44 protein-coding genes, 1 pseudogene, 1 riboswitch and 1 other annotated feature (1 of these 47 only partly in view) are annotated in these 46,357 nt (G+C 37.0%); of the genes and pseudogenes, 15 read left to right on the top strand and 30 right to left on the bottom strand.

The window, feature by feature from the left end:
- Positions 1-528 precede the first annotated feature (528 nt).
- The 3 genes and pseudogenes from DES48_RS10475 to DES48_RS10465 all read right to left on the bottom strand — a co-directional run.
- Positions 529-724: pseudogene (locus DES48_RS10475) on the bottom strand (GNAT family N-acetyltransferase); the annotation flags it as partial.
- A 90-nt stretch (positions 725-814) separates the two neighbouring features.
- Positions 815-3,235 carry a leucine--tRNA ligase gene (gene leuS, locus DES48_RS10470; protein ID WP_113869010.1) on the bottom strand — a complete coding sequence of 807 codons (2,421 nt, stop codon included), beginning with the start codon at positions 3,233-3,235 and terminating at the stop codon, positions 815-817.
- Between the two features lie 84 nt (positions 3,236-3,319).
- Positions 3,320-3,542, bottom strand: a binding site (T-box leader).
- A gap of 83 nt (positions 3,543-3,625) precedes the next feature.
- The gene (locus DES48_RS10465; protein ID WP_079710972.1) at positions 3,626-3,901 is read right to left on the bottom strand and encodes a DUF2524 family protein; all 276 of its coding nucleotides are present in this window, start codon (positions 3,899-3,901) and stop codon (positions 3,626-3,628) included.
- A gap of 182 nt (positions 3,902-4,083) precedes the next feature.
- Here DES48_RS10465 and mnmL point away from each other — a divergent pair, with 182 nt between their 5' ends.
- Both mnmL and mnmM read left to right on the top strand, forming a co-directional pair.
- Complete coding sequence (gene mnmL, locus DES48_RS10460) at positions 4,084-5,046, top strand: tRNA modification radical SAM protein MnmL/YtqA (RefSeq protein ID WP_079710971.1); 963 nt, start codon at positions 4,084-4,086, stop codon at positions 5,044-5,046.
- Positions 5,040-5,606 carry a tRNA 5-(aminomethyl)-2-thiouridylate-methyltransferase MnmM gene (mnmM, locus tag DES48_RS10455; RefSeq protein ID WP_113869008.1) on the top strand — a complete coding sequence of 189 codons (567 nt, stop codon included), beginning with the start codon at positions 5,040-5,042 and terminating at the stop codon, positions 5,604-5,606. Before mnmL ends, mnmM begins: the two co-directional genes overlap by 7 nt.
- A 10-nt stretch (positions 5,607-5,616) precedes the next feature.
- Here mnmM and DES48_RS10450 read toward each other — a convergent pair whose 3' ends face one another.
- Complete coding sequence (locus DES48_RS10450; RefSeq protein ID WP_281269238.1) at positions 5,617-6,696, bottom strand: tetraprenyl-beta-curcumene synthase family protein; 1,080 nt, start codon at positions 6,694-6,696, stop codon at positions 5,617-5,619.
- Positions 6,697-6,918: 222 nt separating this feature from the next.
- On the bottom strand, positions 6,919-8,115 hold the full coding sequence (gene metK, locus DES48_RS10445) for a methionine adenosyltransferase (protein ID WP_113869006.1): 1,197 nt from the start codon (positions 8,113-8,115) through the stop codon (positions 6,919-6,921).
- Between the two features lie 714 nt (positions 8,116-8,829).
- Here metK and DES48_RS10440 point away from each other — a divergent pair.
- Genes DES48_RS10440 through DES48_RS10430 form a run of 3 tightly spaced genes read left to right on the top strand, consistent with a single transcriptional unit; the run spans position 8,830 to position 11,397 of the window.
- Positions 8,830-9,819 carry an ABC transporter substrate-binding protein gene (locus DES48_RS10440; protein ID WP_113869004.1) on the top strand — a complete coding sequence of 330 codons (990 nt, stop codon included), beginning with the start codon at positions 8,830-8,832 and terminating at the stop codon, positions 9,817-9,819.
- 14 nt (positions 9,820-9,833) lie between these two features.
- Positions 9,834-10,613: an ABC transporter ATP-binding protein gene (locus tag DES48_RS10435; protein WP_079710967.1), complete on the top strand. Its 780-nt coding sequence runs from the start codon at positions 9,834-9,836 to the stop codon at positions 10,611-10,613.
- Positions 10,591-11,397, top strand: coding sequence for an ABC transporter permease (locus DES48_RS10430; RefSeq protein ID WP_113869002.1), 807 nt, complete (start codon positions 10,591-10,593; stop codon positions 11,395-11,397). The genes DES48_RS10435 and DES48_RS10430 overlap by 23 nt, the downstream gene beginning before the upstream one ends.
- Positions 11,398-11,527: 130 nt before the next feature.
- Here DES48_RS10430 and ytkD read toward each other — a convergent pair whose 3' ends face one another.
- From ytkD to DES48_RS10380, 10 genes are all read right to left on the bottom strand, one after another.
- A complete protein-coding gene (ytkD, locus tag DES48_RS10425) occupies positions 11,528-12,007 on the bottom strand; it encodes an RNA deprotection pyrophosphohydrolase (protein WP_079710965.1) in 480 nt (159 codons plus the stop codon).
- Positions 12,008-12,019: 12 nt separating this feature from the next.
- Positions 12,020-12,631, bottom strand: coding sequence for a hypothetical protein (locus DES48_RS10420; RefSeq protein WP_113869000.1), 612 nt, complete (start codon positions 12,629-12,631; stop codon positions 12,020-12,022).
- Between the two features lie 258 nt (positions 12,632-12,889).
- Positions 12,890-13,729, bottom strand: coding sequence for an ABC transporter ATP-binding protein (locus DES48_RS10415; protein WP_113868998.1), 840 nt, complete (start codon positions 13,727-13,729; stop codon positions 12,890-12,892).
- Between the two features lie 155 nt (positions 13,730-13,884).
- Entirely contained in the window at positions 13,885-14,229 is a 345-nt protein-coding gene (locus DES48_RS10410) for a YolD-like family protein (RefSeq protein ID WP_113868996.1), read from the bottom strand.
- 12 nt (positions 14,230-14,241) lie between these two features.
- Entirely contained in the window at positions 14,242-15,471 is a 1,230-nt protein-coding gene (locus DES48_RS10405) for a DNA polymerase IV (protein ID WP_113868994.1), read from the bottom strand.
- Between the two features lie 93 nt (positions 15,472-15,564).
- Positions 15,565-17,013 carry an o-succinylbenzoate--CoA ligase gene (locus DES48_RS10400; protein WP_113868992.1) on the bottom strand — a complete coding sequence of 483 codons (1,449 nt, stop codon included), beginning with the start codon at positions 17,011-17,013 and terminating at the stop codon, positions 15,565-15,567.
- Positions 17,014-17,103: 90 nt separating this feature from the next.
- A complete protein-coding gene (menB, locus tag DES48_RS10395) occupies positions 17,104-17,922 on the bottom strand; it encodes a 1,4-dihydroxy-2-naphthoyl-CoA synthase (RefSeq protein WP_079710959.1) in 819 nt (272 codons plus the stop codon).
- A 3-nt stretch (positions 17,923-17,925) separates the two neighbouring features.
- The gene (gene menH / locus DES48_RS10390) at positions 17,926-18,738 is read right to left on the bottom strand and encodes a 2-succinyl-6-hydroxy-2,4-cyclohexadiene-1-carboxylate synthase (RefSeq protein WP_113868989.1); all 813 of its coding nucleotides are present in this window, start codon (positions 18,736-18,738) and stop codon (positions 17,926-17,928) included.
- The gene (menD, locus tag DES48_RS10385; RefSeq protein ID WP_113868987.1) at positions 18,719-20,473 is read right to left on the bottom strand and encodes a 2-succinyl-5-enolpyruvyl-6-hydroxy-3-cyclohexene-1-carboxylic-acid synthase; all 1,755 of its coding nucleotides are present in this window, start codon (positions 20,471-20,473) and stop codon (positions 18,719-18,721) included. Before menD ends, menH begins: the two co-directional genes overlap by 20 nt.
- A complete protein-coding gene (locus DES48_RS10380) occupies positions 20,470-21,864 on the bottom strand; it encodes an isochorismate synthase (RefSeq protein WP_113868985.1) in 1,395 nt (464 codons plus the stop codon). Before DES48_RS10380 ends, menD begins: the two co-directional genes overlap by 4 nt.
- Before the next feature lie 460 nt (positions 21,865-22,324).
- Here DES48_RS10380 and DES48_RS10375 point away from each other — a divergent pair, with 460 nt between their 5' ends.
- Both DES48_RS10375 and DES48_RS10370 read left to right on the top strand, forming a co-directional pair.
- On the top strand, positions 22,325-23,272 hold the full coding sequence (locus DES48_RS10375; RefSeq protein WP_113868983.1) for a 1,4-dihydroxy-2-naphthoate polyprenyltransferase: 948 nt from the start codon (positions 22,325-22,327) through the stop codon (positions 23,270-23,272).
- 14 nt (positions 23,273-23,286) lie between these two features.
- Complete coding sequence (locus DES48_RS10370; RefSeq protein ID WP_245911375.1) at positions 23,287-23,676, top strand: PaaI family thioesterase; 390 nt, start codon at positions 23,287-23,289, stop codon at positions 23,674-23,676.
- Between the two features lie 894 nt (positions 23,677-24,570).
- On the opposite strand, the gene DES48_RS10360 is transcribed toward DES48_RS10370, so the two are convergent.
- Positions 24,571-25,143 carry an ECF transporter S component gene (locus DES48_RS10360; protein WP_079710952.1) on the bottom strand — a complete coding sequence of 191 codons (573 nt, stop codon included), beginning with the start codon at positions 25,141-25,143 and terminating at the stop codon, positions 24,571-24,573.
- 159 nt (positions 25,144-25,302) lie between these two features.
- Positions 25,303-25,438: riboswitch (FMN riboswitch) on the bottom strand.
- A gap of 97 nt (positions 25,439-25,535) precedes the next feature.
- Positions 25,536-26,594, bottom strand: coding sequence for a M20/M25/M40 family metallo-hydrolase (locus DES48_RS10355; RefSeq protein WP_113868979.1), 1,059 nt, complete (start codon positions 26,592-26,594; stop codon positions 25,536-25,538).
- A 94-nt stretch (positions 26,595-26,688) separates the two neighbouring features.
- Between DES48_RS10355 and DES48_RS10350 the strand changes: the two genes are divergently transcribed.
- Positions 26,689-27,687, top strand: a complete 999-nt coding sequence (locus DES48_RS10350) for a potassium channel family protein (RefSeq protein ID WP_113868977.1) — start codon at positions 26,689-26,691, stop codon at positions 27,685-27,687.
- A gap of 202 nt (positions 27,688-27,889) precedes the next feature.
- Here DES48_RS10350 and DES48_RS10345 read toward each other — a convergent pair whose 3' ends face one another.
- Together DES48_RS10345 and DES48_RS10340 are read right to left on the bottom strand one after the other, a co-directional pair.
- Positions 27,890-28,867, bottom strand: coding sequence for an NAD(P)H-quinone oxidoreductase (locus tag DES48_RS10345; protein WP_113868975.1), 978 nt, complete (start codon positions 28,865-28,867; stop codon positions 27,890-27,892).
- 189 nt (positions 28,868-29,056) lie between these two features.
- Positions 29,057-30,403, bottom strand: a complete 1,347-nt coding sequence (locus DES48_RS10340) for a glucose-6-phosphate isomerase (RefSeq protein WP_113868973.1) — start codon at positions 30,401-30,403, stop codon at positions 29,057-29,059.
- A 197-nt stretch (positions 30,404-30,600) separates the two neighbouring features.
- On the opposite strand from DES48_RS10340, the gene DES48_RS10335 reads away from it, so the two are divergent.
- Positions 30,601-30,840: a DUF378 domain-containing protein gene (locus DES48_RS10335; protein WP_079710947.1), complete on the top strand. Its 240-nt coding sequence runs from the start codon at positions 30,601-30,603 to the stop codon at positions 30,838-30,840.
- Between the two features lie 39 nt (positions 30,841-30,879).
- On the opposite strand, the gene yugI is transcribed toward DES48_RS10335, so the two are convergent.
- Complete coding sequence (gene yugI, locus DES48_RS10330) at positions 30,880-31,272, bottom strand: S1 domain-containing post-transcriptional regulator GSP13 (RefSeq protein WP_113868971.1); 393 nt, start codon at positions 31,270-31,272, stop codon at positions 30,880-30,882.
- A 337-nt stretch (positions 31,273-31,609) separates the two neighbouring features.
- Here yugI and DES48_RS10325 point away from each other — a divergent pair, with 337 nt between their 5' ends.
- The gene (locus tag DES48_RS10325) at positions 31,610-32,788 is read left to right on the top strand and encodes a MalY/PatB family protein (protein WP_113868969.1); all 1,179 of its coding nucleotides are present in this window, start codon (positions 31,610-31,612) and stop codon (positions 32,786-32,788) included.
- Between the two features lie 29 nt (positions 32,789-32,817).
- On the opposite strand, the gene DES48_RS10320 is transcribed toward DES48_RS10325, so the two are convergent.
- The 4 genes from DES48_RS10320 to DES48_RS10305 form a co-directional block, all read right to left on the bottom strand.
- Positions 32,818-33,393: a superoxide dismutase family protein gene (locus DES48_RS10320; RefSeq protein WP_079710944.1), complete on the bottom strand. Its 576-nt coding sequence runs from the start codon at positions 33,391-33,393 to the stop codon at positions 32,818-32,820.
- A gap of 71 nt (positions 33,394-33,464) precedes the next feature.
- Entirely contained in the window at positions 33,465-34,661 is a 1,197-nt protein-coding gene (locus DES48_RS10315; RefSeq protein ID WP_113868967.1) for a cation:proton antiporter, read from the bottom strand.
- Positions 34,662-34,668: 7 nt separating this feature from the next.
- Positions 34,669-35,160 carry a cation:proton antiporter regulatory subunit gene (locus DES48_RS10310; protein WP_245911374.1) on the bottom strand — a complete coding sequence of 164 codons (492 nt, stop codon included), beginning with the start codon at positions 35,158-35,160 and terminating at the stop codon, positions 34,669-34,671.
- A gap of 121 nt (positions 35,161-35,281) precedes the next feature.
- Positions 35,282-35,545, bottom strand: coding sequence for a phosphocarrier protein HPr (locus DES48_RS10305; protein WP_079710941.1), 264 nt, complete (start codon positions 35,543-35,545; stop codon positions 35,282-35,284).
- 251 nt (positions 35,546-35,796) lie between these two features.
- Between DES48_RS10305 and deoD the strand changes: the two genes are divergently transcribed.
- The 3 genes from deoD (at position 35,797) to DES48_RS10290 (ending at position 37,993) form a co-directional block, all read left to right on the top strand.
- Positions 35,797-36,504 (top strand): purine-nucleoside phosphorylase, encoded by a 708-nt coding sequence (deoD, locus tag DES48_RS10300; RefSeq protein ID WP_079710940.1) that lies wholly within the window; start codon positions 35,797-35,799, stop codon positions 36,502-36,504.
- Between the two features lie 280 nt (positions 36,505-36,784).
- Positions 36,785-37,396: a biotin transporter BioY gene (locus DES48_RS10295; RefSeq protein WP_342769944.1), complete on the top strand. Its 612-nt coding sequence runs from the start codon at positions 36,785-36,787 to the stop codon at positions 37,394-37,396.
- 123 nt (positions 37,397-37,519) lie between these two features.
- The gene (locus DES48_RS10290; protein WP_113868961.1) at positions 37,520-37,993 is read left to right on the top strand and encodes a divergent PAP2 family protein; all 474 of its coding nucleotides are present in this window, start codon (positions 37,520-37,522) and stop codon (positions 37,991-37,993) included.
- A 104-nt stretch (positions 37,994-38,097) separates the two neighbouring features.
- Here the strand turns inward: DES48_RS10290 and DES48_RS10285 are convergent, their stop codons facing one another.
- Positions 38,098-38,784 (bottom strand): 3D domain-containing protein, encoded by a 687-nt coding sequence (locus DES48_RS10285; protein WP_113868959.1) that lies wholly within the window; start codon positions 38,782-38,784, stop codon positions 38,098-38,100.
- 98 nt (positions 38,785-38,882) lie between these two features.
- Positions 38,883-40,118 (bottom strand): NAD(P)/FAD-dependent oxidoreductase, encoded by a 1,236-nt coding sequence (locus tag DES48_RS10280; protein ID WP_113868957.1) that lies wholly within the window; start codon positions 40,116-40,118, stop codon positions 38,883-38,885.
- Between the two features lie 185 nt (positions 40,119-40,303).
- Here DES48_RS10280 and DES48_RS10275 point away from each other — a divergent pair, with 185 nt between their 5' ends.
- A complete protein-coding gene (locus DES48_RS10275) occupies positions 40,304-41,290 on the top strand; it encodes an NAD(P)/FAD-dependent oxidoreductase (RefSeq protein WP_113869024.1) in 987 nt (328 codons plus the stop codon).
- 311 nt (positions 41,291-41,601) lie between these two features.
- On the opposite strand, the gene DES48_RS10270 is transcribed toward DES48_RS10275, so the two are convergent.
- Entirely contained in the window at positions 41,602-41,961 is a 360-nt protein-coding gene (locus DES48_RS10270; protein WP_079710934.1) for a HesB/IscA family protein, read from the bottom strand.
- Positions 41,962-42,059: 98 nt separating this feature from the next.
- Positions 42,060-42,920, bottom strand: a complete 861-nt coding sequence (dapF, locus tag DES48_RS10265) for a diaminopimelate epimerase (protein ID WP_113868955.1) — start codon at positions 42,918-42,920, stop codon at positions 42,060-42,062.
- 223 nt (positions 42,921-43,143) lie between these two features.
- Between dapF and DES48_RS10260 the strand changes: the two genes are divergently transcribed.
- A complete protein-coding gene (locus DES48_RS10260) occupies positions 43,144-43,368 on the top strand; it encodes a NifU family protein (RefSeq protein ID WP_245911370.1) in 225 nt (74 codons plus the stop codon).
- A gap of 410 nt (positions 43,369-43,778) precedes the next feature.
- Here the strand turns inward: DES48_RS10260 and DES48_RS10255 are convergent, their stop codons facing one another.
- Both DES48_RS10255 and thrB read right to left on the bottom strand, forming a co-directional pair.
- A complete protein-coding gene (locus tag DES48_RS10255; RefSeq protein WP_113868953.1) occupies positions 43,779-45,821 on the bottom strand; it encodes a methyl-accepting chemotaxis protein in 2,043 nt (680 codons plus the stop codon).
- Between the two features lie 259 nt (positions 45,822-46,080).
- Positions 46,081-46,357: the final stretch of a homoserine kinase gene (gene thrB / locus DES48_RS10250; protein WP_113868951.1), read on the bottom strand. 611 nt of this gene lie beyond the right edge of the window; the window shows 277 of its 888 coding nt (coding positions 612-888); its start codon lies beyond the right edge, outside the window; the stop codon is at positions 46,081-46,083.

Below are 46,357 nucleotides of genomic sequence, written 5' to 3'. Positions count from 1 at the left end.
ACCTAATGTGCTTTTATGAGATGTCTTTACTCATAACTTGACTAGCATGTTACTTCTTACCATATTGGTTGTTTTGTTCAGTTTTCAAAGATCAATTGTTTACTGACACATCGTTTCGTGCGACAGTAATTACATCTTATCATCCGCCGTTATTTTTGTCAACATTTTTTATTTTCACTTTGTTGTCTTTTGCAACAGCGAGACTAATATTACAGGATACTTAGATTAAAGTCAATTGTTTTTCAACAGAAAAATTAACCAATGAAGTATTTAAAAACATAAACTGTGCAAACACGTTCTCCAGCTTAATTCTAAACACAAAATAAGTTATGATATACCAAGCTTAGTTGTGCATGAAATTTTAAACTTATTTTTAGTGGTCTGATAAAAGTCAGTGTTACAATTAAAATAAAACAGTAACTTCTAACTTTGTAGAAATCACTATTTTTTATGTGGTTTATTTACCTAACTACCCATACGTTTGAGTGTAGATATGAACAAGGAAGGACAATTACAATAGCGGTTATCCTAATCACTTTTTAGTATCGCCATAATAATCTCATCAGACAATGAATTAGTGTAAATTAACGACTGGCGTAACACGCCTTCTTACACGAATCCTACTTTTTCGTAGGCTCGAATTCCACGTAGATTATAACTAAATACTCCTAACTGTAGTCGATTTTACTCTAAGATGTTTGAAAACAAAATGTACCTGCACTTTAAAATCTCCCTGCTTCTGAGATCTTCTTCATTTTATCATGGTTCACGCAAAAAGAACCTACGCGTTACAACGCATAGGTCCTTATTGAGGTTAGTTAGCAACTATATTGACAAGCTTACCAGGTACAGCAATCACTTTTCGGATCGTTTTTCCTTCTAGTCTTTCTTTAATTGTTTCATTTTCTAATGCTTTTTGTTCTAATTCTTCTTTTGAGGCATTTTTATCTATCATGATTTTAGCTCTAACTTTACCCATCACCTGAATAGCAATTTCCACTTCATTCTCTACTAGCTTCGCTTCATCGAATGCTGGCCATGCTTGATAAGCAATCGTTTCATCATGACCAAGGATGTGCCATAGTTCTTCTGCAAGGTGCGGTGCAACAGGAGATAGCAGCTTTACAAAGCCTTCTGCGTAATCTTTTGATATTTCATCAGCTTTATAAGCGTCATTTACAAAAACCATCATTTGTGAAATACCAGTATTAAAGCGAAGATCCTCAAAGTTCTCTGTTACCTTTTTGACTGTATCATGATATACCTTCTCTAATGAGTCACTTGTCACACTGTCTACTACTTTTGCTGATAGTTGATTCTTTTCTTCTGATACAAATAAACGCCATATACGATCTAAGAAACGTCTAGCGCCATCCAAGCCATTGGTTGACCATGCAACAGAAGCGTCTAATGGTCCCATGAACATTTCATACAAACGTAGTGTATCTGCACCGTGTGTTGCAATAATCTCATCTGGATTCACGACATTCCCTTTTGATTTACTCATTTTTTCGTTATTCTCTCCAAGAATCATTCCTTGGTTGTATAATTTCATAAAAGGTTCATTCGTAGGCACTACGCCGATATCATACAAGAATTTATGCCAGAAACGAGCATACAATAAGTGTAACACCGCATGTTCTGCTCCACCGATATAAATATCCACTGGGAGCCATTTCTTCAAGTCATCGTAGTCTGCTAATTTCGCTGTATTATCTGGATCAATAAAACGTAAGAAGTACCAGCAGCTACCTGCCCATTGTGGCATTGTATTTGTCTCTCTTCTACCTTTCATACCCGTTATCGGATCGACAACATTTACCCAATCATCAATATTCGCAAGTGGTGATTCACCTGTGCCTGATGGTTTGATCTCTGTTGTTTTTGGGAGTACTAATGGTAAATCTTCTTCATTAACCCCTGTCGTTGTTCCATCCTCCCAATGAATAACAGGAATTGGTTCTCCCCAATAGCGCTGGCGACTGAACAACCAATCACGCAATCGATACGTTACTTTTCTTTCTCCTTTGTTATGCGTTTCTAACCAGTCAATCGCTTGGTTAATACCTTCTTCTTTGTTTAAACCATTCAAGAAATCAGAGTTAATATGTTTGCCATCACCTACATAAGCTTCCTTCGCGATGTCGCCACCTTCTAGTACAGGCACGATAGACAAATCAAATTTTTGGGCAAATTCATAATCGCGTTCATCATGTGCAGGTACAGCCATGATCGCTCCAGAGCCATAGCTCATTAGCACATAGTCTGCAATCCAGATTGGTAGTTTTTCACCATTAATTGGATTAATTGCATAACCACCTGTGAACACACCTGTTTTGTCTTTTGCTAAATCAGTACGTTCTAAGTCACTTTTTGTTTTTACTTGATCTAAATACGCAGTAACTGCAGCTTGCTGATCCACTGTTACTACTTTATCTACTAATGGGTGCTCTGGTGCAAGGACAGTATAGGTTGCACCAAACAATGTATCTGGTCGTGTCGTAAAAGCAGTAATTTTCTCATCAGAACCGTCAATATCAAACGTTACTTCTGCCCCTTCTGAACGGCCAATCCAATTGCGTTGCATATCTTTGATGCTTTCCGGCCAATCTAATTCTTCAAGATCTTCTAAAAGTCGATCAGCGTAGGCAGTAATTTTTAACATCCATTGTTTCATTGGTTTACGTTCCACAGGATGTCCGCCACGTTCACTTTTTCCATCGATTACTTCTTCGTTCGCAAGCACGGTTCCTAATGCTGGACACCAGTTTACCGGAACCTCATCAACATATGCCAGACCTTTTTCATATAATTTCAAGAAAATCCATTGGGTCCATTTATAATAATTCGGATCTGTCGTGTTCACTTCACGATCCCAATCATACGAAAAACCGAGCTCTTGAATTTGTCTACGAAAGGTATCAATATTTTTTCGCGTGAAAGCTTCTGGGTCATTCCCGGTGTCTAACGCATATTGCTCAGCAGGTAAACCAAAAGCATCCCACCCCATTGGATGTAACACTTCATACCCTTGCATACGTTTCATGCGTGAAATGATATCCGTAGCGGTATAGCCTTCTGGATGACCTACGTGAAGACCAGATCCAGATGGATAGGGGAACATATCCAATGCATAAAATTTTTCCTTGTTTGTTTTGGTATTGCTTTTAAATGTTTTATTATCTAGCCAGTAATTACGCCATTTTTTTTCAATTACTTTATGGTCGAATGACATGAAAATAATGCCTCCTTCTAAGGTTATGTATTAGTCGATTTCGGAACGTTTGTTCTATATACGTAAAAAAGACTCTCCATCCCAAAATGGGACGAGAGTCTTCCCGCGGTACCACCCAAAATTAATGTCCGACTTTGCAGACACTCACTTTTTTTATTCTTTAACGCAGAATCACACGGCAGCAACTACTTATGTTCATCACTACAACATTAAAGGCGAGTTCACGAATCACAAGGATAACTTTCACCAACCGTTATCTCTCTAGTTTACTTGCGACTTTGTTACTATTCCTCATCATTGTTGTTCCTCTTATTGTATACGTATTTTAAAAAAAACGTTCCTATTTGTCAAGCGGCTACAACACCAAGTTTAGAAGGTATCAGAAACAACTTAATCAAACAATTGAGTTTGATCTAAGATCATGTCATTCAAATAAGCACTAACCTGTAAATGTAAACGATGTAACTGTTCTCTTTGTTGATGGTTAGCACTATCCATTAATTTATTAATTTCTGCATCTAAATTACTCAAGTGTCTCTGCGCACGATCATAGGATTCATTTATCTCATAGCCATTTCGATTTGCTACATTTAATTGATCTTTTGCTTCGCTTAGTACGTTTTCAGCTTTTTCGATGATATTTTCTATTGACTGTCTTGTTGCCATTAAATCACCTCGTGGCTAGCTTCTGTAATTATGAAGAAATCATACATAAGGAAGTGATTTTAGTTCCTCATTCGTGCTACAATAATTGATATGCGAAAAATCTTTTTCTATACAAGAAAAAGAAACTGCCTCTTAGAAGAAGCATGAAGTTGAAAACACATAAGTTAAAAGGAGTTTTATTGTTGCAAAATCCATTTCCTTATTCGTTTGATCACAAACGATATCATTCATGGAATTATCATTTAAAAAACACGTTTGGACAGAAAATATTTAAGGTTGCACTTGATGGCGGATTCGACTGCCCAAATAGAGATGGTACCGTAGCACATGGCGGCTGCACATTTTGTTCTGCTGCAGGCAGTGGCGACTTTGCAGGAGATCGTGTCGATGATTTAGAAACACAATTTAACAAAGTAAAAGATAGCATGCACCATAAATGGAAGGATGCAAAATATATGGGTTATTTTCAAGCCTATACAAACACGCATGCACCTGTAGCTGAACTTAGAGAAAAATTCGAAAAGATCTTAAAACAAGAAGGGGTTGTTGGTCTTTCCATTGCAACCAGACCTGATAGTTTGCCGGATGACGTTGTCGAATATCTAGCTGAATTAAATGAACGTACCTATCTATGGATAGAATTAGGTTTACAAACCATGCACCAAGAAACGTCTGATTTAATTAATCGTGCCCATGATATGGATTGCTACCTTGAAGGTGTGGAAAAGCTACGCAAACACAATATTCGAGTTTGTAGCCACATTATTAATGGTCTACCTGGTGAAGATTATCAAATGATGTTTGATACTGCCAAGGCTGTTAGTGAGATGGATGTCCAAGGGATTAAGATTCACTTAATGCACTTATTAAAAGGAACACCAATGGTGAAACAATACGAAAAAGGACAACTTCAATTTTTATCCCGAGAAGATTATATTAAACTTGTTGTCGATCAGCTAGAGATCCTTCCAAAAGAAATGATCATTCATCGTATTACTGGCGATGGACCACCGGAATTATTGATTGGCCCCATGTGGAGTATGAATAAATGGGAAGTATTAAACAGTATTGATGCAGAACTAGACCGCCGAAACAGCTGGCAAGGGAAGTATCACAATACACATGCCAAGGTGCTCTCATGCTAAAGCCTGTTATCCCATTTGCACATGAGTTACTTGAACAAGTAATCAAGCCGGGTGATCTTGCAGTAGATGCAACTTGTGGCAATGGGAATGATACACTTTTTCTTAGTCAAGTAACTGGACAAACTGGCAAAGTTTTAGCTTTTGATGTACAAGAACAAGCTATTGAAGAGACGAAGAACAAACTAGCACAACATAATCAAACCAATGTTGAATTACATTTAGATGGACATGAGAACATTGATAACTACCTACAAAAAGAACAGCAAGGACAAGTAGCTGGCGCAATCTTTAATCTTGGCTATTTACCAAAAAGTGATAAGACGATTATTACCAAAGCTGCTACTACCATCGAAGCAGTATCCATATTAGCCGCTAATCTAAAACCAGGTGGAAGAATAGTACTTGTTGTGTATCACGGTCACCCTGGAGGAGCGGAAGAAAAAGATGCGCTTTATGATCACCTAACCGCACTTGACCAAGCACATTATCGGGTGCTGCAATATGGTTTTATTAACCAGATTAATCAGCCACCATTTATTTTAGCTATTGAAAAAAAGTAAACCCAAGAAGTTACGCTTCTTGGGTTTTTCCCTTCAGACGATTATATAATTTGATATTTATGTGAAAGAACGTCGAACGTATACCACTGGCTTGCAAAAGCATTCGAGTTATTTGTTTGCCATTTTGTAAATCTTTTACTTTAGGATCGGCTAGATATAAACCAACTAAACCATTATGGACCATTTCATGAAAATGTTTATGTGGCAATAGTTGAACGCTTTTGTTTGTTTGCTTAATAAAAAATAATAACCGCTCTTTTAAATGTGTTTCATCCCGATAATAGTTACAAAAATTCAGATCATCTTCCTCCAAATCTTCTTGTTGATCAATGTAGTAATCAAGCAAGATGTGTAACCCTTGCATAAATGGAAAATAACTTTCAAGAATGTTTTCCGCTAATGAAACATTCATTTTCCCCCCCATCGCGTAGCCAATCATACAAAAAATACCTAATGTTGACCCACTTGATGCAGAAAATTCATACCAACTTAAAGATGGCCATTTTTCTTTAAAATTTTGAAACCAGTTTTCTAACCTGGGAATTCTCTCTTCTTTTTTTACATGTTTATGTACTTGAAGATCACTATATAATTGCTCTAGACGCAAGCAATAACTTTGTATCATTTCATATGACGGTATACTCCTTAAGGCTTCTTGACAAGTTTGGACTAGGGCAGTCAAATATCCACCATCATTTTGGTCTTCTCTGAATTGATAATAATTCTTCACAGCAGCCTCTGGTGACAATGCATCTTCCATTGATTGATGAAGCATACGGAAATCTTTCGGATCTAATGAAGTGCTTCGATCACACAAATTATCCAAATAATCACTTATCGTTTGATACGCTACAATGAATTGAATGGCATCTTTCCATCTTGCTTCAGCCAATACACTATACACACTTCCACCTTGGCAGTGAAATTTTTTTGAGCTTATACTTGCTAAAGCTTGCTCTCTTAATTCTATATTTGGAATCGCATCTGCTTTTGTTTTCCAATAATGTAACTGCTTTGATACTTCAGGAAAAATCTTTTTAAATACAGAGCGCATCAATAATGGTGCAAATCGGGTAACTTGGTGTCGCAACGTTCATACCTCATTTCTTTCAAACATTCATTATTTGCTTATTATACAGTATACCATGCATTACAATTCTATGTTTAGCTTAAACAGCTATATTTGAATGATAATGTTCAATGTGGACAATAATTAGCCAAACTTGTTTACTAAAAAAGCACCTCCAAATTTTAGATAGTGTCTAAAATTTGGGGTGCAGTTCATAACCTGGTGCTTTTTTGATATTTAGATTTATTGCACAAAAGTCTTTAACGCTTCTACTTTATCTGTTTTTTCCCAAGGGAAAGTTGCATCTGTTCTGCCAAAATGACCGTAGGCAGCTGTTTGACGATAGATTGGTTGACGCAAATCTAGCATGCGAATAATACCAGCTGGTCGAAGGTCAAAAATAGAACGCACAGATTGAACGAGCGTTTCTTCACTCACTTTGCCACTTCCAAATGTATTAATTGAAATGGATACCGGTTCTGCTACCCCAATCGCATAAGCAAGTTGTACTTCACAAGCAGTAGCAAGTTCTGCAGCAACAATATTTTTAGCAACATATCTAGCCGCATAAGCCGCTGAACGATCCACTTTTGTAGCATCTTTACCGCTAAATGCACCACCACCATGTCGTGCATATCCACCATATGTATCTACAATAATCTTTCGTCCTGTTAATCCAGCGTCACCTTGTGGCCCACCAATCACAAAACGTCCAGTTGGATTAATAAAATATTTCGTTTCGCCATCCAATAGATGTACTGGAACAATTGGATTAATCACATATTCTTTTAAGTCTGCTTGAATTTTTTCCAGTGGAACATCGGGATGATGCTGCGTCGAAATGACAATTGTATCAATTCGAATTGGTTCATCATTCTCGCCATATTCAACTGTTACCTGTGTTTTCCCATCAGGTCTTAAGTAATCTAACGTTTTATCTTTACGCACATCGGCGAGTTGCTTCGCTAATTTATGAGCTAAAGAAATCGGTAACGGCATTAATTCAGGTGTTTCATTGTTGGCATAACCGAACATTAATCCTTGATCACCCGCGCCAATTGCTTCAATTTCATCTTCTGTCATTTGCCCTTCACGAGCCTCAAGTGCTTGATTAACACCACCAGCTATATCTGGTGATTGTTCGTCAATCGCTGTTAACACAGCACATGTTTCTGCATCAAAACCATATTTGGCTCTTGTATAACCAATTTCTTTTATTGTTTTTCTCACAATTTGAGGAATATCTACATAGGTAGAAGTAGTAATTTCTCCAGCAACTAGGACTAAGCCAGTGGTTACAGTAGTTTCACACGCTACACGTGCATTGGGATCATTTGTTAAGATTTCATCAAGAATTGCATCAGAAATCTGATCACTAATTTTATCAGGATGTCCTTCTGTTACGGACTCTGAGGTAAATAAACGACGATTTGCAGCCATTCTGCTAAATCTCCCTTCTTCTCTTCAATCATAAAAAGCGACCATATATTTTTGTCGAATAGATTTATTTTACGTGTTGTTATTACATTATGCAATAGTTTACTCGTAAAACAACAGACGATTTACACAGTAATAACAATACTATACGAGTGTTATCGTAACGAAACCTAATAGTATTGTCAATAATTCTCGTTCAGATGATTAGTGCATTCGACATATTCCATTTGTACATTTATTTTCAAACAGACACCAGCGGTTTCTAGCGACCCAATGCTAGATCGGATTTCCCATGCGAACGGCTTTTGGTAAATAGCTTAGAGCACCAACCCAACTAGTTAACACACAACGAAGCAATAGATGACGAATAGTAAAGCATCCTTTTAGAATCTTACTATCTGGTTTCTTTACGTGTATTTCACCCTCAAGTGCCTGTTTTTCTTGCTCGGAAATTTCCATTCGTTGTGCGCAGTTTTGTAGCGCTTACCAATCGAACACATAGCTTTGATGATTTTCTTACGTTGTTTGCATAGATAACAATGTTGGTCTTACAAAATAAGGTTGGTCATCGAACATCGAATTACCCTCTCACCATTAATGTACCACGTTCCATTCCCTTTAACCGTTTCTTCGCTAAATCAGAAACTAGGCAAGCACACATTTTTAACCATTTGCATAAATTAAATCACATAGTAGCTTTAAGAAGGGGATATTAACATGAAAAAAAGCTTGTTCGGGGTCGTTCCCATTTTGTTATTACTTATCTTTTCGGGGTGTTCCAGTAGTGAAAGTTTAACTTCTGTAAAAGTAGCGGAAGTAACTCGCAGTATTTTTTATGCGCCACAATATGTTGCACTAGAAAAAGGTTATTTTGAAGCTGAAGGGTTAGATGTAGAATTGCAAACCATTGCCGGTGGTGACAAAGTGATGACTTCTCTAATATCCGATGGTTCTGATATTGGTTTAGTTGGATCAGAAACATCTATTTATGTAGAAGCACAAGGATCGGAAGACCCGATCATCAACTTTGCTCAGCTAACACAAACAGATGGTACATTTCTTGTTGCAAGAGACCCCGTCACTGATTTTTCATTTGAAGACTTAAAAGGAACAGACTTTTTAGGGCAACGTAAAGGCGGTATGCCGCAAATGGTAGGAGAATATGTGTTAAAAGAACATGGCATTGATCCACACGAAGATCTTAACTTAATTCAAAACATCGATTTCGCAAACATTTCAAGCTCATTTTTATCCGGAACTGGAGATTATGTGCAATTGTTTGAACCTACTGCAAGTCAATTTGTAGCAGACGGGAACGGAACGATTGTCGCTTCATTTGGCGAAGCTTCTGGTCACGTACCTTATACCGTTTTTATGGCTAAACAAAGCTATTTAAAAGAAAACCCAGAAATCGCTAAAAAATTTACACGCGCACTCTATAAAGCACAACAATTTGTTCAAGAAAATGATGCCGAAACCATTGCGTCGATTGTGCAACCTTATTTTGAAGAAACAGATGTAAGCTTACTCACCTCTTCCATTAAAAGATACAAAGACCAAGGATCTTTTGCTGAAAACCCAGTACTGGATGAAGAAGAATGGGAAAATTTAAAAGATATTATGGATGAAGCAGGGGAACTACCAGCCGATATCGCGCATAACACTATCGTAAATACAGAAATTGCGGAAGAGGTTATGAACGAATAAGGAGGGAAAGATCCTTGAGTTTATTAAAAGGTAAACAGCTCACACATTACTATTTCAATACTTCGAATTACACAAAAGCACTTGAGAATATCAGTCTTTCTGTCGAGGAAGGCGCCTTTATTTCTCTACTAGGACCTAGCGGCTGTGGGAAAACAACCTTACTGTCCATTTTAGCTGGCATTATTGAGCCTACATTTGGAAAAGTAACACTAAACGAAAAGAACGTGACAGAAACACAAAGTGAAATGGGCTATATGCTGCAACAGGATTATTTATTCCCATGGAAAAAAATTATCGATAATGTATTAATTGGACCAAAAATACGAAAAACGCTGGATAATCAAACCATTGAAAAAGCAAAACAATTACTGAAGGATATCGGTTTATCATCTGTCATTGATGCTTATCCAAGTAGTTTATCAGGTGGCATGCGACAACGTGTTGCCCTGGCCAGGACACTGATTACCGATCCTTCTTTACTCTTACTTGATGAACCATTTTCTGCTTTAGATTTTCAAACAAAGTTGAAACTAGAAGATTTAGTTTCTGCTTTATTAAAGCAATATCATAAGACGTCCATACTAGTTACGCACGATATCGGCGAAGCAATTGCCATGAGTGATCAAATATATGTAATGAATGCGAATCCAGGTAGAATTCACCAACAATTTGAAGTCCCAATTGAACTACGACAATTATCCCCTTTTGATGCAAGAAAACATGCGAAATACCAGCATTTATTTGATCGCATTTGGGAGGAGTTGAATCAACTTGAATCAACATCTATCGGATAAAGCATTATTTGATCAACATAAAAAAAGACTAAAGGCCGAGCATCGAAGTACGAGATATTGGCAATTACTTATATTTATACTTTTTTTCACACTTTGGGAGATAGCGAGTCGCTTACACTGGATTGATCCGTTAATTTTCAGTTCTCCAACGAAAGTCGGGCAGTCGTTAATTAAAAATATTAGTAGTGGAGACTTGTGGTTCCATTTACGGGTTACTGTTTTAGAAACATTTGCTGGTTTTTTACTCGGGACATTTGGTGGGATACTCATTGCTTTCATGCTATGGAATTCACGAAAACTTTACCATGTACTTGATCCATATTTAGTCGTTTTAAACGCTTTGCCAAAAGTAGCATTAGGTCCAATTATTATTGTGGCATTAGGACCTGGCTATGGTTCCATTATTACAATGGGGGCAATCATTTCTATTATTGTCACCTGTTTGGTCGTTTATAGCGCTTTTCGTGAAGTGGATGCTAATTATTTAAAAGTTCTACAAAGTTTCGGTGCTACCAAATGGCAGCTATTTAAAGAAGCGGTATTTCCAGCTTCACTTCCTGCGATTATTTCTACTTTTAAAGTTAATGTTGGACTTTCTTGGGTTGGGGTAATTGTCGGTGAATTTCTCGTAGCTTCCAAAGGTTTAGGTTATTTAATTGTTTATGGTTTTCAAGTATTTAATTTTACACTTGTATTGTATAGTCTGATTGTCATTGCTTTTATTGCTGCGTTAATGTATCAAGCAGTTGATAAGCTAGAAAAATGGCTATTGAAAAAGATTTAAAATTTGGTTAGCAACGGATATCAGTAAGTACATGACATGTGTGGTACAGTATTTACCATGTAAGCTTACTGATATTCAAATAAAAGCCTGTCTTGAAGTTTCCAATTTTTCTGTGCGATACCAAAACTCATTATTTTCTGGTGTTTAACAGGCTATTAATTTGCTTTAAACTGTAAGGTAGCACTTGGTCTTTCATAATAAAACTAAACGTACGATCTGTCTTAATGGTTGAAGGCAATGCTTTTAATAATACAGGGCCTTCCGTTTCATAATAGGTTACTTGCGAAAGCAGGTTATTTATTTCCGCGAAATAAATATTTTTCACCACATGCTCTGTCTTTCCTTTCACATAGTATTGTCCAATGTAAGAAAGCGTCTCAACCAGTCCACCAGTTTCTTCTTTCACCTCACGAATCGCTGCTTCTTCTGCTGTTTCGCCAGCTTCTACTTTTCCACCTGGAAATTCTAATCCGCGATCTTTGTGTTTGGTTAATAGCCACTTTCCTTGCCACCTACAAATAACCCAGACATGCTTTGGATTTTTTTCAAAAGGATGATTTTCAAATGATAGGGTTACTTCGTTAGCGTAATAGTCTTTAAATACTTTCATGTTTGTCCCTCATTATATTGCTTGATTTGAATCTATTGTATCATCATTTTGGTAGTTGTAATTAACGGATGTAATTTTCCATTTTTGTTGTACATAGGACAACTCCAGTTCAATTTCATAATTCCCATACAAGTCACTTTGATTCGATTGCTGAATCCGATACTTATTATCCGATATTTTTTCTTTTTGATAGTCTTGATCTGCAACGAACCATGGTGGCAATTCAGTTGGAACAATATACAATCCATCATCTTTTTCATTATAGTAAACATCAACATATTTTTTTGCAACTTCTGAACTTGCCACATCATTAAACGCTTTAATTAACGCTTGTTTGGTTGACATTCCTTTCACTTTATATTGTTGATCAGTCTCTTGTACTAGTATATCCATAAATGCGCTTGTTTTTTCTACAATTTTTTCATGACTAAGTGTTAGCTCCGTTTTAGTAGCTTGTACATCTTCTTGATCTTTGATGTGTACATCTTCATTTTTGTTAGCTGCTACATTAGTACTGAGCTGCTTGGTTGATTGATTATTGGATGTCATGCCAGAATAGGCAAATAATAATAATGGGATGATAGCTAGCAAACCGATTAAGATCTTACTTCGTTGTCGTTTCATGAATGCACCTCCTCACTATCTTCTATTTTTTTATACCTTTTATGGCAGGGTTTTAAACCCGTTGTTTAAAACGTTTTCTGTCATTCTTTGTATACTATAAGACGTTTTCAACAGTTTGAAAGTTTCAAAAATTTTTTATGTCTTAGGTGCTTATGGCAAAAACAAGGTAACATTATCAGAAAAAAGGCGATACCTACTGTATAGGTATCGCCTTTTTCTCACTATTGGTCTCTATAAAAATTACTATTTATTTTATGCTCAATGTACTTTCGCTGCCTGCATTCTTGATTGAGCCACGGCTTCTTTTATTAAACATCTACCTCTACCGTGTGGAATACACATTGGAGTGCCAAACATTGGATCATACGTAATATCACATTTCATCTGAAAGACATCCTGTACCATTCCGCCGTTAATAATTTCTTCCGGTCTTCCCTGTGTATGGACCTGTTTATCTTTAATCGCTACAATATGATGGGCGTAGCGACAAGCTAAATTGATGTCATGCAATACCATAACAATTGTATTTTGATACTTTTCATTTAACTCAAATAATAAGTCTAACACTTCAATCTGATGGGTCATATCTAAGTAAGTTGTCGGTTCGTCTAATAGGATTGTGTCTGTTTTTTGCGCTAAAATCATCGCAATCCACGCCCGTTGTCGTTGTCCTCCTGATAAAGAATCAACGGTACGATCTTTTAAGTCTAACATATTGGTTGAATCCAGAGCTTCAAGTACTGCTTCTTCATCCTCGTTAGACCATCTATTAAATATCCCTTTATACGGATGGCGGCCTTGTTTGACTAAATCTAATACAGTCAATCCTTCTGGACTAATTGGGCTTTGGGGCAAAATTGATAATTGTTGCGCTACTTCTTTAGTTGGCATTTTAGCGATATTTTCACCATTTAAAACGACACTACCTTGTTTAGGCTTTAGCAAGCGGGCCATTGAACGTAATAAAGTCGATTTTCCACAACCATTTGCACCAATAAAGACGGTAATTTCACCTTTTGGAATTTCCATATTTAAATCATCTATAATAACTGAATCGCCATAACCTAACGTTAACGAGTTTGTAGCAATTGTTCCCATCTGCAATCTCCCCTTACGAGTGTGGCTTGCTAACCAACGCTAGAATTGCTTAAATCAAAGCGTTTTTAAATTTTGCAATTAACTATAATTTTATTTGCTACAAAGGTATTCGTCAATGATTTTGATAATCTTTATCAATTATTTAATAAAAAAAGTTATAAAACGGTAACGTTTAACACGTCAGCAATTGCAATCCAATAAATTTCTTCATTCGCAGTTAGTTGGACCTTTTGCTGGTATGAATCTATTTTTTTAATTTTTCCAATGTGACATACTTCTTGATATGGATCAAAGGTCTCGATCCTAATAGGCAGCTGCTGAGTATAAGCAAAGGTAATATCAACTGAAAACATCGCAAGCTGTTGTTCCTCTATGATTGGTTTTTCTCTTTTGTCTTGTTGTTGATGATGTTTCCGCAACACTTCTTTATGCTCTGGCAACATCATCCGACTGGATTCCCACATGATATTGGAATCTGGTGTTAACTTATTTGGACTCATTGCAACTTCCTCCTATTTATAGTGACCACCAATTTTCTTTGAGCGCACATGCACTTGCCCAGAAGGCATTAGTGAAGACGCTCGAACAATCGCAGTTGGACCATATTTATCATACATCCGATCTATCGCTTTACTTAACGTCTCTTTCTCTTCCACTTGATCAAATAATGATAATTGATAGGTCTCGGCTCTTTCTAACTGCCCTAATGTTATTCCAACCCCTCGAACAGGCGAACCATCCCAAAATTTTTGAAAAAGCAGTGCAGCAACACGATAGATATCCATACCAAAGTGAGTGGCTGTAGCAATTTTTTGTTGGCGATGGAATCCTGTCGGGAGATCGAAATCCACCCCTTTTGTTGCGATCGAGATCCGTTTTCCACAATACTGTTGTCTTCTTGCCCGCCTAGCTACTTCTTCACTAAGCTCTAGTAAAACCACTTTAATATCTTCCCAGCTATAATAATCTTGTGGCAATGTCATATGGTGACCTATCGCTTTTTGCTCTTGATGTGTGTTGATGGTAACAGGACTATAATCAATCCCGTTAGCTGTTCGCCACAATACTTCTCCATTAATTCCCCAACGTTTTTTTAATAAGCGGAGGGGATAGTTTGCTACATTTCCAATGGTATGTAGTCCCATGTGAATGAGGTGTTTTTCCATTCGGCTACCTACACCAAACAATTTACTAATCGGAAGTTGCCATAACTTACTTTCTAAATTGCTTTCATCTAATTGAAAAATACCTTTGCTATTTTTCTTAGCATAAACATCACACGCCATTTTGGCTAATACTTTATTTGGTCCAATTCCGATACGAGCATGGGTTCCCATATCTTCCAGTATCGCTTGCTGAATCTTTTCGGCCATTTGCACTGATGTGCCAAACAGATGCTGACTAGCGGTAATATCGAGGAATTGTTCATCAATGGAATAAGGCTCAACCAAATCTGAAAATTGCTCTAATAATTTGGTGATTTGGTAAGAGACATCAATATACAACTGCATTCGTGGCCGTACTACAACGGCATCTGGGCATTTGATTTGTGCTTCCCAAAGCGGTTCTGCTGTTTTCACCCCTTGCTGCTTTGCGATTGGACAAGCAGCTAAAATAATCCCACTACGTTGTTCGGGATCACCTGACACGATGACAGGTTTATCTGCTAAAGCTGAATTACTTGCTTTCTCAACCGAAGCATAGAAAGACTGCATATCAACTAAAAAGATTACCTTCTCCATTCCATCCATCTCCTGTACTTCAATAATAAAAGAACGCGCGTTTGTATAAAGTATATACGAACACGCGTTCTTTTATCAATGGTAATTACTGTATCATTTAAGCTGTTCGACTAATTTATGACGCACAAGCTTATTAGAAGCATTTCTCGGAAGATGATCAACCACGTAAAAAGCTTTAGGTACTTTATATTTGGCTAAAACATCCGTACATTTTTGTTTTATTTCCTCAAGTTTAAAATTTTTATTGACGACAATAAATGCCACAGGAACCTTTCCCCATTTGGGATCTTCTTTCCCAACAACACCTGCTTCGATAATGCCGTCCATGCTTAGTAGTACATTTTCTATTTCTGCAGGATAGATATTTTCACCACCGGAAATAATTAAATCATTTCTACGATCCACGACATATAAAAATCCTGCCTCATCTAAGTAACCTAAATCACCTGTGGCAAGCCAATCTGTTTGTTTAGATGACGCTCGCTTGTAATATCCTTTTGTCACCATTGGTCCTTTAACAAAAATTTCACCAATAACGCTTGGTACTGCAACCTGATCGTCCTGTTGTATCATGACTTGTGCCGAAAATAATGCCTTACCTGCTGATCCTATTTTTTTCATTGCATCTTTCGGACTTAATGTCACAATCTGTGAAGCTGTTTCGGTCATGCCATAGGTTTGAAATACTGGAATATCGCTCGACGTTGCTTTTTGTAAAAGATGTGCTGACGCTGGTCCACCTCCCAGTAACATACCACGAAACTTGCTTGGATAGCGCCTATCTCCTAATTGTTCGATTAAACGATCCAACATGACAGCAACGACAGACACAATGGTTACGCCTTTATCAATAATCGCCTGATTCACTGATGATGGATCAAAACGGTCTAATAAATAAATAGGCATACCATAAATGACATTTTTCATCAGTAAGGAAAAACCACCAACGTGAAATAACGGCAGTGTAGCTAGCCATTTATCTTGCTGATCTAATCCTAAATTAAGCATCGAGGAGATGGCACTCCACCAATGGTTTCCGTATGTATGCATGACACCTTTAGGATGACCTGTCGTACCTGAGGTGTAAATAATGGTATATAAATCATCGAGATCGATCTCCAACTGTAAAGATCGATTTGCTTGTGGTGATTGATGCACCTCGTCAAACGTAATTACTTTTGGTAATGCTAATTTTTCAAATATCGCTTGTTCGCCTGGTTCAACTAACAAAAAATTAGCATCGGCATCGATTAATTGATAATCGATTTCTTCTGCCGTTAAGCGGGTATTCAACAATATTGCTACAGCTTTCAAATAACTTAATGCATGAATTGCAATGATAAAATCAATGCGTTTATTGGTATAAATCCCAACATGGTCTCCCGCTTTGATACCTAGAATGGATAACTGTTGAGCAAATCGTTTTGCTTTATCGCGTAATTCGAGGTAGGACAATTGACCAAAGGTTGGTGATTCTAAAGCAAGTTCTCCCCCATTTAATACTGCTTGTTTTTCCAACCAATGCGGCATCTTTTCTCCCATGCAATCCCCTCCTGTTCGTCAAATGATATTTTTGTTAATACTTCATATACATAGAAAAAGACGAACAAGTCTGTTCGTCTTTCATTTGCATTAAGGAAATCTAGGGAATTGCTTAAAGTCTGGCTTTCTTTTTTCTTTAAAGGCATCTCTACCTTCTTTCGCTTCATCTGTTGTATAGTATAACAACGTTGCATCTCCGCCCATTTGTTGCAGACCTGCTAATCCATCTGTATCTGCATTGAAAGATGCTTTTAAGAAACGAAGTGCAGTTGGTGATTTATCTAGCATTTCTTCGCACCATTGTACGGTTTCTGCTTCTAATTGATCTAATGGAACCACCGTATTTACTAAGCCCATGTCCATTGCTTCTTGGGCATTATATTGACGGCAAAGATACCAAATTTCACGTGCTTTCTTATGTCCCACGATACGAGCCAAATAACCTGCACCATAACCTGCATCAAAACTTCCTACTTTTGGTCCCGTTTGACCAAAAATTGCGTTATCTGCTGCAATTGTTAAATCACAAACAACATGGAGTACGTGACCGCCGCCGATGGCATAACCAGAAACCATTGCAACAACTGGTTTCGGAATCACGCGAATTAAACGTTGAAGATCAAGTACATTCAAGCGTGGCACGTGGTCTTCTCCGACATAACCGCCATGTCCTCGTACTTTTTGATCGCCACCAGAACAGAATGCGGCATCCCCTGCCCCTGCTAATACAATCACACCAATTTTAGAATCATCACGTGCATATGAAAATGCATCGATTAATTCCTGTACAGTAAGTGGTGTAAATGCATTTCTCACTTCTGGACGGTTAATTGTTATTTTTGCTATTCCATTATAAGTTTCATAAAGAATTTCACTATATTCTCGTTCACTTGTCCATTCAATGGCCATTTGTTACTCCTCCATTCGTGTAATAAAATCTTTCACCATTGTAGCAAATTTTTCTGTTTGTTCCACATGAATGGCATGTCCTGCTTCTGAAACAATATGTAAGTTAGCAGGTTGACAATGCTTTTTCATTTCATATGCTATCATAACAAACTTCTTATCCCACTCGCCAACAATCAATGAAACTGGCATCGTCAAGGTTGCTAGCTTATCCCACCAAGACGGTTGAACTCCGGTTCCCATGCCTCGTAAAGAAGCAGCCAGACCAGAAGCCGTTTGGGAAAGCCGTTCTTCTTTTATACGACGTTTTTCAACAGTTGTCAATTGTTGTTGCGATGAAAAAAGGGCGATTTTTTCCCAATAGTTAACGAACCATGCCATTCCTTGTGTTTCCATTTCTTCAGCCAACGCCTCATCTTTTGTTTGTCTAGCCATTTGTTCTTCTATAGATTCCAAGCCAGGAGATGCGCTTTCTAATGTAAGCGATCGTACGCGTTCTGGATGAAGCATAGCGAAAGAAAGTACCGTGCGTCCTCCCATAGAATAACCAACAAAGTGCGCTTTATCTATCGCTAACTCATCTAATAATTGTGCTAAGTGATCACAGAATGTTTCCATGCGAATTGGTCTGTCTATTTGTGATTTTCCATGACCAGGTAAATCAATGGCAATACACCAATGGGTACCACCAAACATTTCGATTGTTTCTTTCCAGGTTTTATAACTACCAGTAAAGCCATGCAAAAAAACAACTGGTGTCGCTTCTTTATCACCATAAGTTTCTAGCCAATACTGTTGCTTACTTACCGTCAGATACATGGAGTTCCTCCTCGATATGCATGGCTATCTTTCTCCATTTTTGCTCATGCCATGCTGCATTATGAGTGCGAACAGTGTTTAATTCAATAATTGATAATCCTGATCGTCGGTAACTTTCTTTCAATGCTTCTTGATAAGCTTCCCACGTTTTTGGATTCGCATAGTTCCCCTTATATAATTGTGCAACATGAGATAAATCAAGATCCAATGGTGTACCGAATAGTGCTTCATAATGTGGACTTTGTTGTTTTGCTTGTGGTAAGAAAGAAAAAATCCCACCGCCATTATTGTTAATTAATACAATGGTAAGATTAAGCCCGTATTGCTTTGCCATTAACAGCCCATTTTGATCATGAAAAAACGACACATCCCCAATAAATAATGTTACGCGTTTACTAGCTGTTGCAGCCCCTAACGCACTCGAGATCACCCCGTCGATTCCATTAGCTCCTCGGTTTGCTAGCATTTTTATTATTTTATTAGTAGCAAACCAAAAGGTATCTACATCACGAATCGCCATGCTGTTTCCAATAAATAACGTACTATTATCAGGTATGTGTTCTGCTAAATGGACGACTGCATGCCCTTCATTTAAGCCTTCTTCATCATGTTCTTTTAGGATATTCATTGCGACTTGATTATAGCTCTGCCATTGCTTTACCCAGTTTAAATCAAACTGAAACTTCGGTAACTCAAGCATAGTAGCACAAAACATAGCAGGATCGGTATAAAAGACTGTGGCACCATGACCAACTGGCTCACGAAATCCTTGGTCTTCCTCCACAATATAATGATCAATTGCTGGTTTTTCCTTAAGCCACAGTGTATATGGTTTTGACACCGGCATTGCACCAAATCGTATAATAAAGTCTGGTTCTAGCTTTTCACGCGTATTAGGATCTTTTAGAATTGCATCATAACTATCAATCACAACTCGCTTATTGGTTACCCCTTGTCGTAATTGTGATAGAGGATCAGCCAAGACCGGTATTTGCCAGGCTTCCGCCAACGCTAATAGTTCTACTAGTGCGTCATTGTCCTGCATTGGCCCACACACAATTAAACCTTTTTTGTATTGCTTTAATTGCTCATACAGTTTATCTAATTCTGGTGTAGACAGCTGTTTTTGTCCTTGGTGAAATTCCAAATGTTTCGCTTTTTCCTGGTTGCCCCATAAGTTTGGCAGAGAGAAATCAGGTACAAGCGGCTCCCGGAAAGGAAAATTCAAGTGCACTACCCCTTTATTTTTCCCGTTTGCAACATGAAAAGCACGCGCAGCCATCGAACGAATATAACCTAGTGATCGGTCTGTGGCTTCAGGTAAACTTAGCTCTTGAAACCATTTAGCATATTCTCCATATAAATGTAATTGATTGATAGCTTGCGGTGCTCCAACATCTCTTAATTCATGCGGTCGATCAGCTGTAAGCACAAGTAAAGGTACGCGACTATAATAAGCTTCAATAACTGCTGGATAATAATTCGCAGCTGCAGTTCCAGATGTACAAACAAGTGCAACCGGCTGGTTGGTTTGTTTGGCAATCCCAAGTGCAAAAAAACCTGCCGAACGCTCGTCCATATTTACCCAAGTCTTGACGTCAGGATGCTCAGCAAATGTCATTGCTAATGGCGTCGATCGTGAACCGGGGGAGATAACCACATTCCCTAATTCATGCTGTGCTAATTCATCAACAAATGCAGCAACATATCTTGATAACGCTTCTGTGTAATTCATGTATTTTCTCCCCTTAATGCACTACGCATTGGCGCAAATTTCATTACTGTTTCTTGGTATTCGGCATCAGGATCAGAGTCTTTCACAACACCACAACCAGCGAACAATGTTGCTGTTTTACCTTTCAATAAACCTGAGCGTATTGCAACGCCAAACTCACCGTTTTGATTAGCATCAAACCACCCAATAGGCGCGCCATACCAACCGCGTTCCAACGCTTCAAAAGAACGGATAAAGGATAAAGAAGCTTCTCTAGGTAATCCCCCTAAAGCAGGGGTAGGATGTAGGTTTTTAACAATATCTAGTATGCTATAGTCTTTTTTTAGTTTGGCAGTAACTGGTGTATACAAGTGTTGCAAATTTTTCAAAGGATAAATCACTGGTTGATCAGGTACATAAACGGATTCACAAGCATCAGTAAGGGCATGTTCAATCATTTCTACCACATAATCATGCTCTTCTCTATTTTTTCTGTCATGCAATAAGTGATCGGCAATATGCTGATCCTCTCCGGTTGTTTTTCCTCTTGGAGCAGTACCTGCTAGACATGCAGAAAATACTTGTTCTTGCTCTACTCGTACAAGTCGTTCTGGCGTTGCCCCAATAAAGCACGAATCGCCCTGCTCATAGGCAAATATAAAACTTCTCGTCTGTACACGCATTAATTCTTTTAGAACAGACTGGATAACGGGGAGGGAATCAAAATGAAGATTCATGGCTCGAGCTAACACAATCTTAGCCGCTTTCCCTTGCTTAATTTCCTCTGTAGCTTTTTTTACGGTTTCTTTCCATTCCATTGGATATACTTCTTCTGTAAAAGCTATTTTTGCTTGCGCTTGTATAGCTGCTGTATTAGAAAGTAAAATCACTTTTTGTTGCTCTATTTGTTCCAAAAGATCTGCTTTTTTATCTTGCGGAGATACAACTATATTCATTGTTAAAAAGAATTCTCCATTATGACGTGCCAATAAGTATGATGGAATACGAAAGTGGCTACCATCGAAATCATCCCAAACTTGACTAAGAGATTCTGTTGGATCAAAAGGAAAACCTCCAAAAGCAACAAAACCAGTACCAGGCTGTCGATAGCTATTATGGATGAATGCACGATCCAACACATGTTTCCACTGCTGTTCAATTTGATAATAGGCGTTCGTATTTGCTTGTAGCGTATATGCTTCTCCCGCTCCTACCAAATAAAAGTCATCTGTAGCACTAGACCAAAAAAAACGATTATCCCCTAAGACTTTGGCCTGATCAAAAAAAGTGAATGGATCTACATCATTTATTTTTTCAGTTAAACTTATTATTTGTTCTATTTGTTGATTTTTTGCCGTTTTCATTGCTTTATCAATCAAGATGTCTAACGGTTTCTGTGTTGTTTCAATCATGGTCAACCCTCCAATAATGATAGGGGTTATTTCATTCAGACATAAAAAATCTGTTCTATTTTATTCACGAATTGTGTTGACGTAAAACTTTTCCCCATATATATTCTATTCTCTTTTGTATTGTTTCTCAACAATACTAACTTACCCACTTTAACGGGGTGTAACACACGTCCCTAAAGATAGTTAGGATAGCCTCTACAAGTAAGGGAAAACTGCTTTTAACGAACGAGATCATTGGGCACATCATCCGTTTGCATTCTACGGTATATGCTATTTCTAACGATTGACTGTATAAATGTGGATACACCCCTCAATCTGTTGACATCAACCGCTGCGTTCTCTAAACTTATAATGATATCATAGCATTATCATTATAAATTTCACACCATGACACGACAACCTATGTATTTAATTTCCAATAAGGGGTTTTACATTAGTAGTTAGGAGAGAGAAAGAACACATGCAATCATTAGAAAATAATACAGTAAAATCAGCATTAAATGAAAAACCAGGCTTTCATGTTTGGTGGCGATTATTAAGACCACATACACTTACTGCTTCCTTTGTTCCAGTATTTATCGGGACCATGTTAGCTATCTTAGATGGATCCATTCATTTTTTGTTATTTTTAGCGATGCTTGTAGCCGCTATGCTAATTCAAGCAGCTACAAATATGTTTAATGAATACTATGATTTTGTCAGAGGGCTAGATAACGAAAATTCTGTCGGTATTGGTGGAACAATTGTCCGAGATGGCATTGCACCAAAAAAAATCTTTTGGTTAGCTATTACATTTTTCTTACTTGCTATGCTATTAGGAGTTTACATCTGTTTACAATCGAATTGGTGGGTGATGGCTGTTGGGTTAGTATGTATGCTATTTGGTTACCTTTATACAGGCGGGCCTTATCCGATTGCTTCAACCCCCTTAGGTGAGATTGTCTCTGGTTTTTTTATGGGAACCATGCTCATCGGCATCAGTTATTTTGTCCAAACCATGACCATAACAACTGATATGATTGTCATATCAATTCCTGTGGCTATTTTAATTGGTATGATTTTGTTATCCAATAATATTCGTGACTTGGAAAATGACAAAGAAAATGGCAGAAAAACGATTGCTATTCTGTTAGGACAAGAAAAAGCCGTTACACTTCTAGCTACTTGTTTTCTAGTTAGTTATGTGCTTACCATTGTTTTCATCGGCTTAGGAATCTTGCCTATCTGGTCTTTAGTTGCTTTATTAAGTAGTAAGAAAGCAAAACAAGCAATTGATGGTTTTAGAGGTAAAAAAACAAATGTGGAAAAAATACCTGGCATGGTTGCCACAGCGAAGACGAATACCGTCTATGGTGCGTTATTAGGATTGTCTTTGCTTATCCAGATATTTATTCCTTTTTCTTTGTAAAGGGGGGGAGTTAATTGAATTTTAATGCTACGCTAATGGAAGTCCTAGAAATGGAGTTGCTCACAAGTCAGCCCGATTTAGTTGAAATGCGCATGCCTGTCAATCAGAAAACAAGGCAACCAATGGGCTTTTTACACGGGGGAGCAAGTGTTGCTTTAGCAGAAACAGCGGCAAGTATTGGCGCCTCATCTAATGTTGACTTAGCAAAACACCTTATCTTCGGTATTGAGATAAATGCGAACCATGTAAAAAGTAAACGAGACGGATGGGTATTGGCTCGTGCTACTCCAAAACATATTGGGAAAACAACCATGGTATGGCAAATCGATATTGTCGATGAAAACGAGCAATTAATTTCAACAGCGCGATGTACCATTGGTGTTACCGACAAAAAACAAACATAAAACGTATGTGAAATATAATATAAAACTTCGCCCTAGCTCATTAACTGAGTACTGCGAAGTTTTTTCTTGCATTCATGTTAAAAACAGTCAAAATGTGACTGTTTTTATTTCCGTAAAGGATCCTTACCACTATCGAAAATAGTTCTTATTCCTATTCCAATATAGGCACCTACAAATGTAAATATGACGATAAAAATAGTACTCCACCATTCCATTTCCGTAACTTGAAAAGAACTTAAGATAAATTCAAGTAGAAGTGAAACGACGATACAAATAAAGAAGAATTTAACTGATTTCATGTGACCTCCTTGATATTATCTTGTGCTCAAAAGAAAGATTACGATAACCACAATTCATTACATTTCTACCGATTCGTTTAACATAAAATTCCACGAAATCTTTTTTTATATATTACAACACTTAATGTGTTAATTATATACCCTGAAAAGAATGGTTCTCTGTCAAATGTGGTGGTGTGATTTTCACTCCACCATCTCTTTTATTACACTTACATTATTCATCATACTTGCACCTGAACCGCAGGGGAAATATACTCGCTTTCCTCGGGCACACAGGACGTGGGTCAGTTAAACGTTGTCACAGGACGTGACGGTTTTCGTCTAACTTCTAGCCGCTTAACCAAGTGGATCTTCGAACGCGTGGGACTGCGATTACTCGTCCCATCGAAAACATTTGCTGTTCCCGCAGGAATCTCGCATATTACCTCTGCTTTAGGGGAATAAAAGAGAGGGGATTGACTGTTTTTTTTTTTTGCTTCGATGGAACCTTTGATAAATCAAGGAATAACACCACATTTAGTATAGAGCCAAAAGAATTCTATAAAAGATAAAAAGGCTTTCTCAGCTAGACTGAGAAAGCCTTTTTATCTTTTATTTAGCGAAATGCTGCGCTTTTTTGCTCTAACCACGGTTTTAACTTAATAAATAGTGGCACAAATAATGCGGTTAAAATAATACCTTTCACAAAGTTAAATGGTAGTACGCCACCTAGTACTGTTCCTAATTTCACTGCGCTACTCATGGTTTCCCACCCCATGAACATGCTATACGCAGGTAAAAGAACAAGATAATTTAATACGCTCATACCGATCGCCATTGCGACGGTACCTGTAATTAAACCAGTAACAATACTTTTCTTACCTTTTATTTTGTGATAAAGCATAGCCACTGGGAAAACAAATAGTGTGCCTGCCACAAAGTTGGCTATAATTCCGATTGGATCACTTGCCCCCATAAACATGGCATACAATAGATTTTTAATTGCCTCAACTAAAATTCCTGCAGCTGGTGTGAATAATAACCCAGCAATTAGCGCCGGAACTTCACTGAAATCAACCTTTAAATACGGCGGTAAAAAAGGTATTGGGAAATTCAGAAATAATAAAACCATCGAAATGGCACCAAGTAAAGCAATGATAATTAATTTTAATAAACGTGATGATTGCATAACAATCTTCCTCCTCCATCTTTTATCGATTCCAATCTTGCTTTTGATGAAGGGAGAGCAATGCTTTCCATCTAAAATAAAAACTCTAAAACCTCATAGTGGGGGCTTTAGAGTTTATTTATCAGGAAATAAAGGCGTAGGAAATACACCTTCTTGCTCCTTTATCTTCTCCCATCCAGACTTTAACTGTCGGTTCTGGAGTTTCACCAGATCCACCGCATAAGCGGGTCACGGACTTCAAGCTATTACACTTGTTACCGTCGGTCGGGAATTACACCCTGCCCCGAAGATAGAACCGATATTTAATTTAATTACATTATACACAGAGAAACACTTCTTGTGAAGTACCTTGCATGTGAATTTTGTCACAAATTTGTGACAGGTATATACGATTAGTCTTCTAACGGATTTAAGCTTTCTTCTCCAGTCATAGAAGCAATCATTTCTACTAGTAATTCGATTTCTTCATCAATATCTTTCATACTCACTGTTTCAACCGGTGAGTGCATGTAACGTAACGGTAAGGATACAAGGCTGATTGGTACACCTTTACCTGTTACACGCATTTTATCCGCATCTGTGCCAGTCATGCGTGGTGTTAATTCATATTGTACTTTCATGTTTAATCGTTTTGCTGTGTCTTCTAATAGTTTATTCATTTTTCGATTAATTGGTGCACCTTTCGCTAAAACAGGGCCACCGTCTAGTTGAACATCGCCATGTTTTTGCTTGTTCACACTTGGGTAATCTGTCGCAAATGTTACATCACAAGCAATTGCCATGGTAGGTTCAATACCAGCTGCTGCAAAATAAGCCCCACCCATATTTGTCTCTTCATTAACCGTACTCGCAGCATATACGCCAACTTTTAAATCTTTTTCTGACAATCGACGTAATACTTCAGCCACAATAAACGCACCAGTTCGATTATCTAGGCCACGTCCAGCGATATAACGATCCATTAATACTTCTGGTTCGCGTTTATAAACCGCTAAATCACCAATCTGTACAAATTGCTCAATCTCTTCTTTTGATTTTGCGCCACAATCAATAAATACGTCTTCTAAATCAAAATCACCTTTAATCCCACCATGATGTTGGGCGTTCACGCCAATGACACCGGTAATCGTTTTACCATAACCAAGAACAGTGACCTTCATACCGATCGCAGCCTTTGGATTGATACCACCCATTTTGTCAATATACAGATATCCCTGTGTATCAATTCGATTAATTATCAACGCAATTTCATCACAATGACCTGCAAGCAAAATTTTAAATGGGGCCTCTTTGTTTAACACCCCAATCGCATTTCCCGCATTATCGGTCATGATTTCATCCGCAAAAGGTTGGACCTCATTGATCCATTTCTTTTGGATGTCCATCTCCATACTAGAAGGAGAGGGTGTTGTTAATAAGTTTAATAAAAAATCTTGTCGTTGTTTTTCCATTATGTATCCCTCCTATTAGTCATATCATATCAAATTTTAGGGCATTACTACACGAAAGATGCTTTTTATTATCTTAAAAAGAAAGGGAATTCGAATGTATTTATATAAATTATTTCATTTTTATTTCCGCTTACCCGTGTTGATTCGCTTACTCTTAACGGTTAGTATATTAATGCTTAGTTTTGGTATTATTATTCATGTAATAGAGCCAGAACATTTCCCAAGCATATTTGATGGCATTTGGTGGGCATTTGTCACAGGGTCAACTGTTGGATACGGCGACTTTGTGCCATTAAGTTCTCTCGGAAAAATTATCGGGATTTTATTAATATTAACTGGTGGTGGGCTTGTTACTTTTTATATGGCAACGGTATCTTCAACTACCATCAAGCGCGAGGAAGCAATAAAACGAGGGGACACTGTTTTTAAAGGAAAACATCATATTATCTTTATTGGATGGAATGAACGCGCACGTCAACTGTTAGCCATGTTGGAGGAACTAAATAAAAAGGAACACGTCGTACTAATCGACCGTACCTTAAAACAATTACCTCAACAAGCAGGTGATTGCCATTTTGTTCGCGGAGATCCGACTTCCGATGACATCCTAGCCAAAGCAAATATTCAAGAAGCAGCCTATGCGGTGATTACCGCCGATCCTGCTAAACAAGAATCACACGCTGATCAAACCAGTATTTTAACTACGTTAGCACTACGTGGAAACAATCCGAAAGTGTATATTATAACGGAAATTTTAACAAAGGAACAACTCTCAAATGCAAAACGTGCTGGAGCAGACACAGTGATACGATCCAATGACTTTATGAGCACACTTTTCTTCCACGAGATCTTTCGAGCATCAGCAGTGCAGCCGTTTGAAATGTTATTAAAAATTTTAGCCAAACAACAGTTTTCGTTAACGGATGTTTCCGAGGAGTTAGCTGAGCAAACATTTTTACAAATTTCAAATACGCTTGTTTCCGCCGAATATTTATTAATCGGCATTGTAAAGCAGCATGAAATTATGATTAATCCCTCTTATGATACAATTGTAACAACAGAGGATAAGCTACTTTTATTAGAGCCAATGTAATTGATCTCATTCATTGCACGGGGCACCCACTGCAATAAATGAGACTTTTTCATGATAACCATTAAAATGATTGTATAGCAACCAATCCGTCTAACATTCAACCTACTTCTCCTGCTAATTGACCTTCTTGCTCTCATAAGAAACACCCTATAGAAATGCTTTTGAACATGACTACTCTATAGGGCTACTTTTGAAAGTTATTTTATTTTACTTTTAAAACAATTTTACCTAGATTGCGATTTTCTTCCATCATCTGATGTGCTTGTTGTACATCTTCTATAGCAAACACAGCATCAACAATCGGTTTTAAGCTTCCATTTTCAAAAAGTGTGTAAGTTTGATGAGAAAATGCTTGGGTCAACTCAGCTTTATATTGATCACTTCTCGGTGTTAAGAGCGTTCCGGTTAATTGAATTCGTTTCGCCATTAAATGCATTAAATTTACATGCTCAATGGTAGTTCCACCTAATACGCCGATTACGACCCAACGTCCATCCACAGCAATGCTTTGTAAATTTTTTTGCCAATATTGCGCACCAATAAAATCTAAGATAAGTGAAACACCTTGTTCATTAGTCGTTTTAACTACTTCTTGCGCAAAATCCTGCTCTTTATAATTTATTAAAACATCAGCGCCAAGTTCTTTCCCTTTCGCTAACTTTGTTGATGAACCTGCTGTCGTAAGAATAAAAGCATCACTCAGTACGTTAGCCAATTGAATAGCTGCTGTACCAACTCCACTGCCACCAGCATGAATTAAAACAGATTCTTTTTTGCTTAGATTACCAATCCAATATAATGTTTGGAAAGCGGTTAAGAAAACTTCTGGTATGGCTGCAGCATCGGTGAAATCAAGGTTATCTGGAATCTTCATGGCACGACCTGCCGGCATTGTAGCAAATTCCGCATAGCCACCACCATTTACTAATCCCATCACACGGTCACCTATAGCAAATCCTTGTTGACCATTTGCATTGGCCACAACTCCAGCTACTTCCACACCGATAATCGGGTTCGACGCATAGCCTGTTTTTCCTTCTCGATTCATAATATCTGTTCGATTGACTGCAGCAGCATGGACTTCAATTAACAATTCTCCTGTTTGTAAAGTTGGTTCAGGCATATCCGTATAAATTAACTGTTCTTTTCCACCTGGTTCTTTTGCAATAACACCTTTCATATTGAAAACCCCTTTTATGCATTCGTTTTAATTTGATGACTAAGCAATATACAATTTAAAGTGTGATTATTATATCATGTTGCGCTGTCGTATTCTAAGGAGAAGCTTTACACTTTACTCCTATTGGGCTGTTCAATAAATATATCAAACAAAAAACCTTCACAACTTTAGTTATGAAGGTTTTTGGAATTATAATCTTTTCTCTAATTCTTCTTTTTCTTTTTCAAAACCAGGTTTGCCAAGCAAAGCAAACATGTTTTTCTTGTATGCTTCTACACCAGGTTGATCAAATGGATTAACTCCTAGTAAGTAGCCACTAATTGCACAAGCTTTTTCAAAGAAATACACTACATAACCAAATGTATATGCATCTAATTTAGGAAGATGAACAATTAAGTTTGGTACTTGACCATCTGTGTGTGCAAGCATCGTACCTTGATAGGCTTTTTCATTAACAAAATCAACTGTTTCCCCAGCTAGATAATTCAAGCCATCTAGGTTTTGTGCATCTTCTTCAATCGTTAAGTCGTATTTAGGTTCCTCAACATGAAGGACAGTCTCAAAAATATCACGTCGACCTTCTTGTACATATTGTCCTAAAGAGTGCAAGTCGGTAGAGAAGTTTGCAGAAGATGGATAAATACCTTTGAAATCTTTTCCTTCACTCTCACCGAATAGTTGTTTCCACCATTCACTGAAATATTGTAGGGCTGGTTCATAATTAATCAGCATTTCAATTGTTTTGCCTTTGTTATACAATACATTACGAATGGCAGCATATTGATAAGCAGGGTTTTTATCGATATCTGCTTCACTTAATTCTTCTTGTGCTTTTTGGGCGCCTTGCATCATTGTATCAATATCGATACCACTTGCAGCAATTGGTAAAAGACCTACAGCTGTTAATACAGAGTAACGACCACCAACATCATCAGGAATGACAAATGATTCGTAACCCTCTTCTGTTGCAAGTGTTTTTAAGGCACCTTTTGCTTTATCTGTTGTCGCATAAATACGTTTTTTTGCTTCCTCTACACCGTATTTGTCCTCTAGGAATTTACGGTAAATACGGAATGCTAAAGCCGGTTCTGTTGTTGTTCCACTTTTAGAAATAACGTTAATCGATACATCTTTACCTTCTAATAAATCAAATAGTTCCTTCATGTAAGTAGAACTAATGCTATTTCCAACAAAGATTACTTGTGGTGTATCACGTTTTTCTTTATCTAACGTATTGTAGAAAGAATGGTTTAGCATTTCTAATGCTGCACGCGCACCTAAGTAGGATCCCCCAATACCAATTACTAATAAAATATCTGAATCTGATTTAATTTTATTAGCAGCTTTTTTTATTCGAGCAAATTCTTCTTTGTCATAATTTGTCGGTAAGTTTACCCACCCTAAAAAATCGTTTCCTGCGCCTGTTTTGTTATGTATCATCTCGTGTGCCAATTTCACAGGCTCTTTTAAGTAAGCTATTTCGTGCTTACCAAAGAAAGTTAACGCTTTATCATATTCAAACCGTACATGTGTCATTTAATACCCTCCAATTCAAAAATAGAGCTTACTATTTTAATTTAACGAAACAAGCTTTGTAAATCAAGTGACAAAACTAGAAAAACAAAAGAATTAATAAAATTTTACATTTTTATGAAGACATAAATGAACTAACGTATACTTTTGGTAAAGTGAGTTATCCTATAGCTGATCACAATTTTAAGGAGGTTATTGGGTTGAATACATTGCAACGAATAACTTTGGCACTAATCATTATCGGAGCGATCAACTGGGGGCTCATTGGTTTATTTCAGTTTGACTTAGTAGCTGCAGTCTTTGGTGGCGGAGAACAGAGTGGAGCTTTTGCGAGAGTTATTTATACATTAGTCGGCATTAGCGGATTGGTTTGTCTATCCTTACTGTTCAAACCTTCTGAGGAAATGGCTACATCAAAAAGTCCTCAACCTGAAAAATAAGAGAAAAGCCTCTTAGCTCTACGCTAAAAGGCTTTTTTCTTATTTTTTGTTGAATGATTTTACGCGATCTTCTGATTGTTCAATCCATTCATTTAGTTTATCTTTTAATGTGTTAAAACCTGCTTCTTCTTTTGGTGCTTGTGTTTGTGTTTGTTTTACTTGTTTAGGTTTTTCTTGTTGCTTTGGTGCTTCTTCTGTCGCACGAATAGATAATGAATATTTATTATTTGCTTCATCAATAGATAAAATTTTCACTTTAACATCATCACCAACAGTTAAAAATTCGTTAATATCTTTAACAAATCCGTGGGTAACTTCTGAAATGTGAACTAATCCTTGTACTTCATCATCTAAGGCAACAAATGCACCATATGGTTGAACACCTGTAACTTTTCCTTCTACTACTTGTCCTTCTGTAAACTTATCTGACATACCAACATCTCCTACTATTTTATTTTATGGTCGACTTAGATATTTTCAAACTGTTATATCTATTTATACACAATTATTAATTCTAACATATTATACAAAAATATAAAATTTATTTTTAAGAAATATGTTTAATCAAAGCTAAAATTGGTAATATTAAAACTGTAATAAGTAAGACTTTCTCGTATTCCCCCTGTGAAGCAAAGCGTTAAACGCTTTGCTTATTTTTTGTCTTCATTTATCTAAATATAAATTTATCGATGTTTCAAAAAAAACATGTTATAATGCACAAATATTATAAAATATTTAAATAAAGTAATGAACAGGAGGAAGCGAGACAATGGCAGCAGATTTCGAAAGTTTTCCAGAACGTAAAAATACACGATCGGCTAAATGGGATATGGTTGAAACCCTATTTGGTTCTAAAGAAGTACAACCAATGTGGGTTGCAGACATGGACCTAACCATTGCTGATTCAATTAAACAAAAGTTGATCGAACGCGTTGAGCATGGTATTTTCGGTTATACCTTAACGGATGATACATTACATGGACATGTGAAACAATGGATCTATGATCAACATCAATGGGAAATTAACAAAGACTGGATCGTTTATAGCCCTGGTGTTATTCCAACTTTACATATGGCTGTGTTAACACAAACGAAACCTGGTGATAAAATTGTCATCCAAACACCTGTTTATCCACCGTTTTACAGTATTATTGAGTCACATGATCGTGAGATAGTTAAGAACCCACTTGTTTATGAAAATAACCGCTATACAATGGATTTTGATCATTTAGAAGATACATTTAAACAAGGTGTTCAAGCTATTATTCTGTGTAATCCGCATAATCCGGTTGGCAGGGTATGGACGAAAGAAGAATTAGAGAAATTAACCGCCCTTTGTCTAGCATACGATGTGTTAATTCTTTCGGATGAAATTCATGCAGATTTAATTTATTCAGGAAATAAACACACTCCAATCAGTTCACTATCTGAATCTGTTAGTCAACAAACCGTTACTTGTCTATCTCCTACCAAAACATTTAATTTGGCTGGCTTGCAAGTATCTTATGCTATTATCCCAAACAAACGTATTCGCACAGAAATACAAGATGCGTTTAAAAAATATGGTATAACGATGGTAAATACAATGGGCGTTACGGCACTAGAAGCCGCTTATACAGAAGGAAAAGATTGGTTGAACGGGCTCTTGCAATTGTTAGAAACAAACCGTAACCTCGTGGTCGATGCTTTTGCAGATCGAGAAGAAATCACTGCTATTCGAGCAGAAGGCACTTATTTGATTTGGTTAGATTGCACGAATATGAATTTATCACATGATGACTTAAAACGATTCATGCAAGAAGAAGCCAAAGTTGGACTCAATGATGGTGCTTCTTTTGGCGAAGAGGGTAAAGGTTTTATGCGAATAAATATAGCCAGTCCTACTGCATATGTGCAAGAAGGCGTTAATAAAATCCTTCATGCACTTGATCAAAGAAAAAACAAATAGTTATAAAAAAGAGGAGTTGCTCGACGGAGCTACTCCTCTTCTGTTTTTTCATTATCTTCTGTTGGATCGGTTGGTTGCTTTTCTTGTTCTGCAACTTTGCCAGTAATCTTTCCGCATATTATCCGTTCACCTGCATTCCCTGCTGGTTGGCTGACACCATCATCTTGTTTTTCATGAATAATAATGGAGGTGCCGTCTTCTTCTAATAACGAATATTTCCCTTCAGATAGTGTCACTTGATCAAGGGTAAACTCTGCTTCTGCTGTACCATCTTCTCCAGCTTCAATATTAGGCATATCACCAAGATGAGCACCGTTTGGATTCATTAACCCATGTTTTTTTCCTTCAGGATTATAGTGACTACCAGCCGATTGAAAATCTGGTGATTCACACTTTCCGTATTCATGAATATGCACCCCATGTAAACCTGGCTTTAATCCTTCTACAGCTATTTTTACAGAAACACTATCCGCTTCTTCGGTAAAAGTGGCTGTTCCTACGGTATCATTAGCTCGATCATATAAAGGGACTGTTAATGGAGAGTAATCATTTTGTTGGCATGAAACAAGAAACAAACAACTAATCATTAGCAAAAAAAAGCGCATGCTATTACTCCTTTACAACTTAGTCTATCTAAAAGCATGTCCAAAACGCTTATTTGCTAATCATTGTTGCTTTATTGTTTTTCATCTGGGGCAACCGGAACATGTAGATTTTTTTTCTTTGGTTGAGGTTTACCATATATTTTATTGGTGATCTTTGGTGCATAATCAAATAAGATCATCCCTAGAAATGCAGCTGCAACAATATAAATCCCGGCTAGTATTTGTGTCATACCAGTAGCAACATTGGCAATAACGACTGAAAATTCACCTCTAGCACATAGTGACAAACCAGCACGTAACGAAACTCGTTTGGATAACCCGTACCATCTACCACCAATCACACCGACAAGTACTTTAGCAATGATAGACCAAATAAGTAACGCAAGTAACAATAGCGGCATCGGTAAGCCACTTCCTAATTCAATCGAAGTACCAAACGATAAGAAAAAGGTTGGTAACAATAAATTACGAATCGGCATTACTGCATGCTCAACGCGATTAATTTTTCCAATTTCAGCAAGCATCATACCAGCTAAGAATGCTCCTAACACTTCGGATAAGCCTAATAACAGTGCTAAACCACCAAATGTTATCGCTATCCCTACAAGCAGAGCATATTTGAAGTCCTCATCATCAATTTTTCCCAATAGTGTTTCAAACTTTTTAAATATTGTTTTACCTAACAGAATAGCCAAACCAACGAGTCCAACAACTTTTAATAAAACAAATAATAAATCAGTTGCAGCGAACTCCCCCCCACCTGCTTGTAATCCAATTAATACAGCAATGACAATTGGAGCGATTAAATCCTCAAAAATTAAAATGGCTAGCATAAATTCAGTTTCGGTGTTTGCCATCCGACTTTTGTCATCTAATAATTTAGCAGTAATAGAGGAACTAGTCGCATAAGCTACACCTCCGACAAGAAATGCTTCAAAGAAACTCATACCGAATCCAAGTGAAATTAGCATGGCAACACCCATGGATAAACCTAAATCAAGTAATCCAGAAGACCAGACCTTTTTGGCGATATTACCCAATCTTGATAAACTGAATTCGAGGCCAAGAATAAAGAATAGCAGGACTATTCCAACTTCACTTAAAAAGTGCAACACTTCATTGTGACTTAAGAAGTCAGCTAGGAGTACACCAAATAAAATGTATAAAATCACGCTAGGAAAGTTAATTTTGATACTAACAAAGCCTAAATAAAAAATTCCAAGTAATATCAATCCTGCTACAAATAACGAAGGTAACTCACTTAGCAAGGTTCACTCATTCCTCTCCTTTGCACAATGCTTCAAGCATCGCAATCTGATCTTTCTTTCCAATAGCCATTAGAACATCTCCAGGCTCTAAGATCCGATCGGCTTCAGGAATAGCAATCATTTCTTCTCCTTGTACAATTCCAATAATCGTTGTGCCAGTTTTATTTCTCACTTCTGATTCTTCAATGGTTTGATGTGTCAAAGAAGATTTTTCTGTCACTGTAATGTAATCAATAACAATTTGCTTTTTAAACATTTTCAGCTGGTTAGCGTTAACCGGTTGATAGGTTGCACCTAATAATTGTGCGCCTAGTTCTCGTGTTTCATCTGCTGTTAAATCGATGGCAAAGTCTGCTTCATCACTGTCTACATCGTCAAAGAAATACAGCTCTCGTTTACCCGTATGATGAACAATCACCACTAACATACTGTCTTCTGCTGTTTTTAACGTTATTTTTTGTCCGATTCCAGGCAACTGTGATACGGAAACATTCATCATTAACACCTCTACTTACATTCTATGGCTAGATAGTCATATATTTGTTCATTAGTATAGCATAATTTTAGCTTACACGAATTGTGCTTAAAAATAAAAAAAAGCTAGAAATTCTAGCTTTTAGTTACTCCCCTAGTTGTTCGGTAATGGTTTCCGTGATACCCTCTAACGCTTGGTCTTCATCCGCACCTTCCACACTTACGGTAATTTCAGCACCTTTAGGTACACCTAAAGACATCACACCCATAATTGATTTCAAGTTTACTGTCTTACCATTGTAATGTAATTCAACATGTGATTCATACTGACCTGCTTTATTAACTAACAATGTTGCTGGTCTTGCGTGAATACCTGTGTCATCTGTAATTGTGAATTTCTTTTCTTTCATTAGTTCTTCTCCCCTCTAACTATTGTACATTTCATTAAGTAGTGAATGTTTGATTGTACCATTACTTAGATGAATTGACTAGTTAAACATATTATATATGAAAACGCAACCAGAATAAATAGTAAAAACGAAAACTTTTAAAGCGATTTCATTATACTGCTGACAACCTTTCGAAAAAGATAGGAATTTGTATTATAAAAACGAATGTGGTACTTTAAAATTAGTTTGAAATGAATGGAGGATTTAAATTAATGAGTGTACACATTGGTGCAAAACAAGGAGATATTGCAGATAAAATTCTACTACCAGGAGATCCACTACGCGCTAAATATATTGCCGAAACTTTTTTAGAAGATGTTACTTGTTATAATGAAGTACGTGGGATGTATGGTTATACTGGTACATATAAAGGGGAAAGAGTTTCTGTTCAAGGGACAGGGATGGGTGTTCCATCTATTTCAATCTACGTAAATGAGTTAATTCAAAGTTACGATGTAAAAAAATTAATCCGAGTTGGAACTTGTGGAGCAATCCAAAAGGATGTCAACGTTCGTGATGTCATCTTAGCATCGACTTCTACAACTGATTCTCAAATGAATCGGATGGTGTTTGGTGGTATTGATTATGCACCAACCGCTAACTTTGAACTACTGAAAAACGCATATGACGTGGGAACAAAGCATGGTTTAAACTTACGAGTTGGTAATGTATTCACTAGTGATAACTTCTATCGTGACAATGGAAAGGAATTATTAGAGCTTTTAGCAAAGTATAATGTGCTAGCGGTTGAAATGGAAACTACAGCATTGTACACATTAGCAGCTAAATTTGATCGTCAAGCGCTTTCCGTACTTACCGTATCTGACCATATGCTTACTGGTGAAGAAACAAGTGCAGAAGAAAGACAGACAACATTTAATGATATGATGGTTGTAGCTTTAGACGCAGCGATTAAATAAAAGTATTTAAAAAAGGCTGGGACAAAAGTAATTTTTAACTACAGTATACGAATGATTGATGAGTCTCGTATATTTCCAGTTACTTAGTTATGTTTTCTAACTAAAACGAACGATGGATAAAATAGGTTATCCATCGTTCGTTTATCAGGGATCTTCATTCACTTTTGTCCCACCTTCTTTCTTATCATCTCTTACATTTTCTCCGCCTCGATTGTTAACCTAAATTAAATTAAGTTGACAATCTCTTGATTTTCTCCTACTATTCTTTTTGGGGGGGATAATGATGAAGAATATTACCACACGCGACCTCACTTATGGGGCAATTTTTGTCTGTTTAATGACTATTGGCGCTAATATCACAGTTTGGTTTCCTTTTTTAGCGATTCCGATTGCTGGAGTTACAGTACCGCTATCTTTACAAACCTTTTTTGCTATTTGCGCTGGACTTTTTCTAGGAAGAAGATTAGCTCTCTTATCTTTAACAGCTTACACCTTGATTGGTGTGGCTGGGGTACCTGTCTTTGCAAAAATGCATGCAGGCCTTTTCACCTTGTTTGATTATACAGGGGGATTTATCTTTGGATTTATTTGTGTAGCTTTTGTTACAGGTTGGCTGATCGAAAAGCAAACACAGCTGACATTGGGCTATACTTTATTTGTCGCTATCATTGGCGTATTAGTGAATTATTTTGTAGGTATAAATTATATGTATATTGCCATGAATACTTGGCTTGGACTATCGATTGATTATTCGATTGCTTGGACTAGCATGCTTCCATTTTTCCTTAAAGACATCGCTTTATCGGTTGTTGCCGCCTTTGTAATTGTAAAAATGTTAAAACGTTTACCCCAAGCTATACTGCTGCAAAGGCGAATGCAGTCAAAAAATTAACTTTTAATTTACAATCGGACAGCCACAGCCTTTTCTTTTCCATATCGAGCTATGCTATAATAAAATTATAATATAAAATGTTAAAAGACAAATGCTTGATTTGTAGGAAAGGATGAACCTAGCTTGGCATTGTTGGAAAATTTCCCATTATGGGTAGCACTTATTTCGATTGTTTTCGCACAAGTGGTGAAAATACCAATTCATTTAATTGCAACAAAAGAATTCAAACCAGGACTTGCTTTTAGTACAGGAGGAATGCCTAGTAGTCACTCTGCTGCCGTTGCAGCCGTAACTACTGGAATTGGTATGGAACACGGTGTTGATTCAGGACTCTTTGCAGTTGCTTGTGTCTTTAGTATTATTATTATGTTTGATGCCACTGGTATAAGAAGACAAGCTGGGGAACAAGCAATTATCTTAAACATGCTTGTCAAAGACTTTAACTATTTTATTGAAGAAGCTAAAGTATGGGCAAAGAAAGAAGAATATCAAAAACAAGAAGAATTAAAAGAATTGTTAGGGCACCAGCCAATTGAAGTATTCTTTGGTGGATTAACCGGAATTATTCTGGCGTTTGTTCTTTATCCCTTATTTTAAGCTAACCTATAGCGATAGTTAGAAAAGCACCACTTTGCAATTATACATAGTAATACTATGTTTATCTTTTTTAACCGTAATAAAAGCAAGCTAACCATTCGCTGTTAGCTTGCTTTTATTTGTTCACGAAACACCTGTAGCGCTTGTGTTTCATTAAGTTTTTTTAAAGTTTCATCCGTTAAGGTGCCATCGCCTTTTTCAATTTCATAAACAGTAGTATCTTTCTTGCCCCATTTTTCATATACATCAGCAACAGTTGGATAATATAAATCGAGTTCATTCCCATTAATTGCTTCACCTTTATCAGCAACTACACCGTAACCGTATTCGGGAATATACAAAATTGTGCCAATTGGAAAAACAGATAAATCTGCTGCTATAGTAGAATATAAATCTCTTGTTACTTGTACTCCTGAGAATGTAATGCCGTATTCTGGATGATTTGGTGTTTTTCCAGTTGATTCAACTCCAGCAGTATAACCAGTTGCGGTCACTTGATGACTTGGATAACGCTCTACATTGATCGTATCTCCTAACGTTTTAGGAGCATTTGTTTGCTCACTAGAAGTATGATAACTTGTTGTTGCTTTTTCGACATGTAGTTGTTTCTTGGAGTAATGAAATTGTTTACTTGGCTGCTCTTTTACTATATGTGCTTGTTCCATCGCCGGTTGGTTATGAAGACCAGCAGTAACGATTTCCACCGGGGTAAGATTCGTCACCACCACAACCGTTGTGTAACAAGCAGTTAGGAAGAGAATAGACATAAATAAACGTTTCAACCATACCATTTTTACTTACACCTCTTTCTGGGTGTAAGCTTCTCCAACAAAGCATTGTTTTATACATTTTTGTCAGAAACCATGATCAAAAGTGTTAATTTGCTTGACTAAAACTTCTTTTTCTTACGTAACAAAGATAGACCACCAAGCTGATACAACACTCGATTCTCAATCAATCGCTTCAACATAACTGCTTCTCTACCAAATATTTTCTTATTATTAAACAGGATTCCAATCGCGTCTTTTTTCCCTAACGATGCGATAATTCCTTGTTCTTTATAATTAAAAGGCTTAATTTCCTTCTTGTCTCCTTTAATCATCGCCACAATATTTTTTGCACATATCTTGCCTTGTTGCATCGCCATTTGTGCAGTAGGAGGAACAGCTTCCCCATGTTCTGGATGGTAAATAGTAGCACTATCTCCAATCACAAAGACATTTTTACTATGTGGTACACGCATATCTGCTGTCACTTCCACACTCCCATTTTTGTTTGGCAGATCGGATTGCTCAATCAATCGATTTGCTCGAACACCTGCTGTCCAAATAAACATAGACATCGGAATTTCTTGGGTCCAACTATTTTTTTCGACAATAACATGATCTGCTCGCACTCGTTTGACTGAGGTACCTAAATAAAACGTTATCCCTTTGTTTTCTAATGCTTGCATGGCATACTCACCTAACTCCAAGTTAAAACCGGGCATAACAGAGTGCTCACGCTCGATTGTTATTAGTTTAAAATCTTGTTTCGTTAACTGATATTTTTTACACCAATCGCTTAGCTGATCCGTTAGTTCCCCAAGATACTCTACCCCTGTAAAACCACCACCGCCAACAACAATAGTAAATGGGTGATCTGATTTCTGTTTAGAATAAGCAGCTAATTTGATGTCCATCTGTTGTCTTAGATGACTTGATTTATCTATGCTTCCAATTGTATAAGCATACTCTGTTACACCAGGTATATTAAATGTATTCATTTCAAATCCTAAAGCGACAACTAAATAATCATACGTTATGCAACCATGTTCCGCTAAACAAACGTGTTGTTTTTCACTTCGTATTTCTGTTACTGTATCGACCAAACATTCAATTTTTTCTTGATCAACGAGTTTATCTATTGAAATCTTGGTGTGATTATCATGTAATGACCCCGCAGCATTTTCGTGTAACCATGTGGTTTGATAATGATAGGAATGCTTATTAACCAGTATAATTTTAGCATCATCTTCCGTTAAGTTCTTTTGCAATGTTAATGCTGCTGTTAAACCAGCATAACCAGCTCCAAGAATGACGATTGTAGGTTTTGCCATACGACCACTTCCGTTCTTTGCTACCATTTAGGCGTCTACCACAAAATGAAATAGCTTCTACTAATTTATTACCTCTTTTAATCTTAGAAGCTTTCTGATTAATTTTCAAGCAATCTTTAGACGGCGCGTAATAGTACTACATAAACAAAAAAGTGTGTTAAAATATTCACTGTCTACTTATGTTTAGGTCAATTTAGGAGGAAATAACAATGATGGAACAAAAAATATATGATATAACGATCATTGGTGCTGGTCCGACTGGATTATTCACCGCCTATTATGGGGGCTTGAGACAATCTAGTGTAAAAATAATTGAAAGCCTACCCCATATTGGTGGTCAATTAAGTGCCTTATATCCAGAGAAATATATATATGATGTAGCCGGATTTCCAAAAGTTCGTGCACAAGACCTTGTCCATAATTTGAAGGAACAATTAGATATGTTTGATCCTTCTATTGCTTTAGAAGAAGAAGTGCAAGAGGTCGAACGCCTTGAAGATGGGATATTTCGTTTAACAACCAATCAAGATATCCATTATACGAAAACGATCATTATTACAGCTGGTAATGGTGCATTTCAACCACGGAAACTAGCTTTAAAAGAAGCGGAAGCATATGAAACACGTAACTTGCATTATTTTGTCGATAATATGATGCAGTTCAAGGATAAACGTGTCGTGTTGTTTGGGGGTGGAGACTCAGCCGTTGATTGGGCACTAATGTTAGAGCCAATCGCAAAAGAAGTAACACTTATTCACCGACGAGATAAATTCCGCGCCCATGAACACAGTGTAGAAAATTTAAAAAATTCAAAAGTGCGTATCCTTACACCTTACGTACCGGAATCTTTTGTAGGGACAGATGAGATTGAACAAGTAAAAGTAAGCGAAGTTAAAGGAGAAAACATCATAACGATTGATGTCGATGATGTCATAGTAAATTATGGTTTTGTTTCTTCCTTAGGACCAATTAAAGGCTGGGGCATGGATATCGAGAAAAATAGCATTGTAGTCAATACCAAAATGGAAACCTCTGTCGAAGGAATTTATGCAGCTGGTGATATCTGTACATATCCAGGAAAAATTAATTTAATTGCAACTGGATTTGGTGAAGGTCCAACAGCTGTCAATAATGCAAAAACATATATTGAACCAAATGCTCGGGTACAACCGAAACACTCGACAAGTATGTTTGAATGAATCTGGCTAAAGGCGTACTGTTTTGAAGAATAAACAAGTAACATCACCGAAAGATGAAAAAATTTCTTTCGGTGATGTTTTTATGATGTGCTCGAAGGATGAACATTATTTAAACTTATTTTATCCGTTAGTAGGGCTATAATAAGTGGTACACCTCAAGACTGGTAAAATTTTAAAATATGGAGTTCATTCGAACGTCTACAATTGGTGCAACGATTGATAAGTATTAATATAAAAATGGAACTTCTTCGTTTATTGAAGTTCCATTTTTATAAGTAAAATCAACTGTTGATTTTAGCAGAGTCTTTTCCTTAACAATCACCTGGTGTACCAGCATTCGTCGCTGTTTTAAACGATGAGCCACACCCGCAAGATACGATGGCATTTGGATTATCGATGGTAAATCCACCACCCATCATATTCTGTTTGAAGTCAATTGTTGTTCCTTCAATAACTGCAATATCTTGTGTAAAAATAGTAACCGGAATACCATTAACTTCTTCTTTTGTATCTAATTCTTCGTTTACATCATAGTCAAAACCTAACGAATACGATAAACCACTACAACCGCCACCTTTGACACCAAAACGTAAACGTACTGTTTCTTGGTCTTCATCTTTCATCATCTCTTGTATTTGAGAACGTGCATTATCAGTAATGTTTAATACCATTCTACTTCCTCCTTCACTTGTAAGTGCTATTTTTTAGTATACAAGTATTGCTTATTTGCTTCAACTTTGTCGCTCGAAAATCACTAACAGGACGACTGTTAGATACGATTCGTAAAAAAGACCCCGTCCAAAGTACGTTCTGCTTTTCCTCTCATCCATACATGCCCATCTTCTGCCCAATTGATAAATAAATCGCCACCACTTAAATGAACGGTTATTTCTTCGTTTTTTGAAGCATAATCATTTAAAATTGCTGCAACAACCGCTGCACATGCTCCAGTACCACAAGCTTGTGTGACACCTGATCCTCTTTCCCAGACACGAAAGTGCATTTCTGTTGCACTAATAATTTCAACAAATTCCACATTTACGCCTTCAGGGAAGCGTTGATCTGCTGTAATAACTGGTCCTAGTTCATACAATGGGGCTTTTTCAATAGCTTCAACAAAAAATATTGCATGTGGATTTCCCATTGACACAGCAGTTACTTGTAAAGGATGAAGACTAACTTGAAACGATTCTGCAATGACCGTTTCGTTATCTTCACCTTCCATTGGAATCATTTTGCGATTTAATCGAGGTGCTCCCATATCTACTGTTACTTCTTCAACATGCACTTTAGTACCATGCACCTCAGCTGTTACATTCCCTGCTTTTGTCTCAATCGAAAACGTAGATGTGGTTACTAAACCATTTTCATACGCATACTTAGCGACACAACGAAGGCCATTGCCACATGTCTTCCCTTCTGAACCATCCTTATTAAATATACGCATACCAACTTCCGCAACTTCACTCGGTTGAATTAGAATAAGACCATCTGATCCAATTCCTGTATTCACGTCTGCTACTTCTATCGCTAACGGAACTAGCTGCTCTTCTGTTAATGGATATTTGAACAAATCAACATATATATAACTATTACCTAATCCATGCATTTTAGTAAAAGGAATTTCCATAGCAACCTCCGTTTTCTCTACTTATTATTTAGTAATAGTAATTATCTAACTGACACACATTATTACAAATCTTAGCGTGTAGCATTATTTATCGATCATTTCTATTTTACAAAACTTTAGAAAAAAGTTAAAATAATTGTTGTTAAAACACTGTGATGTACTGCATAGATTTTTTTGAAAAAAGTGATATACTAGGTTATAGATAATAGAAAGGGGAAGATGGATGATGCAAGATCAAGTCCAAGAAGTGCTAAACAAATTACGTCCATTTTTACTACGTGACGGTGGAGATGTGGAATTAGTTGATGTAGATGAAGGCATTGTACGTCTTCGTTTAATGGGAGCATGCGGCAATTGCCCTAGTTCAACGATTACTTTGAAAGCAGGAATTGAGCGTGCACTTATGGCAGAAGTTCCTGGCGTAATGGAAATCGAACAAGTATTTTAGTGAAAAATAACCTTATTATAAAATCAATCGGCCAAAACTCTCCACAAGTTTTGGTCTTTTTTTTATGACTATTTTAAGTAGATCCTATTACGAACGGATTTCTCTTTTTATTTGATAAACAATGCCTAGCATCAATAATAAGATGTGGAAAACTAATTAATTCACTAATGGTATTCTGCTATCAATTTATTTACTTACATTTTGTTTGCCATTGCTTCTTGTTCGTTATGCTAAGAAAGCCCATTTTAGTATTGTAATCCTCGTCCTACCAAACGAATGCAAATAACGTTCATTAAAGTATTTTTCGAAATGAATAAATTAAAGTCAGCAAATGGCATACTCCTGAAGGAATAACTACCCATTTGCTGACTGAACAGCGAAATTACGCCAAGTTAAAGTATTAACTAAAATTAGATTCTAAATCGTTTAATTAATCGTTCTAATTCTTCACTTGATTTCTGTAAATCTTCTGCTGATGTAGTAATTGTTTTTAATGCTGTTAATTGTTCTTGCGAAGAAGCGTCTACTTCCTCTGAAACAGAAGCATTTTGTTGTAAAATGCTAGCGATTTGACTAACCGCTTCGACCACATGATCTTTAGATGTATCCATTTTCTCTATATCTTTTACAATTGTTTGGATCGACTCAGTCATCTTATCATTTTCTTTTGCTATTGATTCAAATGCTTCAACGGTTTCTTTTGCTGTTTCATTCTGTTCCTCCGACATTTCTCTGGAAGAACCGATTTGTTGTACGGCATTTTCTGAATCTAGTTGTACTTCTTTAATCGTATCCCTAATGTTTTCAGTAGCAGCAGACGTCTGCTCCGCAAGTTTTCTTACTTCATCGGCAACTACAGCGAACCCTTTTCCGTCCTCACCCGCTCTAGCTGCTTCAATCGATGCATTTAATGCAAGTAAATTCGTTTGTTCGGAAATAGAACTGATGGTATTCACTATTTCTCCGATTTGCGTCATCTTAGTTGATAATTCTTGTATAACTTTTTCTACGGAAAGCACCACATTTGCTGACTGATCTGATTTCTCTCTTAGTTGTGTAATTTGTTCAATTCCTTGTTTATTCAGCTGTTGCACTTCTTCCGAATAGGTTGCTAGCTGATTCGTTTGATCGACCAAATTAGTTAGTTTTTCAGAGAATGAAGCTGTTTCTTGATTGGTGGCATCCGCATGACTCGCTGCTTCCGTAATTCCTTTGGTCGCTTCACTCATCGCTCGACTAATTTCTTCACTAGAAGCAGTTGTTTCTTCCGATACAGCACTTAATTGTTCGGTAGAACCTGACACAGTATGAATGGATGACTGTACGGATGCTACTAACTCTCTAATACTTTTCACCATATTATTAAAGTTATTGGTTAGCTCCCCTATCTCATCTTTCGTTTTTGGTTCAAGATGAACAGATAAGTCACCTGAAGCCACTTTGCTTACTTCAGTATTTAATTCTTTTAAAGGTTTCGTTAATCTTCTAGCAACGATCACAGCAACGGCAATGAAAAGGATTAAGATAATAGCTGATGCTATTACAATCTGCATTAGTAAATTACTTAAGGCACCATATGCTTCTTGATCTGGAATAACAATTCCCACTGTCCAATTCGTTCGAGGTATTTGTTGATAGTAAACATGGCCTGATCTATCATTTTCTAATTCCACTGTTTCTATCCCTGAAGGTTGGTTTTCTAGTGTTTGAACCAATGGGGAAAGTGTTGCATCTTCGGATAAAGAAATACTTTCATTTTGTTCGATATTAGGATGTACTAGGAAACGCTCTGATTCATCTAATAAGAAAGCCCAACCAGTTTCGCCTGCATCGATTCCTTTAACAATGTTTTGCATATTGCCTATATCGATATCACTAGAAACCACACCAACGAATTGATCCGAATGGTCATAAAACGGCACACTTGTTGTTATTAGTGTTGTACCTAACGCTTCATCATAATAAGGTTCTGTCCAAGTTATTTCGCCTGATTCGGCTCCTGCAGTGTACCAATATTGATTTGGATAATCATAGTCACTTGTTTCATATTCGTCGGTATACACAACATTGTCACCATCTTTATAGCTATAAGGTCCAAAATATTGTGTCTCCTCATCATGTCCATAAGGAGCGTACCATACACCCATCCCAAATGTTTCTTCGTTTATTGGTAAGTAGCGTTCAAAAAGAGCAGCAAAATCCTCTCTTTCTAGTTGTTGTCCTTCTGCCCCAGCCAACTCACTCATTGTTTCTCCCAATCGTTGATGTCCAGTTAATTTTCCATCAATTTCATTGGTAACTTCTTTAGTAAGATTGGTCATCTTACTATCAATTTGAGTTTCTAATTCCGATTTGGCAAACATATAACTTAAAATGGATATGCCAATAATCGCTATTAACACAATAGGAACAAATAGTAAGATTTTGAACTGTATACTATTTTTATTTAACATACAATTCCCCCCTTTTCATTTATTATCGACATAAATCGACTTTATTTAATGCAAAGTTGAGAAAACTTTATCTGGATTTCTAAATTTGAGGAAAAAATATGCTGTGTATAGTATTTTTTAACTCACCTATTCAATTTAGTTGATACTAGTTTTTAAATTTTTCATTTTTTTAGCCATCCTAGGTATATATCTTCTTTCAGCGTCTTAGTAATGACACCATAGACTATACCATGGGATGGCTATTTGATTTCGAAATTGATTAATTAACCTTTGTTACTACACCTTGATTATCAACTTCCAATGCTAACCATTGAAAGTTAGGATATGTTTTTTTCCAGTTATCTAGCTGTCGATCTACAACTGCTTTTGTGGTCAATGCAATCATGGTTGGACCAGCACCACTTAAAAATGTACCATAAACATCTTTTTCAACTAATTGAGTCACCTCATCATAGTGCGGGATAAGTTTTTTTCGATAAGACTGGTGAAAATGATCCTTTTTCATCATTTTGCCTAATAGATCCCAGTCACCTTGG

The organism is Paraliobacillus ryukyuensis (assembly GCF_003315295.1).
Classification (GTDB): Bacteria; Bacillota; Bacilli; order Bacillales; family Amphibacillaceae; genus Paraliobacillus; species Paraliobacillus ryukyuensis.
This window is presented reverse-complemented; position numbering and strand designations above follow the sequence as displayed.

What these genes read in the sequence shown, in the direction of transcription:
- DES48_RS10285 (WP_113868959.1), bottom strand. Translation starts at nt 38,784, where the DNA reads ATGGTATGGTTGAAACGTTTATTTATGTCTATTCTCTTCCTAACTGCT.
- DES48_RS10340 (WP_113868973.1), bottom strand. Translation starts at nt 30,403, where the DNA reads ATGACACATGTACGGTTTGAATATGATAAAGCGTTAACTTTCTTTGGT.
- DES48_RS10410 (WP_113868996.1), bottom strand. Translation starts at nt 14,229, where the DNA reads ATGAGTCCAAATAAGTTAACACCAGATTCCAATATCATGTGGGAATCC.
- DES48_RS10400 (WP_113868992.1), bottom strand. Translation starts at nt 17,013, where the DNA reads ATGGGAGAAAAGATGCCGCATTGGTTGGAAAAACAAGCAGTATTAAAT.
- metK (WP_113869006.1), bottom strand. Translation starts at nt 8,115, where the DNA reads ATGGCTGCAAATCGTCGTTTATTTACCTCAGAGTCCGTAACAGAAGGA.
- yugI (WP_113868971.1), bottom strand. Translation starts at nt 31,272, where the DNA reads ATGTCAGATAAGTTTACAGAAGGACAAGTAGTAGAAGGAAAAGTTACA.
- ytkD (WP_079710965.1), bottom strand. Translation starts at nt 12,007, where the DNA reads ATGAAAGTATTTAAAGACTATTACGCTAACGAAGTAACCCTATCATTT.
- menH (WP_113868989.1), bottom strand. Translation starts at nt 18,738, where the DNA reads ATGTATCTGACGGTAAGTAAGCAACAGTATTGGCTAGAAACTTATGGT.
- menB (WP_079710959.1), bottom strand. Translation starts at nt 17,922, where the DNA reads ATGGCCATTGAATGGACAAGTGAACGAGAATATAGTGAAATTCTTTAT.
- DES48_RS10465 (WP_079710972.1), bottom strand. Translation starts at nt 3,901, where the DNA reads ATGGCAACAAGACAGTCAATAGAAAATATCATCGAAAAAGCTGAAAAC.
- DES48_RS10270 (WP_079710934.1), bottom strand. Translation starts at nt 41,961, where the DNA reads ATGGTATTAAACATTACTGATAATGCACGTTCTCAAATACAAGAGATG.
- DES48_RS10260 (WP_245911370.1), top strand. Translation starts at nt 43,144, where the DNA reads ATGATGCAAGATCAAGTCCAAGAAGTGCTAAACAAATTACGTCCATTT.
- DES48_RS10295 (WP_342769944.1), top strand. Translation starts at nt 36,785, where the DNA reads ATGATGAAGAATATTACCACACGCGACCTCACTTATGGGGCAATTTTT.
- DES48_RS10305 (WP_079710941.1), bottom strand. Translation starts at nt 35,545, where the DNA reads ATGAAAGAAAAGAAATTCACAATTACAGATGACACAGGTATTCACGCA.
- DES48_RS10345 (WP_113868975.1), bottom strand. Translation starts at nt 28,867, where the DNA reads ATGAAAGGTGTTATTGCAAAAGAACCAGGTGGAAAAGAACAGTTAATT.
- menD (WP_113868987.1), bottom strand. Translation starts at nt 20,473, where the DNA reads ATGAATTACACAGAAGCGTTATCAAGATATGTTGCTGCATTTGTTGAT.
- dapF (WP_113868955.1), bottom strand. Translation starts at nt 42,920, where the DNA reads ATGGAAATTCCTTTTACTAAAATGCATGGATTAGGTAATAGTTATATA.
- DES48_RS10275 (WP_113869024.1), top strand. Translation starts at nt 40,304, where the DNA reads ATGGAACAAAAAATATATGATATAACGATCATTGGTGCTGGTCCGACT.
- DES48_RS10415 (WP_113868998.1), bottom strand. Translation starts at nt 13,729, where the DNA reads ATGGGAACAATTGCTACAAACTCGTTAACGTTAGGTTATGGCGATTCA.
- DES48_RS10380 (WP_113868985.1), bottom strand. Translation starts at nt 21,864, where the DNA reads ATGATTGAAACAACACAGAAACCGTTAGACATCTTGATTGATAAAGCA.
- deoD (WP_079710940.1), top strand. Translation starts at nt 35,797, where the DNA reads ATGAGTGTACACATTGGTGCAAAACAAGGAGATATTGCAGATAAAATT.
- DES48_RS10360 (WP_079710952.1), bottom strand. Translation starts at nt 25,143, where the DNA reads ATGCAATCATCACGTTTATTAAAATTAATTATCATTGCTTTACTTGGT.
- leuS (WP_113869010.1), bottom strand. Translation starts at nt 3,235, where the DNA reads ATGTCATTCGACCATAAAGTAATTGAAAAAAAATGGCGTAATTACTGG.
- DES48_RS10255 (WP_113868953.1), bottom strand. Translation starts at nt 45,821, where the DNA reads ATGTTAAATAAAAATAGTATACAGTTCAAAATCTTACTATTTGTTCCT.
- DES48_RS10375 (WP_113868983.1), top strand. Translation starts at nt 22,325, where the DNA reads ATGCAATCATTAGAAAATAATACAGTAAAATCAGCATTAAATGAAAAA.
- DES48_RS10280 (WP_113868957.1), bottom strand. Translation starts at nt 40,118, where the DNA reads ATGGTAGCAAAGAACGGAAGTGGTCGTATGGCAAAACCTACAATCGTC.
- DES48_RS10310 (WP_245911374.1), bottom strand. Translation starts at nt 35,160, where the DNA reads ATGATGAATGTTTCCGTATCACAGTTGCCTGGAATCGGACAAAAAATA.
- DES48_RS10405 (WP_113868994.1), bottom strand. Translation starts at nt 15,471, where the DNA reads ATGGAGAAGGTAATCTTTTTAGTTGATATGCAGTCTTTCTATGCTTCG.
- DES48_RS10440 (WP_113869004.1), top strand. Translation starts at nt 8,830, where the DNA reads ATGAAAAAAAGCTTGTTCGGGGTCGTTCCCATTTTGTTATTACTTATC.
- DES48_RS10420 (WP_113869000.1), bottom strand. Translation starts at nt 12,631, where the DNA reads ATGAAACGACAACGAAGTAAGATCTTAATCGGTTTGCTAGCTATCATC.
- DES48_RS10355 (WP_113868979.1), bottom strand. Translation starts at nt 26,594, where the DNA reads ATGGAAAAACAACGACAAGATTTTTTATTAAACTTATTAACAACACCC.
- DES48_RS10320 (WP_079710944.1), bottom strand. Translation starts at nt 33,393, where the DNA reads ATGCGCTTTTTTTTGCTAATGATTAGTTGTTTGTTTCTTGTTTCATGC.
- DES48_RS10350 (WP_113868977.1), top strand. Translation starts at nt 26,689, where the DNA reads ATGTATTTATATAAATTATTTCATTTTTATTTCCGCTTACCCGTGTTG.
- mnmM (WP_113869008.1), top strand. Translation starts at nt 5,040, where the DNA reads ATGCTAAAGCCTGTTATCCCATTTGCACATGAGTTACTTGAACAAGTA.
- DES48_RS10325 (WP_113868969.1), top strand. Translation starts at nt 31,610, where the DNA reads ATGGCAGCAGATTTCGAAAGTTTTCCAGAACGTAAAAATACACGATCG.